51 protein-coding genes (1 of these 51 cut by a window edge) are annotated in these 57349 nt (G+C 72.7%); 28 read left to right on the top strand and 23 right to left on the bottom strand.

The features are described 5' to 3' along the window. From WN71_RS23830 to WN71_RS23815, 4 genes are all read left to right on the top strand, one after another. Positions 1–592: the final stretch of a flavin monoamine oxidase family protein gene (locus WN71_RS23830; protein ID WP_046588035.1), read on the top strand. It extends 728 nt beyond the left edge of the window; the window shows 592 of its 1320 coding nt (coding positions 729–1320); its start codon lies off the left edge, out of view; its stop codon occupies positions 590–592. Beyond that, a complete protein-coding gene (locus WN71_RS23825; RefSeq protein ID WP_240529734.1) occupies positions 585–2018 on the top strand; it encodes an aminobutyraldehyde dehydrogenase in 1434 nt (477 codons plus the stop codon). The genes WN71_RS23830 and WN71_RS23825 overlap by 8 nt, the downstream gene beginning before the upstream one ends. Positions 2019–2526: 508 nt before the next feature. Then, a complete protein-coding gene (locus WN71_RS23820) occupies positions 2527–4116 on the top strand; it encodes a peptidoglycan-binding protein (protein WP_046588034.1) in 1590 nt (529 codons plus the stop codon). A gap of 178 nt (positions 4117–4294) precedes the next feature. Then, a complete protein-coding gene (locus WN71_RS23815) occupies positions 4295–5062 on the top strand; it encodes a class I SAM-dependent methyltransferase (protein ID WP_046588033.1) in 768 nt (255 codons plus the stop codon). A 253-nt stretch (positions 5063–5315) separates the two neighbouring features. Here the strand turns inward: WN71_RS23815 and WN71_RS23810 are convergent, their stop codons facing one another. Then, on the bottom strand, positions 5316–5957 hold the full coding sequence (locus WN71_RS23810) for a TetR/AcrR family transcriptional regulator (protein ID WP_206300125.1): 642 nt from the start codon (positions 5955–5957) through the stop codon (positions 5316–5318). 296 nt (positions 5958–6253) lie between these two features. On the opposite strand from WN71_RS23810, the gene WN71_RS23805 reads away from it, so the two are divergent. Both WN71_RS23805 and WN71_RS23800 read left to right on the top strand, forming a co-directional pair. Then, complete coding sequence (locus tag WN71_RS23805) at positions 6254–8506, top strand: glycoside hydrolase family 3 C-terminal domain-containing protein (protein ID WP_046588031.1); 2253 nt, start codon at positions 6254–6256, stop codon at positions 8504–8506. An 816-nt stretch (positions 8507–9322) separates the two neighbouring features. Beyond that, the gene (locus WN71_RS23800) at positions 9323–10600 is read left to right on the top strand and encodes an MFS transporter (protein WP_046588029.1); all 1278 of its coding nucleotides are present in this window, start codon (positions 9323–9325) and stop codon (positions 10598–10600) included. A 93-nt stretch (positions 10601–10693) separates the two neighbouring features. On the opposite strand, the gene WN71_RS23795 is transcribed toward WN71_RS23800, so the two are convergent. Then, a complete protein-coding gene (locus WN71_RS23795; protein WP_046588026.1) occupies positions 10694–11458 on the bottom strand; it encodes an anti-sigma factor in 765 nt (254 codons plus the stop codon). Beyond that, positions 11455–12024 (bottom strand): ECF RNA polymerase sigma factor SigK, encoded by a 570-nt coding sequence (sigK, locus tag WN71_RS23790; protein ID WP_046588024.1) that lies wholly within the window; start codon positions 12022–12024, stop codon positions 11455–11457. Before sigK ends, WN71_RS23795 begins: the two co-directional genes overlap by 4 nt. Positions 12025–12417: 393 nt before the next feature. Here sigK and WN71_RS23785 point away from each other — a divergent pair, with 393 nt between their 5' ends. The 4 genes from WN71_RS23785 to WN71_RS23770 all read left to right on the top strand — a co-directional run bounded on the left by WN71_RS23785 (position 12418) and on the right by WN71_RS23770 (position 14679). Beyond that, positions 12418–12759: a hypothetical protein gene (locus WN71_RS23785; RefSeq protein WP_046588022.1), complete on the top strand. Its 342-nt coding sequence runs from the start codon at positions 12418–12420 to the stop codon at positions 12757–12759. A 158-nt stretch (positions 12760–12917) separates the two neighbouring features. Beyond that, positions 12918–13406 carry a sigma-70 family RNA polymerase sigma factor gene (locus WN71_RS23780; protein ID WP_046588020.1) on the top strand — a complete coding sequence of 163 codons (489 nt, stop codon included), beginning with the start codon at positions 12918–12920 and terminating at the stop codon, positions 13404–13406. Next, the gene (locus WN71_RS23775) at positions 13403–14158 is read left to right on the top strand and encodes a hypothetical protein (RefSeq protein WP_046588018.1); all 756 of its coding nucleotides are present in this window, start codon (positions 13403–13405) and stop codon (positions 14156–14158) included. Before WN71_RS23780 ends, WN71_RS23775 begins: the two co-directional genes overlap by 4 nt. 107 nt (positions 14159–14265) lie before the next feature. Further along, positions 14266–14679 carry a hypothetical protein gene (locus WN71_RS23770; RefSeq protein ID WP_143074866.1) on the top strand — a complete coding sequence of 138 codons (414 nt, stop codon included), beginning with the start codon at positions 14266–14268 and terminating at the stop codon, positions 14677–14679. Between the two features lie 60 nt (positions 14680–14739). Here WN71_RS23770 and WN71_RS23765 read toward each other — a convergent pair whose 3' ends face one another. Beyond that, entirely contained in the window at positions 14740–15174 is a 435-nt protein-coding gene (locus WN71_RS23765; protein WP_046588016.1) for a nuclear transport factor 2 family protein, read from the bottom strand. A 178-nt stretch (positions 15175–15352) separates the two neighbouring features. On the opposite strand from WN71_RS23765, the gene WN71_RS23760 reads away from it, so the two are divergent. Next, positions 15353–16261 carry a helix-turn-helix transcriptional regulator gene (locus WN71_RS23760; protein WP_046588014.1) on the top strand — a complete coding sequence of 303 codons (909 nt, stop codon included), beginning with the start codon at positions 15353–15355 and terminating at the stop codon, positions 16259–16261. 124 nt (positions 16262–16385) lie between these two features. Here the strand turns inward: WN71_RS23760 and WN71_RS23755 are convergent, their stop codons facing one another. Continuing rightward, entirely contained in the window at positions 16386–16940 is a 555-nt protein-coding gene (locus WN71_RS23755) for a hypothetical protein (protein ID WP_052743094.1), read from the bottom strand. A 65-nt stretch (positions 16941–17005) separates the two neighbouring features. Then, positions 17006–17899 (bottom strand): LamG domain-containing protein, encoded by an 894-nt coding sequence (locus tag WN71_RS23750; RefSeq protein WP_046588011.1) that lies wholly within the window; start codon positions 17897–17899, stop codon positions 17006–17008. Positions 17900–18438: 539 nt separating this feature from the next. Here WN71_RS23750 and WN71_RS23745 point away from each other — a divergent pair. The 4 genes from WN71_RS23745 (at position 18439) to WN71_RS23735 (ending at position 23202) form a co-directional block, all read left to right on the top strand. Then, complete coding sequence (locus tag WN71_RS23745) at positions 18439–19782, top strand: nucleotide sugar dehydrogenase (RefSeq protein ID WP_079178054.1); 1344 nt, start codon at positions 18439–18441, stop codon at positions 19780–19782. A gap of 71 nt (positions 19783–19853) precedes the next feature. Beyond that, positions 19854–21425, top strand: coding sequence for a glycosyltransferase family 2 protein (locus tag WN71_RS23740; RefSeq protein WP_240529733.1), 1572 nt, complete (start codon positions 19854–19856; stop codon positions 21423–21425). After that, positions 21422–21544 (top strand): hypothetical protein, encoded by a 123-nt coding sequence (locus WN71_RS43260; RefSeq protein WP_276208132.1) that lies wholly within the window; start codon positions 21422–21424, stop codon positions 21542–21544. Before WN71_RS23740 ends, WN71_RS43260 begins: the two co-directional genes overlap by 4 nt. Further along, complete coding sequence (locus tag WN71_RS23735; RefSeq protein ID WP_052743093.1) at positions 21535–23202, top strand: polysaccharide deacetylase family protein; 1668 nt, start codon at positions 21535–21537, stop codon at positions 23200–23202. The genes WN71_RS43260 and WN71_RS23735 overlap by 10 nt, the downstream gene beginning before the upstream one ends. A 162-nt stretch (positions 23203–23364) precedes the next feature. Here the strand turns inward: WN71_RS23735 and WN71_RS23730 are convergent, their stop codons facing one another. Beyond that, the gene (locus tag WN71_RS23730) at positions 23365–24918 is read right to left on the bottom strand and encodes an MFS transporter (protein WP_079178053.1); all 1554 of its coding nucleotides are present in this window, start codon (positions 24916–24918) and stop codon (positions 23365–23367) included. Between the two features lie 76 nt (positions 24919–24994). Here WN71_RS23730 and WN71_RS23725 point away from each other — a divergent pair, with 76 nt between their 5' ends. From WN71_RS23725 to WN71_RS43255, 4 genes are all read left to right on the top strand, one after another. Then, positions 24995–25738, top strand: a complete 744-nt coding sequence (locus WN71_RS23725) for a TetR/AcrR family transcriptional regulator (protein ID WP_046588006.1) — start codon at positions 24995–24997, stop codon at positions 25736–25738. Positions 25739–26269: 531 nt separating this feature from the next. Next, entirely contained in the window at positions 26270–26749 is a 480-nt protein-coding gene (locus WN71_RS42840; RefSeq protein ID WP_052743091.1) for a hypothetical protein, read from the top strand. A gap of 127 nt (positions 26750–26876) precedes the next feature. Beyond that, positions 26877–28904, top strand: coding sequence for an SPFH domain-containing protein (locus tag WN71_RS23715; protein ID WP_046588000.1), 2028 nt, complete (start codon positions 26877–26879; stop codon positions 28902–28904). Between the two features lie 48 nt (positions 28905–28952). Next, the gene (locus WN71_RS43255) at positions 28953–33719 is read left to right on the top strand and encodes a DNA repair ATPase (RefSeq protein WP_052743090.1); all 4767 of its coding nucleotides are present in this window, start codon (positions 28953–28955) and stop codon (positions 33717–33719) included. A 43-nt stretch (positions 33720–33762) separates the two neighbouring features. On the opposite strand, the gene WN71_RS23705 is transcribed toward WN71_RS43255, so the two are convergent. Further along, positions 33763–34836 carry a PucR family transcriptional regulator gene (locus WN71_RS23705; protein WP_079178051.1) on the bottom strand — a complete coding sequence of 358 codons (1074 nt, stop codon included), beginning with the start codon at positions 34834–34836 and terminating at the stop codon, positions 33763–33765. Between the two features lie 86 nt (positions 34837–34922). On the opposite strand from WN71_RS23705, the gene WN71_RS23700 reads away from it, so the two are divergent. Further along, positions 34923–35444 carry an NUDIX domain-containing protein gene (locus WN71_RS23700; RefSeq protein ID WP_240529732.1) on the top strand — a complete coding sequence of 174 codons (522 nt, stop codon included), beginning with the start codon at positions 34923–34925 and terminating at the stop codon, positions 35442–35444. Between the two features lie 15 nt (positions 35445–35459). On the opposite strand, the gene WN71_RS23695 is transcribed toward WN71_RS23700, so the two are convergent. Then, positions 35460–35900, bottom strand: coding sequence for a hypothetical protein (locus WN71_RS23695; protein ID WP_143074865.1), 441 nt, complete (start codon positions 35898–35900; stop codon positions 35460–35462). A 108-nt stretch (positions 35901–36008) separates the two neighbouring features. After that, on the bottom strand, positions 36009–36923 hold the full coding sequence (locus WN71_RS23690; RefSeq protein ID WP_046587993.1) for a helix-turn-helix domain-containing protein: 915 nt from the start codon (positions 36921–36923) through the stop codon (positions 36009–36011). Between the two features lie 248 nt (positions 36924–37171). Here WN71_RS23690 and WN71_RS23685 point away from each other — a divergent pair, with 248 nt between their 5' ends. After that, positions 37172–38647 carry an MFS transporter gene (locus tag WN71_RS23685; protein WP_240529731.1) on the top strand — a complete coding sequence of 492 codons (1476 nt, stop codon included), beginning with the start codon at positions 37172–37174 and terminating at the stop codon, positions 38645–38647. A gap of 2 nt (positions 38648–38649) precedes the next feature. On the opposite strand, the gene WN71_RS23680 is transcribed toward WN71_RS23685, so the two are convergent. From WN71_RS23680 to WN71_RS23670, 3 genes are all read right to left on the bottom strand, one after another. Beyond that, the gene (locus WN71_RS23680) at positions 38650–39150 is read right to left on the bottom strand and encodes a GNAT family N-acetyltransferase (protein ID WP_046587990.1); all 501 of its coding nucleotides are present in this window, start codon (positions 39148–39150) and stop codon (positions 38650–38652) included. Positions 39151–39374: 224 nt separating this feature from the next. Next, positions 39375–40037: a hypothetical protein gene (locus WN71_RS23675; RefSeq protein WP_046588195.1), complete on the bottom strand. Its 663-nt coding sequence runs from the start codon at positions 40035–40037 to the stop codon at positions 39375–39377. A gap of 5 nt (positions 40038–40042) precedes the next feature. Then, on the bottom strand, positions 40043–40618 hold the full coding sequence (locus WN71_RS23670; RefSeq protein ID WP_046587988.1) for an RNA polymerase sigma factor: 576 nt from the start codon (positions 40616–40618) through the stop codon (positions 40043–40045). A 142-nt stretch (positions 40619–40760) separates the two neighbouring features. On the opposite strand from WN71_RS23670, the gene WN71_RS23665 reads away from it, so the two are divergent. Together WN71_RS23665 and WN71_RS23660 are read left to right on the top strand one after the other, a co-directional pair. Further along, on the top strand, positions 40761–41249 hold the full coding sequence (locus WN71_RS23665; protein WP_046587986.1) for a hypothetical protein: 489 nt from the start codon (positions 40761–40763) through the stop codon (positions 41247–41249). Then, the gene (locus WN71_RS23660) at positions 41239–41772 is read left to right on the top strand and encodes a hypothetical protein (protein ID WP_143074864.1); all 534 of its coding nucleotides are present in this window, start codon (positions 41239–41241) and stop codon (positions 41770–41772) included. The genes WN71_RS23665 and WN71_RS23660 overlap by 11 nt, the downstream gene beginning before the upstream one ends. Before the next feature lie 25 nt (positions 41773–41797). On the opposite strand, the gene WN71_RS23655 is transcribed toward WN71_RS23660, so the two are convergent. From WN71_RS23655 to WN71_RS23640, 5 genes are all read right to left on the bottom strand, one after another. Then, positions 41798–42373 carry a TIGR03086 family metal-binding protein gene (locus tag WN71_RS23655; protein WP_046587983.1) on the bottom strand — a complete coding sequence of 192 codons (576 nt, stop codon included), beginning with the start codon at positions 42371–42373 and terminating at the stop codon, positions 41798–41800. Positions 42374–42474: 101 nt separating this feature from the next. After that, the gene (locus WN71_RS42005; RefSeq protein ID WP_167382951.1) at positions 42475–42639 is read right to left on the bottom strand and encodes a hypothetical protein; all 165 of its coding nucleotides are present in this window, start codon (positions 42637–42639) and stop codon (positions 42475–42477) included. Positions 42640–42824: 185 nt separating this feature from the next. Then, the gene (locus WN71_RS23650) at positions 42825–43334 is read right to left on the bottom strand and encodes a DUF3291 domain-containing protein (protein WP_046587981.1); all 510 of its coding nucleotides are present in this window, start codon (positions 43332–43334) and stop codon (positions 42825–42827) included. A gap of 32 nt (positions 43335–43366) precedes the next feature. Further along, a complete protein-coding gene (locus tag WN71_RS23645; RefSeq protein WP_046587978.1) occupies positions 43367–44080 on the bottom strand; it encodes a helix-turn-helix transcriptional regulator in 714 nt (237 codons plus the stop codon). A gap of 71 nt (positions 44081–44151) precedes the next feature. Continuing rightward, positions 44152–44520, bottom strand: coding sequence for a hypothetical protein (locus WN71_RS23640; RefSeq protein WP_046587976.1), 369 nt, complete (start codon positions 44518–44520; stop codon positions 44152–44154). 329 nt (positions 44521–44849) lie between these two features. Here WN71_RS23640 and WN71_RS23635 point away from each other — a divergent pair, with 329 nt between their 5' ends. Then, on the top strand, positions 44850–46481 hold the full coding sequence (locus WN71_RS23635) for a molybdopterin-dependent oxidoreductase (RefSeq protein WP_046587974.1): 1632 nt from the start codon (positions 44850–44852) through the stop codon (positions 46479–46481). Positions 46482–46673: 192 nt separating this feature from the next. Then, a complete protein-coding gene (locus WN71_RS23630) occupies positions 46674–47315 on the top strand; it encodes a fasciclin domain-containing protein (protein WP_046587972.1) in 642 nt (213 codons plus the stop codon). Positions 47316–47376: 61 nt separating this feature from the next. Here WN71_RS23630 and WN71_RS23625 read toward each other — a convergent pair whose 3' ends face one another. Both WN71_RS23625 and WN71_RS23620 read right to left on the bottom strand, forming a co-directional pair. Continuing rightward, positions 47377–48126 (bottom strand): anti-sigma factor, encoded by a 750-nt coding sequence (locus WN71_RS23625; RefSeq protein WP_046587969.1) that lies wholly within the window; start codon positions 48124–48126, stop codon positions 47377–47379. Further along, positions 48123–48707, bottom strand: a complete 585-nt coding sequence (locus WN71_RS23620) for a sigma-70 family RNA polymerase sigma factor (protein WP_046587967.1) — start codon at positions 48705–48707, stop codon at positions 48123–48125. Before WN71_RS23620 ends, WN71_RS23625 begins: the two co-directional genes overlap by 4 nt. Positions 48708–48924: 217 nt before the next feature. Between WN71_RS23620 and WN71_RS23615 the strand changes: the two genes are divergently transcribed. After that, positions 48925–50823 (top strand): alkyl/aryl-sulfatase, encoded by a 1899-nt coding sequence (locus WN71_RS23615; RefSeq protein ID WP_046587965.1) that lies wholly within the window; start codon positions 48925–48927, stop codon positions 50821–50823. Between the two features lie 129 nt (positions 50824–50952). Here WN71_RS23615 and WN71_RS23610 read toward each other — a convergent pair whose 3' ends face one another. From WN71_RS23610 to WN71_RS23600, 3 genes are all read right to left on the bottom strand, one after another. After that, the gene (locus tag WN71_RS23610; RefSeq protein ID WP_046587962.1) at positions 50953–52302 is read right to left on the bottom strand and encodes an MFS transporter; all 1350 of its coding nucleotides are present in this window, start codon (positions 52300–52302) and stop codon (positions 50953–50955) included. Between the two features lie 193 nt (positions 52303–52495). Further along, positions 52496–54142 carry an amidohydrolase gene (locus tag WN71_RS23605; RefSeq protein ID WP_052743087.1) on the bottom strand — a complete coding sequence of 549 codons (1647 nt, stop codon included), beginning with the start codon at positions 54140–54142 and terminating at the stop codon, positions 52496–52498. Between the two features lie 265 nt (positions 54143–54407). Continuing rightward, positions 54408–55307, bottom strand: a complete 900-nt coding sequence (locus WN71_RS23600) for an Lrp/AsnC family transcriptional regulator (protein ID WP_046588190.1) — start codon at positions 55305–55307, stop codon at positions 54408–54410. 165 nt (positions 55308–55472) lie between these two features. On the opposite strand from WN71_RS23600, the gene WN71_RS23595 reads away from it, so the two are divergent. Together WN71_RS23595 and WN71_RS23590 are read left to right on the top strand one after the other, a co-directional pair. Beyond that, positions 55473–56453: a C-terminal binding protein gene (locus WN71_RS23595; RefSeq protein ID WP_046587959.1), complete on the top strand. Its 981-nt coding sequence runs from the start codon at positions 55473–55475 to the stop codon at positions 56451–56453. Between the two features lie 108 nt (positions 56454–56561). Continuing rightward, positions 56562–57320, top strand: a complete 759-nt coding sequence (locus WN71_RS23590; protein WP_046588188.1) for a class II aldolase/adducin family protein — start codon at positions 56562–56564, stop codon at positions 57318–57320. Positions 57321–57349 lie beyond the last annotated feature (29 nt).

Here is a 57349-nt window from a genome sequence, read left to right as displayed (position 1 = left end):
CACCGTCCGGCTGGCCGACGGCGAACTCCTCACCGCCGGGGCCGTGGTGAGCGCCCTGCCCGTGGGACCCCTCAGGTCCGTCGCCGTCACCGGCGTGAGCGAGGCCCGTCTCGCCTCCCTGCACCGCCAACGACAGGCGACCGCGGCCAAGTTCACCGCCGCCTACGACCGCCCCTTCTGGCGCGCGGACGGCCTGAGCGGCCTCTCCGAGTCCGAGGGCGTCCTCGGCAGCACCTGGCCCCAGAACGAGGGCGTACTGTCCGCACTGATACCGCCCGAGCGCTACGGCGTCCTGCTGGGCACCCCGCCCCACCTGCGCACCCCCGAACTGCTGGGCGAGATCGCCGACCTGTACGGGGACGAGGCGCGTCGGCCGCTGGCCTGTTTCCTGCGGCTGTGGGGCAGCGACCCCTGGACCCAGGGCTACGTCACCCAGTGGCCGCCGGGCGAGGTCATGGCCGTCGGCCCGCTCCACGGGACCCACGAACCCCCCTTCTACGTCTGCGGATCCGATCAGTGGGTCGCCGGATACATGGAAGGCGCCGTCCGCACCGGCCGCGCCGCGGCGAAGGAGGCACTGCGCCGTGGCTGACCACCCGCGCCTGGCGACCGTCCTCAACCACATCGGCGGCGCGGAGACACCTGCCGCCTCCGGCGCCACCCTGCGCCTGACCGACCCGGCGACCGGACGCGTCCACGGCACCGCGCCGCTGTCCGGCGCCGACGACGTCGAGGCCGCCTGCCGGGCGGCCGAGCGCGCCGGGCCCACCTGGGCGGACACCACGCCGCGGGAGCGCCAGACCGCGCTCCTGCGCATCGCCGACGCCCTGGAACGGCAGGCCGACGCCGTGGCCGGCGCCGAGGTCGCCGACACCGGCAAACCCCGGGCCCTCTTCCTCGCCGACGAACTCCCGGCTATCGCCGACGTGTTGCGCTACTTCGCCGGCGCCGCCCGCAATCTGCCGGGCGCCGCGGCCGCCGAGTACACCCCGGGACGCACCTCGGTGCTCCGCCGGGATCCGGTCGGCGTGTGCGCGCAGATCACGCCCTGGAACTACCCACTGATGATGGCCGTCTGGAAGATCGCGCCCGCGCTCGCCGCGGGGAACACCGTCGTCCTCAAGCCGTCCGACAGCACGCCCTCCTCCACGGTGCTGCTGGCCCGGCTCGCGGCCGAGTACCTCCCGCCCGGTGTGCTCAACGTGGTCTGCGGCGACCGGGACACCGGCCGTCTGCTGGTCGCCCACCCGGCCGTCCGGCTCGTCGCGCTCACCGGGAGCGTCCGTGCCGGACAGCAGATCGCCGCGGCCGCGGCCGCCGACCTCAAACGCCTCCACCTCGAACTCGGCGGCAACGCACCTGTGCTGATCCACGAGGACGCCGATCTCGACGACGCCGTCGAGCAGTTGTCCTCCCTGGCCTACTACAACGCGGGCCAGGACTGCACCGCCGCCACCAGGATCCTCGTCCACCGCCGCATCCACGACGCGTTCCTCGCCGCCTTCGCCGAGCGGGCCGGGCGGCAGGTCCCCGGCGGCCCCGACGACCCCGCCGCCGACTTCGGCCCCCTCAACAACGCCGCCCAACTCGCCTCGGTGCAGAGTGTGTTGCGCGACCTCCCGGACCACGCAGAGATCGTCGCCGGAGGCGCGCGGCTGGACCGCCCCGGCTTCTTCCACCAGGCCACGGTGGTGGCCGGGGTCCGGCAGCGGGACGCGATCGTGCAGAGCGAGGTGTTCGGCCCGGTCGTCACCGTCCAGCCCTTCGCCGACGAGACCGAGGCCCACGACCTGGCCAACGCGGTACCGCAGGGCCTCGCCGCGAGCGTGTGGACCCGCGACCACGACCGCGCGATGCGCGCGAGCCGCGCGCTGCGCACCGGCATCGTCTGGGTCAACACCCACGGCACCACGGTGTCGGAGATGCCGCACGGCGGCGTGCGCCACTCCGGCCACGGCAGCGACCTGTCCCTCACCGGCCTGCTCGACTACACCCAGGCCAAGCACGTCATGCTCTGACCCGCGCCGTCGCGGACGGGGGGAAGTGCCCTCCGTCCGCACGCGCCGCCCTGCTCGCGGGACACAGTTCCCACACAGGAACATGAAGCCGGTAACGGCCCAATAAGACAGACCCGCGAAAAGGACGGTAATTCTTCTGCGGGCTGTCCTCCGTGCGTTTATACCGGCCACGGGTAACGGTTCAATCGAGCCAGTTATGTGTTCCGACATTGTGCGCGGGGTCGTGAACTGTCACCGTCGTGCGCGGAATGACAACTCCGATCATGAACTTCGAGGACATCAACTCCGTTGCCATGCAGAGCCGTTGACGGGCGTCTGAGCCCACCTGGTCAAACTGCGTATCTCGCATGATTGACATATCACCCCGGCATGCAATCCCGCTCCGGCCGATCGACCGGACCGGTCCGACCGATTTCCGCAGAACCAGCGAAAGGGACGATTCGCGGCCATGAAAAAGAGTTCATTGCGTGTTCACGCCGACAAAATATCCGTTCAGCATCCGGTATCCATGAGCGCAGGACAGAGCTGGAGAGTCAGAGCCGGCGTCTTCGCCGCCACGGCCGCACTCCTCTCGGCGGGCACCCTGCTCGGCGCCGCCGCCCCCGCCTCGGCGGCGCCCGCGGCGATCAGACTGACCTCCTCCTCCTGTCCAGCCACCATCCAGCAGGGGCAGGTGAGCGGCTGCGTCACCGAACTGCAGAACCTCCTCAACGCCCACGGTGCCGGTCTGACGGTGGACGGCGACTTCGGTGCCAAGACCCTCTATGCCGTGCGCGAGTACCAGGCCTCCGTCGCGATCGCGGTGGACGGGCTGGTCGGCCCGCAGACGAAGGCCAAGCTGTACGCGACCGGCGGCTCGGCCCCCTCCCCGATCAACCTCGACTCCTCGTCCTGCCCGGCGAACATCGTTCAGGGCGACAAGGGCGGCTGCGTCACCGAACTCCAACGCCTGCTGCGCCACTTCGGCTACGACATCGACATCGACGGCGACTTCGGCTCGGCGACCTACAGTGCCGTCCGCAGCTTCCAGTCCTCCAACGGGCTCACGGTCGACGGCCAGGTCGGCACCAACACCAAGCGCGCGCTGTACGACACCGACGAGTCGCCGTCCACCGCCATGGACCTGCGCTCGGCGTCCTGCCCGTCGGACATCACGGAGGGGATGAGCGGCGGCTGCGTCGCCACGCTCCAGGCCCTGCTCAACGGCAAGGGGCAGCACCTCGACGTGGACGGCCAGTTCGGTCCGCTGACCCTCACGGCCGTGAAGGCGTTCCAGTCCTCGGCCGGTCTCTCCGTCGACGGCGAGGTGGGCCCGAACACCAAGAACGCCCTCTACTCCAACATCAGCACGGGCGGCGGGAGCGGCGCCCCGTCGCCGATCAACCTGAACTCCAGCTCGTGCCCGAGCAACATCGTGCAGGGCCAGAAGAGCGGCTGTGTCACCGAACTGCAGAGCCTGCTCAACCACCATGGAGCCGACGTCGCCGTCGACGGCGACTTCGGGCCGCTGACCGCGAGCGCGGTGCGCGACTTCCAGGCGGAGAAGGGGCTGTCGGTCGACGGTCAGGTGGGACCGAACACCAAGGCGGCGCTGTACGGCGCGGTCACCCCGCCGTCCGACCCCGCGCCCGGCGGCGGGTACACCAAGATGCTGACCGTGGCCGAGGCCGAACTCGGCACGGTCGAGGGCAGCGCCCGTGCGAACAGCTACGGCTCGGCCGTGGGCCTGTCCATGTCCACCAGCAAGTACGCCTGGTGCGCCACCTTCGTGAGCTGGGTGGCCAAGCAGACCGGCGCCTCCTCCTACCGCAACACCTACGTCTCCGGCTGGGTGAACCAGGCCCGGGCCGGCAACTACCACCTCTCGGTGACGTCGGACCCGCAGCCGGGCGACATCGTGGCCTTCGACTGGAACGGCGGCTGGGACTTCACCGGCGGGCACGAGCACATCGGCATCGTGCGCACGGTGAGCGGGGGCTCCAGTTTCACCACCGTCGAGGGCAACACCGGCAACCCCAACGGCGGGTCGGACGGCGTCTACTCCAAGACCCGGAGCACGGCGGACGGTTACAACGTGCTGTTCATCCGGGTCCGCTGATCCGCTGATCCACTCACCCGCTGATCCACTGGCGCCCGTGGGCTCCGTACGACCCGGTCCCGGACGCCCGGCCGCGACACGAAGCCGCCACGGGCCCGACGGTCCGTCGCCGGAGGCCCACGGGGCTAGTGTCGGGCGGGTGAGTGCGGACGATGTGAACCGGCGATGGACGCGGTCCATGCCCGAGGCCTATGAACAGCACCTGGTGCCGGTCCTCTTCCGGCCCTTCGCCGACGACCTGGCGACCAGGGCGGCGGCGCTACGGCCCCGCAGCGTCCTGGAACTCGCCGCCGGGACCGGGGTGTTGACCTCGGCCCTGGTCGACGCGGTACCCGCGGCCGCGGTGACGGCGACCGATCTCAACGAAGCGATGGTGACCGTCGGCTCGGCGCGTGAGCCACGCGCTGCCTGGCGGCGGGCGGACGCCCAGGAACTCCCCTTCGACGACGGCGGCTTCGACCTCGTCGTCTGCCAGTTCGGCGTGATGTTCTTCCCCGACAGGCCCGCCGCCTACGCCGAGGTGCGCAGGGTCCTGGCCCCCGGCGGGCGCTTCGTGTTCAACAGCTGGGGTCCCTTGTCCACGCACGGCTTCGACGCCGCCTTCCAGGCCGCCCTGGAGGAGTCCATGCCGGACGGGGCGCCGCCGTTCCTGAGGGACGTGCCCCACGGTTACGCCGACCCGGCCGCCGTCGCCGCGGACGTCGAAGCCGCCGGCCTGACCCTGGCCGCCGCCGAGCCGCTCACGCTGGCGGGCGTCGCACGGTCGGCCGCCTCCGTCGCCGACGGGTTCCTCACCGGCACCCCGGTGAGCGCCGCCATGGCGGGCCGCGAGGACGCCCGGGACATCCGGGCCGCCGTGGCACGGAGGATGACCGACCGCCTCGGCACCGGCCCCGTGACGGCCCCGATGTCCGCGACCGTCTACACGGCACACGCCCCGGCCTGACCCGCCGCCCCGGATCGGCGAGGCACGCCCTCGCGCCCGGCCCCTGCCGTCACCCGTCTGCGTGCCGTCGCGAGAAAGTGGTGCTGCCCGCCGCCGCTTCGTTTCGCGGGCAGCACCACCGGCACCTCGGGCCGGTGCCACCACGCTAGGCCCGCACGCGCCGGGAACGGCGACGGCGAAGCCGTACGTCATCGGTCCGTAAGGCGTGTGAGGGGGCGCGGGGGCGAGCCTGTCGTGGAGGTTGGCGGGCCTGTTACGGCGCCGTGTTCCCGGTGGCTGCGGGCGCTTCGCGATCCGTCGACTTGGTGCTCAACAGTTCGAAGAAGTAGGCCAGTTGGTCGGCCATGTCGATCTCGGGGTCGTACATCCACTGGGTCTGGAGGCCGTCCATCAGGGCGAACAGGAGGACCGCGGCGCGGTCGGCGTCCAGGCTGTCGGGCAGGGAGCCGGCCTCCTGTTCCCGGCGGATCAGCGCACCGACCGCCGAGCGCGCCGACGCGTACCGGTCCTGGAAGTACCCGTGGGCCGGATGGTTCTCCTCGGTCGCCTCCGAGGAGAACCGCGAGTAGAGCTGGACCAGGCCCGGGACCTGGGCGTTGTGCCGGAGCAGCGCCGACATCCCGCCGGGCAGGTCGAGCGGCGTGCCGTCCGGTGCCGTCGAACCGCCCGCCAGGACATGCTCGTCGACCTCGTCGCGGCGGCGCAGGATCTCGACGAACAGCTGCTCCTTCGTGCCGAAGTAGTGCAGCAGACCGGTCTGGCTGAGGCCGACGGCCTGCGCGAGTTCGCGCACCGTCGCGCGGCTGTACCCGACGCGCGAGACGATCTCGAGCGCCGTGTTGAGGATCTCCTCGCGCTTGGCGATGCCTTTCGCGTACGAACCACGTCGTGCCATGGGCAGGACTCTACGGCACCGCATATTTCCTGGTGAGCATCCCTTGTCCACCAAACCCGAGCGCCGTAAGGTTTTCGCTGTCGGCAAGGAGGAAGGGCTCTTATCGGGGCGAATCACCTTGCTCCGCCCCGCCTGACCCGGGGCCCGCCGACCCCTGGAGGGTGGGCCGCGCGTCATGGGGGGCGTGGGGCCCACCACCCGACCGCGCAGGCGGCCCCGCGTGCGCCCGCCCATCCGATCGGCCCGCCCCGCACCACGCCCACCGGCAGGGCATCGCTCTATCCCGAGGAGACCCCGTGACCACGCACGACCCCGCCGCCTTGTCGACGACCGAGCAGGCTGCCCTGGGCAGCGGCGCCGACTTCTGGAGCACCAAGGAGGTCGCCGGCATCCCCTCGCTGATGCTCACCGACGGGCCCCACGGCGTGCGCCGGCAGGTCGGCGCCACCGACCACCTGGGCCTCGCCGGCAGCGAGCCCGCGACCTGCTTCCCGCCGGCCGTCGGGCTCGGTCAGAGCTGGGACGCGGAGCTCACCCACCGGGTCGGCACGGCACTGGGCGTCGAGAGCCGCGCGCTGGGCGTGGACGTCCTGCTCGGCCCCGGCATCAACATCAAGCGCGACCCGCGCTGCGGCCGCAACTTCGAGTACTACTCCGAGGACCCGCACCTCACCGGCCGCCTGGCCGCTTCCTGGGTGCGCGGTCTGCAGAGCACCGGTGTGGGCGCCTCCCTGAAGCACTTCGCCGCCAACAACACCGAGCACGACCGGATGCGCTCCAGCTCCGACATCGCCCCGCGCCCGCTGCGCGAGATCTACCTGCGGGCCTTCCAGCACGTCGTGCGGACCGCGAACCCGTGGACCGTGATGTGCTCGTACAACCGCATCAACGGCACGTACGCCGCCGAGAACCACTGGCTGCTGACCGAGGTGCTGCGCGACGACTGGGGCTTCGACGGCGTGGTGGTCAGCGACTGGGGCGCAGTCCAGGACCGCGTCAAGGCGGTCGCGGCGGGCCTCGACCTGGAGATGCCGGGCAGCGGCGGAGCCACCGACCGGCTGGTCGTGGACGCGGTCGAGGCGGGGGAGCTCGACGCCGCCGTCGTGGCACGGGCGGCCGCGCGCACCATCGCCCTCGCCGCGAAGGCCGCGGCCGGGCGCGCCGCGGACGTCGCCGCGTTCGACGCCGAGACCCACCACGCGCTGGCCCGGCAGGTCGCCGCGCACTGCGTCGTACTGCTGCGCAACGAGCCCGTGGACGGGCAGGCCGTCCTCCCGCTGGAGGCGGGACGCTCCGTCGCGGTCGTCGGCGAGTTCGCCCAGCACCCGCGCTACCAGGGCGGTGGCAGCTCGCACGTGAACCCGACCCGCGTCGAGATCCCGCTCGACGAGATCCGCGCCCTGGCCGGTGACGGCACCTCCGTCGCCTACGCGGCCGGATTCACCACCGACGGCTCCGGCGACGAGGCCGCCCTGCGCGACGAGGCCGTTCAGGCGGCCGCCGCCGCGGACACGGCCGTGGTCTTCCTGGGGCTGGCCGCGCACCAGGAGTCCGAGGGCTTCGACCGCGAACACATCGAACTCCCGGCCGAGCAGGTGGAGTTGCTCGCCGCGGTGGTCCGCGCGCAGCCGCGTACCGCCGTCGTCCTCTCGCACGGCGGCGTGCTGCGCCTGGCGACGGTCGCCGAACTCGCCCCCGCCCTGCTGGACGGGGCCCTGCTGGGCCAGGCCGCGGGCGGCGCGCTCGCCGACGTGCTGTTCGGCAGGGTCAACCCGTCCGCCCGGCTGACGGAGACCGTCCCCGTCCGCATCCAGGACACCCCCGCCTACCTCGACTTCCCCGGTGAGCACGGCCATGTCGCCTACGGCGAGGGCCTGTTCGTGGGCTACCGCTGGTACGACGCCCGGGACATCGAGGTCACCTTCCCCTTCGGACACGGCCTGTCCTATACGTCGTTCGCCTACGACGACCTGGAGTTGAGTGCGGACGGCGACGGCGTCACCGCGCGCGTCACCGTCACCAACTCCGGTGCACGAGCCGGCCGCGAGGTGGTCCAGTTCTACGTCGCCCGGCCCGACGCGTCGGTGGTCCGTCCGCCCCAGGAGCTCAAGGGCCACGCCGTCGTCGAGCTCGCCCCGGGCGCGAGCGAGCGCGTCAGCGTCCTGATCGCCCGCGAGGACCTGGCGTACTGGGACACCCGTGGTGAGCGGTGGGTCGTCGAGGGCGGGGCGTACGAGGTGCGCGCCGCCGCCTCCAGCCGGGACATCCGCGCGGCGGCCTCCGTCGAGGTGACCGGCGACGCGTTCGTGCTGCCGCTGACCCTGAACTCGACGCTGGGAGAGGTCATGGCCGTCCCCGGCGCGGCCGAGGTCCTGGGCGCGCTGATGCCGATGCCGCAGGCGGCCGCCGACACCGAGGTCCTCGGCGTCGACATGGCCAAGATGCTGGCCTCCATCCCGGTCGGCCGCCTGCTCAGCTTCGCCGGCGGCGCCGTCACCCCGGCCGACCTGGACAAGCTGATCGCCCAGCTCAACGCGGGCCGGGTCTGACACATCCCCGGGGCGTGGGCGGTCGCGTGCCGCCCACGCCCCGGGCGGACGCCTCGCCCCTCTCGCGGAGGGAGCGCGGGGGCCCGCGCGACCGGCCCGCGCATCCCCGTACCGGGCCACCACCCGGTACGCGGGCCGGACGGCCCCGCCCGGCTCCCGCACCGACGGCGCCCGATCCCGGGGCCGACCGCACCAGGTGTCAGCCGCCGCCGGCCCTGCCCGGACAACGACCCGCCCTCCGGCCGAAGGCCCTCCGCCCGAGGCCACGCTCCGCGCCGAGGCCATCCCTGCGGCTCGGAGTCACCTCTCCGACCCGAAGAGCCCCCGACCTGAAGGCCAACCGGCCCGAAGAGCCCCCGACCCCAAGACCCACCGGCCCGCAGGCCCCGACCCGAGGGCACCTTTCCGGCTCGAAGCGCCTCCGGACCGAAGGCAACCCCCGGACTGACGGCGCCCCCCCCGGCGCGAAGGCACCCCCGGCGCGAAGGCACCCCCGGACCGAAGGCGCCCTCCGGCGCGAAGGCACCCTCCGGCCCCCGACAGCACCCCCTCGCTCGAAGGCACGCACCCCCCGCTGCGACCACGGCGCAACCAACCACGCCGCCCGCGACCCGTACCGCCCCGCGCTCCCCGACCGCCTCACCCCCGAACCATCGCCGCCTCACCCCCGATCCACCGCCACCTCATCCCGCGGCACTCCCGATTCACCGCCGCCTCATCCCGCGGTACCTCCCGTTCCACCCCTGTCCCCATCCGGTCTCGCCCCCGCTCCAGGGGCGAGTCGCTCCCGGCGTCCCACACGACAAAGAGGTCGTCATGACAACCGCACCCACCGGCTCCCAGCCGATCGCCCCCGCCGAGCCGGCCGCGAACGGCACCCGCGAGCCCGGCGAGAGACGCCTCCTCGCCGGCCTGATGGCCAACAGCGCGGCCCTCTACGCCATCTACGGCGCCGTCCCCGCCGTCCTCCTCGCCAACCTCGTCGCGGACGTCGACCCCGACTCCAAGTCGACCTCCCTGGGCGTCATCAGCGCCGTCGGCGCGTTCGGCGCGATGCTCGCAAACCCCGTGGCCGGGGCCCTCTCGGACCGCACCCACGGCCGCTTCGGCCGCCGCGCCCCCTGGATGGCCGGCGGCGCCCTGCTCGGCGGGCTGTCGCTGATCGCACTCGGTCTCGGCAACAACCTGCTGTGGATCGGCGTCGCCTGGGCCCTGGCGCAGATATGCCTCAACGGACTCCAGGCCCCGCTCACCGCCGTCATCCCGGACCGCACCCCGGAGCACCGGCGCGGGGTCTTCTCCTCCGCCGCCGGGCTCGCGCAGATGTTCGGCGCCACGGTCGGCGCCGCCGTCGCCGCGGGCTTCGCCCACGCCCTCGGCCTCGGGTTCGCCGTCTTCGGCGTGCTGGTCGTCGCCGGTACGGCGGTCTTCCTGCTGCTGAACAAGGAGCCGGCCGCGGACGCCCCGCAGGGCGACCCGTTCCGCTGGAAGCCCTTCCTCACCGGATTCTGGGTCAGCCCCCGCAGCCACCCCGACTTCGCCTGGGCCTTCCTCGGCCGCTTCCTGCTGGTCCTCGGCTACTACTGCGTGGCGTCGTACCAGCTGTACATCCTCGACGACTACCTCGGGCTGACCCGCGACCGCGCCAACGAGCTGGTGCCGCTGCTGAGCCTCGCGATGCTGCCCGGCCTGATCGTCATGATCGTCGTGTCGGGTCCCTGGTCCGACCGGGTCGGCCGGCGCAAGCCGTTCGTCATCGCCTCCAGCCTCGGCATGGGCGTGGCCTTCGCGCTGCCGCTGATCCTGCGCAGCGAGGCGTCGATGTTCGCGTACGCCGTCGTGTGCGGCTGCGCCTTCGGGATGTACATGGCCGTCGACACGGCCCTGATGACCCAGGTGCTGCCCCGCCCCGACGCCGCCGCGAAGGACATGGGTGTCCTCAACATCGCCAACGCCCTGCCCCAGGCCCTGGCACCCGCGGTCGCCGCGGCCGTCATCGCCGGGCTCGGCGGCTACAGCGCGCTGTTCGTCGCGGGCGTCGTCCTGGTGGTCCTGGGCGCACTGAGCATCCTGCCCATCCGGACGGTGCGCTGACATCCGCGGGTGTGCGCGGCACCCGTCCATGGGTGTCGCGTGCGGCACCCGCTCCGTGGGCGTACGCGCGGCGCGTCACGCCCACGGAGCGGGTCACACGGTGATGGAGATGGCGCCCAGCGGCTTGCTGGTGGGTTGCGGGGAACCGCCGGCCGGTTCGACCGTGACGCACACGGAGACGGCGCCGAGCACACGCCCCTTCATCAGGTACGCGTTGTCGCCCGGCCCACCGGTCATGAGCCCCGCCGGGCGGTGCACCCCCGTCTCGCCCTCGTACCAGAGCTCGTAGACCTTGCCGCCGGTCAGGACGGGCAGACCGCGTGCGGTGAAGACCGCGCGGGACTGCGAGCGGGAGACGACGACTGCGGCCGTGCGGCCGCCGACCAGGGTGCCGGGGTGGACCGTGGCGTCGGGCGCTGTGATGACCTCGGTGATCGCGGAGTTCACGATCCGGGCCTGCCGTTCGACCTGGGCGGTCCGCTGCCGCGCGTCGTCCGACTCGTGCCACTTCCATACGGCGATGCCGCCGAGCGCGAGCGCGGCCGCGACGCTCGCCGCGAGCGCCGGGCGCAGCAGTCGGCGGCCGCGGGGACGCGGAACGCCCCGGCCCCGCTCCCGGCCGGCGTCCTGGCGCGCGCGGGCGACCGCGTCGAGGGTGCGGGCGCGGGCCCGGGGCGTCACCGGGATGCTCCGCGTCGCCTCGCCGAGCAGCGCCGCGCTCTCCCGCAGTTCGTCGACCTCCCGCCGGCAGGCCGCGCACTCCGCGAGATGGTTCTCGAAGACGGCTTCCTCGGCCGGTGGCAGGGCGTGCAGCACGTACGCCCCGACGGCCGCGTGCGGATCGTCCTCGCGGGTCATGAGCCGTCCTCCTCCAGACAGGCCCGCAGTTCGCGCAGCCCCGCGCGCATGCGGGACTTCACCGTTCCCTCCGGCGTGGACAGCGCGGCGGCGACCTCGAGGTAGGTCAGGCCGTGGTAGTAGGCGAGCACCAGCGGCACCCGCCGCTGCCGGTCCAGCGTCGCCAGACAGCGGCACAGCCGACGCTGTTCGTCGTGGTCCTGGACGGTCTCGGACACCTCGTCGAAGGCACGCTCCGGCTGGAGCAGTCCCGTACGCCGTTCGCGTTCCGTACCGGCCTGGGCCGCGCGCACCCGGTCCACCGCCCTGCGGTGGGCCAGGGTGAGCACCCAGGCCTTCGCCGATCCCCGCCCGGGGTCGTAGCGGTGCGCGACGCGCCATACCTCGATCATGACGTCCTGCGTCACCTCCTCGGCCTGCGCGGCATCCCGCAGGATCCTGTGCGCCAGGCCCATCACCGCGCCGGACAGCGCGTCGTAGACGCCGGTGAACGCGTCCTGGTCCCCGTCGGCGACACGGGCCAGAAGTTCTTCCACCGGTGCGGTCGGCTCGGAGCTGTGCAGCACAGCCCTCCCCTCGTGCCTGGTGCGGCGGCTGTACGGGCGGGCGGAACGAGGGGACGGGCACCGGCGCGCGGATCACGCGTCCCCGCCGTGGTCGGCGACGGCGACGGCGACACGGGCATCGACATGGGCGCTCCTTCGAAGAGCTCGTCCGGGACGGAGGCCGGCCCGGCATCTGGAATTCGTAGCCGGACGGCTCGCGTATGCCGCGCGACGGCGGACAAAACGCCGTGACGTCTCATCCGGGCGGGTGAACGCACGCTCATCCGCTGTTTCCGGCGGCGCGTCATCCGTCGGTCCGTCGGCTCCGAATCCCTCGCGTCCGGCACAGCAGGGCGGGACCGGCAACCCCGTCGTACGTGCTCATCGCTCGACCCTTCGAAGGAGAGGTGTCCGATGACTGCACCCATGAGCCTCCGACGCCTGGCGGCCGGAGCCGCCGCGACGGGACTTCTGGCCGGCGGAGCCGCCCTCGGCTTGTCCGGCACGGCCTCCGCGGCGCCCGCACCGGGCCCGACCGCGACCGCGACGGCGGGTCACCATCACAGTGACTGCCACTGGGTGAAGGGCCACTGGGAGAAGAAGTGGGTCAAGGGCCACTGGGAGAAGAAGCTGGTCCACCACAAGACCATGCACCACGGTCACGTGAAGGATCACAAGTTCTTCAAGTGGGTCTACGTGCCGGCCCACTGGGAGAAGCACTTCGTGAAGGGCCACCTGGTCTGCCACCACAACTGACCTCGTGGCTCACAGGTGGGGCCGGTTCGCCGAGCGAACCGGCCCCACCTTTTCCGTGCCCCGAAAGTTTGATGGCCCCCGGCTGCGTCCTCCTGGTGGTCCCGCCGCACTGGAACAGGTGAGACGGTCCATATCCGTGGGGCCGGGAAGGGGGAGGGATGACGCGAGGCGCGGAAGCGGCTCTGCACGCCTTCGTCGAGGGCAGACGCACGGCACTGTTCCGAAGTGCCTACCTGTTGTGCGGCAACCGGGACGAGGCGGAGGACCTCGTCCAGACGACTCTGGTCAAGGTCGTCCTCGGCGCGCGCCGGCACGGGCGACTGGAGAACCTGGACGCCTATGCGCGCCGGACGCTGGTCAACACCTTCATCGCGGCGCGCCGCCGGTTCTGGCGACGTGAGCAGGCGTACGGCGACGTGCCGGACGCGCCGGGGCGGGCGGTGGACGGCGACACCGGCCTGATGGTCCGGGCCGCTCTCGCGGGACTCGCGCCCAGACAGCGGGCGGTGCTCGTGCTGCGTTACTGGGAGGACCTCAGCGTGGCAGCCACCGCCGAACTGCTCGGGATGCGCGAGAGCACGGTCAAGAGCCACACGGCCAGGGGACTCGCGGCGCTGAGGGCCGCGGTGCAGGAGGAGTTCGTATGAGCGAGAACGACATGGTGCGGGAACTGCTCAAGGAGGCGGTCGGCCAGGTGCCCGTACCGGAGAGCCGGGGGAGCGAGGCGGTGTTCGCGCGGGCCGCGCGGATCCGGTGGCGCCGCCGCGCAGCGGTGACCGGCGTGGTCGCGGCCGTCGTCGCGGGGGGAGCCGTCGTCGGATCCGATGTCCTGCCGGCCGGCCGCGGCGAGAACGTGGCGGCCTCACCGACGGCCCGGGAGACCGGAACCGGGGCAGGGGGCTTCGGCAAGCTGCTGCCCGCCGGCGTGGGCAAGGTCCGTGAGGTGTCTCTGGGGCAGCTCATCAAGGGGGTGCCGAAGGCGCCGAAGGAGAAGAAGGTCGGGCCGTACGACGGTGACTACGCCGTCGTACGCGACGGTGCCGTCGGCTATCTGACCGTCCACGTGATGCCGGCGAAGGCCGCGCGTGCGAAGGGCGCGACGCAGGACCTCTGCGGGCTGCCGCACGAGACGCCCCGGCGCATCGCGTGCACGAACGAGAAGGTGCCGGGGGTCGGCGTCCTGACCATCTGGCAGTGGCCCGCGAGTGGCGCTGTCCAGCCCAAGTACAGCGGCGCCGAACTGGACGCCAGCCTGCGGCTGACGGACGGTTCGGTGCTCACCGTCAGGGACTGGACGGGCTTCCTCGGCCGGGGGTCCCAGGGCCCGCTGCTGAAGTCCTTCCCGCTGACGCGTGCCCAGCTGCGCGAACTGGCGCTGAAGCCGCAGCTGGTGCCGTAGGCACGCACTGCGCCACGCCGGGGGCGGCACGCAGACCACGTGCCGCCCCCTCCGCCGCGCCCCGCACCCCCTTCACCGGATGATCACCAGAACGTCATACTGTCTCCATGAACACACCCGCCAGACCGCAGGGCTCCATGCAGCCCTTTCCGACTCCGACACCGTCACCGTTCGCGGGAGGACCGCTGCCCGCCGACGGGGTGCCGCCCCGGCGGAAGTGGTGGATCGCCCCCGTGGTCGGGGTGGTGGTGGCGCTGCCGGTCCAACTCGTCGCGGCCTTCCTGATGCTGGTGTCCCCGATGGCGTTGGACTCGTGCACCGCCGGCAACCCCTGCGGACGGACGGAGGCCTCGATCGGCGCGGCCCTGGTCCTGCTCCTGCTGGCGCTGGTCTCGCTGGGTGTGCCGTGGTACTTCGCCAGGCGGAAGAGCCTCGGTGTGGGCATCGGGGTGAGCCTGATCCCCTTGGGCCTCACCCTGGCGTCCATCGGCACGCTGCTCCTCGGGATCGGGTTCGGCTGAGCCGGGCGGACCGGCGAGTCGGGGCCCGGGGCCGCGCCAGGTGGGCGGCCCCGGTCGCCGTCAGCGGGTGCCCGCCTCCGCACGCGCGAAGAACGCGGCGAGTTCGTGCGGATCCTTGACGAAGACGTCGATCTCGCGGACCGTGTCGCCCCCGACCTGGTGGATCTCGACCATGATCAGCGGGAACCGCTCTCCCGTGGAGTGTGCCGTGAGGGTCCCGCTGACCTTCCCGACGACCCCGGCCGGGCCCTCGAACACCTCGGTACCGGTGACGGCGACGTCCGCCCAGCCCGTCATCGGGCCCAGGACCGATCCCACGAACGCCTCCCGGCCCCGGTGCACGCCGCCGTAGGGGAGCGGGGCCGGCTCGTCGACGGTCACGTCGGCGTCGAGCCTGGCCAGGACACCCGGCACGTCTCCCTTGGCCAGCGCGTCGTACAGGCCGCGTACGACATCCGCGGGGTGCTGCGTCGCCGTCTCACCGTGGTTGCTCATCGTGTGTGCCCTTTCGGCGTCGTCGAGGTGTACGAGCCCCGGAGGGATCCGGGTGCGAGTCCCGGAGGTGTCCGGGCACGCACCATGCAACGGCAGTCGCCCGTGCCGGGGGAGTCCCTGCTGTGAGGGGTACCGGCAGGGACCCCCAACCGCCCCGTCGGGTGCCTACCCTGGCGGCATGGACAACCGGGACGCCGTCAGCGCATTCCTCCGCTCCCGACGCGAGAGGATCACCCCCGAGCAGGCGGGCCTCGCCACGTACGGTCAGCGGCGGGTGCCGGGGCTGCGCAGGGGAGAGGTCGCGACGCTCGCCGGGGTGAGCGTCGAGTACTACACACGCCTGGAGCGCGGCAACCTCAAGGGCGTCTCCGACGGCGTTCTCGACGCCCTCGCCCACGCGTTGCGGCTCGACGACACCGAGCGGATGCATCTGTACGACCTCGCGCGCGCCGCCGGTCCGGTGCACGAGCCGCGGGTACGGCAGGGGGCGCCGCGGCCCGCGGTACGGCCGAGCGTGGCGCGGATCGTGGCGGGTATGCCGGGGCTGCCGGCGTGCGTGATGAACAACCGCCTGGACGCGCTGCACGCCAACCCGCTGGGGCGCGCCCTGTATGCGGAGATGTTCGCGGACCCCACCTGCGGCGCCAACATCGCCCGGTTCTCGTTCTTCAACCCCGCGGCCAGACGGTTCTACGTCGACTGGGAGCGCATGGCCCGCTTCGCCGTGGGCGCGCTGCGCATGGAGGCGGGAAAGCGTCCCTACGACCGGGAGTTGTCCAACCTGATCGGTGAACTGTCCACCCGCAGCGACGCGTTCCGCGTGATGTGGGGAGCCCAGGACGTGCACGTCTTCCGCGAGAGCACGAAACGCCTCGACCATCCGGTCGTCGGCGCCCTGGAACTCGACCAGGAGACCCTGAGCCTGCCGGACGAGAGCGGCTTGAGCCTCATCGTCTACAGCGCGCCTCCCGGCACCGCCGCCGAGGACGGCCTGAAACTGCTCGCCAACTGGTCCGCCACGACGGAGCGGGACCAGAACGCGCGCCACGCCTCCGCGACGCCGCGCGACGCGGGTGACGGGTCATGAGGTGAGCCGCTACCTCCTCGAGGAGGCCTGGGCCGCGGAACTCGGGTTGACGCGACTGATCGCCGCCTGCTGACCGCTCGGCCGATCGCGGGCGTCGGCCCCCTTCATGACGAGGCGCCGCGCGTCAGTTCGTCGTGGTGGCCCTCGCTCCGGACGGGGTGACGGCGTGCCACTGCCGGTCCTTGTCCTGGCCGTTGGCCTCCCCGGCCCGGGTGTCGCCCACGTACCGGTACAGCGGCCAGCCCGCCAGGGTGACCTGCTTCATGCCGTTGCGGTGGACCGTGCCGAGCAGGCTCGACTCGACCCCGACGGTCTCCATGGTGTCCTGCTCGATGACGGGGATCCACGTCTGCGTGCACACACCCTTGCACGTCCACTTCGACGGGGACGGCTCGTCCTTGTCGTAGCGGTACAGGGTCATTCCGTTGGCGTCCGTGACCACGCTGCCCAGGCCGGTGATCGACGAGGCCTTCAGCGCGGTGGTGATGCCCGTGCCCGCGCTCCCCGCCGTGCTGTCCGCGGCGGGTGTCGAGGCGGTCGACGGCGAGGCCGCGGGGGTGGTGGCGGCCGGGGCGGCGTCGCTCGGGTCGGCGCTGTTCGAGGAGGTGCCGCACGCTCCCAGCAGAAGCGTGGCGGCGAGGCCTGCGACGAGTGCGGGGGCGATGCGGCGCGGAGTCAATGAAGTGCCCTTCGTGGGGAGCGGAAACTGGCTGCTCCCTTGTACGTCGGGCGACCCGCTCTCTCTCAGTCGTCGGTCGCGCATGACGCAATCTTGGCAGTCGTCCGGTCCGTCCGAGGGCTCTCGGCCATGGCCCGGTAGTGGGCGGCCAGGCGGGACTTGGACACCTCGGAGTCGTAGACGGCGACCTTGCCGATCGCGCCCTTGAAGAACGACTTGGTGCCGGCCGTGCCGATCCGCATCGGGGTGTCGGTGTTGGCGGGTTCGATGTCGTAGTCGTCGAGGGAGTCCTGGTCGCGGAGGACCCCGTTCTTGTAGATCTTGACGTATCCGGCCGGGTAGGCGTCGCTCTTCGCGCGGGTGTTGATGACCAGCGTGTAGTGGATCCACTCGCCAGGGGTGATCCGGTCCTCGAAATAGGATCCGGCGCCGAGCCCGCCGTCCGGGTTGAAGACGTATCCGCTGATGCGGTTCTGACGAAGTTCGTCGTTGTCCCGCGAGTACATGCGGGCCAGCCACTCGGTCCGGACCTCCCTGCTGGACACCTTGCCGAGCCAGTTGACGTAGCCGGAGCCGGTGGTCCTGGCGAAGGCGAGCGTGTCGGGCCGTACCCACGCCTCGACGGTCAGTTCACCGGTCGTGGTGACGGACAGGCTGTCGTCGTCCGGGACCTCCACGTACTGCGAGGTCCCGTCGAACAGCATGGCCCGGTCGCCGTTGGGCATGGGGGCGGTGCCGGGTGCGTGATGGTAGACGGCCTTCAGCGCACCCGCGGGCTGCTTCGCGGCGTCGGCGGAGTCGAGCGGCAGGTAGAGGGCCGGGTCGTCGGTCCGAACCGCGGAGTCGTAGGACACGGGCTCGGCGTCGGACGCGGGCCGGCCGCCACAGGCCGTCTGCGTCACCACACCACCCGCGACGAGTACGGCCAGCAGGCAGGTGACGCGTCGCCCCCGGGTCATGACCCGAGCGCCCTGGAGTAGGCGGGGAGGCGTCTCGGCGATGCGCCCGACAGGGATGGACGGCGGCATGATGCCGCCGCTGTGCCACAAGTCATAGGGGTTGCCTGCTTGTTCGCGTTCTTCAGCCGGCTCGTGGAACGGGTCCGGCGCTTCGCGGTGGTGGGGAACCACTCGCCTTGTCCGGCGCCCGGGTCGCTTCACCTGCGTGGCGCCGCGCACACGGAGCCGTGACTCCGTGGCCTCACCCATTCTTCCACGGCGCACCCCGTGAAACTGCCTGCTACGTCACACCGATCCGCCCGTAGGGAGGCTTTCCGGAGTGCCTGGCCAGTGGAAAGTCCTGGTGGGGGCGCAGGTAATGGCGCGGTAAAGGACTTTAGGCCCGGATTGCCGGGACTTTTCTTCCCCTTGACCAAGTTTGGATCAGTTGGGATCGTTGAGGACATCAAGGACATTGCACCAAAAGGGTTTCAAACCCACAGCAATGCATGCGCGCCCCTCGGCGTGCACCCGAGAGCGTCGTCCCTGGAGCGTCGAAGATGACCGTGAACACCCTGCCCGCCTCTCAAGGACTGCACCTTGGCGCGGCTTTCGAGCCCGACAGCCGCCAGGTCGCCTTGACCACCCCGGACGTCGGGGCCGTGGCAGTCGTAGGTCTCGGCTATGTCGGCCTCCCCACGGCGCTCGGCCTGCTGGCCGCCGGCACCGAGGTGATCGGCATCGACGCGAGCCCGGAGCGGCTCGACGACATCCGCATCGGTGACGTCGACCTGCTGCCCAGCGACCTGGAGCGGCTCAACAAGTTCAACGGCGACGCGAACTTCACCCTCACCGACGACCCCGCGGCGATCGCCCGCGCCCGCACCGTGCTGGTGTGCGTGCCGACCCCCGTGGACCGCCATCTCGCCCCCGACCTGCGGGCGTTGACTGCCGCGGCCGCCTCCGTCGTCGAACACGCCGTCCCCGGCCAGCTGTTGATGCTGACCTCCACCACCTACGTCGGCACCACCCGCGACCTGCTGACCGAGCCGCTCACCGAGCGCGGCTTCACCGTCGGCGAGGACATCTTCGTCGCCTTCTCGCCCGAACGCATCGACCCGGGCAACGCCAGCCACACCCAGGACACCACCCCCCGTGTGGTCGGCGGCGCCGGCCAGGAGACCATCGACCGGGCCATCTCGGTGCTCACCCGTACCGCCTCCTCGGTGTACGTGCTGCCCTCGCCCGAGGCCGCCGAGATGACCAAGCTCTGGGAGAACACCTTCCGCGCGGTCAACATCGCGCTGGCCAACGAGTTCGCCGACAACTGCCGCGTCCTCGGCCTGGACCCGATCCCGGTCATCGAGGCCGCCTCGACGAAGCCGTTCGGCTTCATGCCCTTCTATCCCGGCCCCGGTGTCGGCGGTCACTGCATCCCCTGCGACCCGCACTACCTGCTGTGGCAGCTGCGCGCCGAGCGCCACACCTCCCCGCTGGTGGAGGCCGCGATGAACGCCATCGCGGGCCGTCCGCACCATGTGGTGCGCCGGGTGCGCGAGGCGCTGGGCGAGCGCGGCAGGCCCCTGACCGGCGCCCGGATCCTGATCGTCGGCATGGCGTACAAGCCGGGCGTCGAGGACCTGCGCGAGTCGCCCGCGCTCGAGATCTTCGAGGAACTCGTGCGCGAGGGCGCCGAGGTCCGCTTCACCGACTCGATGGTGCGTACCGCCAAGGTGGCGGGCGGCATCCAGGAGAGCCTGGTCGCGCCGCAGGACCACGACTGGGACCTGGTGCTGGTCCACACCGTGCACCCGAACGCCGATCTGGCCTGGCTGGGGGGCCGCGACGACATCCTGGACGCGACCTACCGCCTCGAGGACGTGGCGGCCAAGGACACCCTGTGACCGACCGGGCGATGCCCGGCGCCGCCGCGCCGCTCCTCGGTTCGGCGGCGGCCGGGGGCCAGCCGGATCGCATGCCCGGACAGACGGTACGTGAGGACGTCATGGACACGATCGAGACGGGACGGCACGTGAGGGCCGCGGTGGACCCCACCGACTGCGGGCTCATCCCGTCCGCCCCTCAGCGGAACGTGAGCGTGCCGCTGCCGCCGGTCCGCTCGGCCGCCGCGGTCAGCCGCCCGCCCGGCCTGCTGACCCGCTGGACGGACCGCATGCAGACCGATGTGCGCTTCGCGGTGCGGCGGGTGCTGGCCATGTTCTGCCTGCTGCCGCTGGGACTGGTGCTGGCCCGCGAGGCCCCGCTGCTTCCGGCGAAACCGCTGGTCATCGGCTACGGGCTCACGGTCCTGACCGGCACCATCGCCATGCTCCAGATCGCGTACAGCCGCTACGACGACCCGTCGGTCCGCACGCTGCGCAGGCGCCCCAAGGACCTCGACACCTTTCCGCCGCTGCCGGCCGTGCCGAAGGTGAGCTTCCTGCTCGCGGTCAAGGACGAGGTCGAGTGCATCGAGGACTGCGTCCGCTCGATGGCCGCCAGCGACTACCCGAACCTCGACATCATCGTGATCGACGACCTCTCCGAGGACGGGACCCGGGAGATCCTGGCCCGGCTCGCGGTCGAGCTCGACATCACCGTGATCAACCTGGAGAAGAACCTCGGCAAGAAGCACGCCCTGGTGCGCGGCTGCGAACAGGCCGACGGCGACGTCCTCGCCTTCACCGACTCCGACTGCGTCCTGGCCCCCGACGCGCTGCGCCGCTGCGTGCAGGCGCTGGTCGACCACGCCGAACTCGGCGCGGTCAGCGGCCACTGCCGCGCGCTCAACGTCGACAAGACCGTCTTCACCAAGGCCCAGGACGTCTGGTACGAGGGCCAGTTCCGGGTCGCCAAGGCCGCCGAGTCGGTCTTCGGTTCGGTCACCTGCGTCTCCGGCCCGCTGGCCGTGTTCCGCCGGGACGCCGTGTACAACTACTTCCCGGCCTGGGCCGGTGACCGATTCCTCGGCGCGCCCTTCCGGTTCGCCACCGACCGCCAGCTCACCGGTTACGTGCTGGGACAGAAATGGGTCGGCAGGCGCCTCAAGAAGCAGTACGCGGACTCCTCGTTCGTGACGGCGCAGGACTACCCCGAGCGCAAGTGGCGCATCGGCTACGTCCAGTCGGCGAAGGTGTGGACCAACGTGCCCGAGCACTTCGGGCCGTTCATGAAGCAGCAGATCCGCTGGAAGAAGAGCTTCATCCGCAACACCTTCTTCACCGGCACGTTCATGTGGCGCCGCGGCTTCTTCCCGTCCTGCCTGTACTACGGCCATGTGCTGTGGGTGCTGGCCGCGCCGCTGATGGCCGTACGGCACATGATCTGGGCGCCGATGCAGGGCGGACTCTTCGTGAGCGTGCTGTACCTGAGCGGCGTGATCCTCAAGGGCAGCATCTGGGGTCTGGCCTTCAAGCTCGACAACCCCGGTGACTCCCACTGGCGTTACCGGCCGCTGATGAGCCTGCTGTCCGCGCTGCTGCTGTCCTGGCTGCTGCCCTACTCCCTCGCGACCATCCGGCGCGGTATCTGGTCGAGGACCAAGTGATGAAGGAATTCCTCCAGCGCAAGTCAGTCCGCCTGACGCTCGACGCGCTCCTCATAGCGGTCGTGAGCTGCCTCTATCTGATCGTCCTGTCCCGAGGGAACGTGCTGTCATGGCGCTGAGAGGCAACCGCCGCGAGCCCGCCGACGTCGTCCTGCACGACCACGGCAACGGCCCCGAACCGTGCCTGCGCGCCGACTACGTCGGCACGGCCGCCAACGATCGCCGCCGGGGCCGGCACCACGGCTGGGGCCGGGGCCAGACCCAGTGGCCCATCCGCGTCCTCCTGGGCGCGCTCACCCTCTCCGTGGTGCTGGTGTCGGCCGCCGCGGGCATCGACCGCTACCTCTACCTGAAGTACGTCGCCCCGCAGGCGTCGCCGCGACAGGTGCACATCACGTCGGCTCAGCGGACCGCCTGGACCAAGGAGGGCCAGGAGCTGCCGGGGCGCACCGCGCCGGTGGTGCTGACCTTCCACGACATCGCCACGCGGAGCAAGAGCCCCTACGCGCTCACCCCGAAGGCGTTCGACGAACAGCTCACGGCGCTGGAGCGGGCCGGCTACCGCACCCTGACCGCGCAGCAGTTCACCGACTACATGGCCGGCGGCCGGGTGCCCAGGCGTTCGGTGCTGCTCACCTTCGACGACGGCACCGGCGGCCTGTGGAAGTACGCCGACCGCATCCTCGCCAAGCACCACATGCACGCCACGGTCTTCCTGATCACCGGGTCGGTGGACAAGCACCTCCCGTACTACCTGACCTGGCGCGAGATCGCCAAGATGCACGGCTCCGGCCGCTGGGACTTCGGCAGCCACACCCGGGCGATGCACGACCGCCGTGCGGTGAACGCCGAGGGCGACGAGGGCGCTGCCCTGGCCAACCGCCTGTGGCTGCCCGACGAGCGGCGTCAGGAGACCACGGCCGAGTACCGGGCGAGGGTGCGCCGTGACCTCTCCGGTTCCGTCAAGGACATCGTCGGTCACGGCCTGCCGACCCCGAAGATGTTCGCCATCCCCTTCTCGGACGGGCCCCGCGACGACGGGGTCGGTTCGCTGGTGCGCAAGGTGCTCCACGAGTACTTCCCCATCGTGATGACCGACACCTCCAGCACTCCGCTCAGCGCCAGCCGGCGGGCGGCGGCGGCGGGGTACGTCCAGCGCGTCGAGGTCCTGCGCGACACCTCGCCCGTGCGTCTGCTGGCGAAGATCAGGCAGAACGTCCAGATCCCGGCCGAGGCGAGCGCGCCGCTGACCGACGTGAACAACTGGGAGGGGCTCCAGGACGGAGTGAACCTGGATGTCTTCTCCGGCAGGACACCGGCCAGGGCTCCGGGGTCGCCGGCCGCGATCCACTACGTGTCGGCGGACTACCGGCCGAGGAGCAGCGTCGACTGGACGGACTACCGTGCCGCCGCGGTCCTCGGGTCGCTGGGCAACGGGACCAACCAGGCGTCGCTGGCGGTGCGGACCAACAGCAAGGAACCGGTGGACGTGGTGATCACCCAGGATCAGGCGACCCTGCTCGTGAAGGGGCTGCCGGTGGATTCGCGGCCGCTCAAGCGGGCGGCCCGGCACACGGTCACCGTGGATGTCGGACGGCAGACCACCACGGTCCGTGTCGACGGCCAGGTCACCATGAGCCACACGTCGGCCCGGAAGGCCGCCGAACTCTCCGGCGGCATCACCATCCGCTCCGGCATCAACGACGAGGGCGAGAAGTGGCCGACGTTCAAGGAGCTCTCGGTCGTCTCGACCGCGCCCGCCGGGGTCCGCGGATGACCTGAACGGCGGGCGGCCAAGGGCGCTGACGTGCAGGTCCGAGGCGGACCCGACGCGCAGGTCCGAGGCGGACCCGACGCGCGACACCTTCGCGGGATCGCCCCGGCCCACCGGCTCGGGGCGATCCCGCGACGCAGTCGGGGCCCCGCAGGCCGCCGCCGGTCAGGTGCGCAGACCGGCTCCGTGCGGGTCCGTCCGCGCGTCCTCCTCGGCCGGCGGCGCCCAGCCCGCGCGCACCTCGTCCTCCGAACGGATCCGGGCCGGCAGGGTCCGGGCCAGGCAGACGATCACCAGGCTCAGGGCGATGGCGAGCCCGGTCGCGTGGACGTAGGCGGAACCGAGGCCGTGTGCCACGGAGGAGACGAAGAGCGAGCCGATCGTGGCGACGCCCAGGGTGCTCCCGACCTGCTCCGCGGCCTCCAGGGTGCCCGACGCGGCTCCGGCGTCCGCCGCCCGGACGTCGTTGAGCGTGACGGCGAACAGTGGCCCCATGATCATCCCCAGACCGGTGCCGGCCACGATCAGGCCGGGGATCAGATGCCATACGACGGTGCCGGCGCCCTCCACCGCGACGACGAGGCTGCCGGCGGCGACACCGACGGTGAGGGCGAGTCCGCCGAGCGCGATGACGTCACGGCCGATGCGCGGCAGCAGCAGCTCCGCGAGGACGGCGACGCCGAGCACCATGCCGCCGGTCATCGGCAGGGTCATCAGCCCGGCGTGCAGCGGTGAGAGCCCGAGGGCGGTCTGCAGGGTCAGCGTGGAGACGAGCAGCAGACCGCCGACGACCGTCTCGACGACGACACTGAGGACGATCCCGCCGGTGAACGACCGGTGGGCGAAGAGGCGGCCGGGTGTCAGAGGGTCGGCCACCAGGCGGCCGGCCACCGGACGGCCGGCCACCGGACGTCCGGGCCCCGGTCGGCCGGACGCGGCCCGGCCGCGTGAGCGCTGCGAGGCGACGAAGAGTCCGATGACCGGGACCGCGGCGGCGACGGCACCCCAGGCGCGCGGGCTCCAGCCCTGGTCGGGGCCGTCGATGAGGCCGTAGACGAGCAGTCCGAACCCCAGGGTGCTCAGGAGCGCGCCGCGCACGTCGATCCTCGTGTCCGGGGCAGGCGGCACATGCGGGACGAGCAGCAGCGCGGCCGCCGCGGCGGCGAGGGCGAGCGGGACGTTGACCAGGAACACCGGTCGCCATGCCTCGGAGGTGAGGTCGGCGCTGAGGATCGCGGCCCCGGCCAGCGGGCCGAGCGCCGCGCCGATGCCGCCGACGGCGCCGAGCAGCCCGAGGACGCCGGAGCGCTCCTCGGGCGCGTACATGGCCTGCAGCAGGGAGGTGATCTGCGGCATCATGACCGCGGCCGCCGCCCCGGCCACGCACCGCCAGGCCACCAGCACCCCGGCGCCGGACGCGGTGCTGCACCCCAGTGACGCGATCCCGAACGCCAGACAGCCGACGACGAACACCCTGCGGTAGCCGTAGCGGTCACCCAGCCGTCCGCTCGTCAGCAGCAGCGCCGCGAACGCGAAGGTGTACCCGGCCACGATCCACTCCAGATCCGCGGCGCTCGCGTGCAGCTCCCGTCGGACGGTCGGCAGTGCCGTGTTGACCAATGACGTGTCCAGCAGATCCATCGCCGCGCCCAGCAGCAACGCCAGCACGGCGACGGTACGGCGTGGCCCGGCGACGCCCGCCCGCTCACTCCTACTCATGTAGCCCCTCCAACACAAGACTGGTCAGTTCCAATTTAAATTTAGACTACTCCGTCTTGTGTCGTAGGCTGGGGGCATGGTCATCACGACGGGTGCCGCGACCGGCGGGCCGGGTTCCGGCAAGCCCTGGTCGCACCAGACGGCCAAGAAGCGCGCCGCGATCCTGACGGCGGCGGTCACGGTCTTCGTGCGCGAGGGGTTCGCCGCGGCGAGCGTGGACGAGATCGCCGCACAGGCCGGGGTCGGCAAGCAGACCGTCTACAACTACTTCGGCGACAAACAGCAGCTCTTCCTGGCGGCGATCCAGCGCTCGCAGCAGGGTGAAGCCGACTCCGACTCCGACTCCGGCGGCGACCCCGCCGCCCCAGAATCCGCCGCCGCCCCCGGGGCCGACGCCTCGCCGCCCGCCCGGCTCGACCCCGCCGCTCTGTTCCCGCTGGACCGTGACCCGTACGACGTGCTCACCGACCTCGGCCGGCACATCCTGGACGCGGTGCTCGACCCGGACCGCGCCGCCCTGCACCGGCTCACGATCGCCGAACTGGAACGCCATCCCGAGCTCCAGCGGATGTGGCGGGACACGGCGAGCGGCGGGATCATCGCCGCGCTCGCCCGCTACCTGGCCGAACTCGGTGACCGGGGCCGTCTCGCCGTCGACGAACCGGACCTCACCGCGCGACAGTTCGCGGTTCTCCTGGCCGCGGAAGGCCGTACCCGCTCCCTGCACGGCCTGCACCGGCTCGATCCGGACGAACGTCGTCTGATCGCCGAGCAGACGGCCGCGCTCATCCTGCGCGCGAGCCGGCCGAACAAGGCGTAGGCCGTGGCGGAGCCGTCCCGTGTGAGCCGATCCAGGACATGAAGGGGGTGCCCAGACTTCCGGGATCATGCAGTGTGCCGGTGCCTTCTTGATGTCACCCTTGCGCCTGCGGCACACGAACGGTTGCCGTCGGGGGATCTGCGGAGGCGGGCGAGCGCGGTGGGGGACTTTCTGGGGGCGGTCACGGCGTATCCGACCGTGGTCTTCTCGTTCGCGCTCGTCGTGGTGGCCGGTTACTGGCTGCTGGTGCTCCTGGGCGGCGCCCATGTCCACGGGGCGCGCGGGGGACACCACGGCCGGGGAACCGGCGGGGGACACCACGGGCACGGGCCCGGCGCGGGACAGCACGGCCACGGCTCCGGCGACGGACACCTCGGCCACGGCTCCGGTGCCGGACCCCACGTCCACGGGGGACACCGCAGTCACGGGGGACACCGCGGTCACGGGGGAGACCGCGGAAACGGGGGAGACCGCAGTCACGGGGGAGACCGCGGAAACGGGGGACACCGCGGTCACGGGGGGCTGCGGAGGGTGCTGGGCCTCGGCGGAGTGCCGGTCACGGTGGCGGTGTCGCTCGTGGTCGCCTTCGCCTGGTTCGGCGCGCTGACCGGCCGGGAGCTGCTCGGCGGCGAGGACCACGGAGTCCTGCTGCCGGCCGCCCTGGCCGGCGGCTGGGCGGGCGCACGCCTGCTCGCGTGGCCGCTGAGCCGACTGACGCCCGTCCCCGCCCCGCCCCCCTCCCGCCGGGACTTCGTCGGCCTCGGCTGCGTGATCCGCACCGGCCGCGTCGGCCCCGACTTCGGTCAGGCCGAGGTCCGTGCCGTCGACGGCTCATCCGCCACGGTGCAGGTCCGGCAGAGCCACGACGACGCCGCCGGACCGGGCGGCGTACTGCGTGCCGGGGCGCCGGCACTCCTCTACGACTACGACGACGACGGCGAGTTCTTCTGGGTCATGCCGGCCCCGCCGGCCCTCACGCCGCCGACCGTCGCACCGCCGGCCACCGGCTGACGCGGCCCGGCTCCCCACCGCCCGGCGCGGGCGTCCGACGCGCTCCTCCCGCGCGGTCCGCCGAGGCGTTCGGCACGCCACACGCTCCACCCACACATCCACGGCAAGGTCGTCCAAGGGAACCGCCATGTCTGTCGTCACCATCGGAATCGGCGTGCTGGTCGCCGTACTGCTGCTCATCGGCCTGGGCACACTGCTGCTCTTCGGCCGGCTGTTCCGCAAGGTGGTCCAGGGCGAGGCCCTGATCGTCTCGCGGCCCAAGAGCGTCGACGTCACCTTCACCGGCGCCCTCGTCCTGCCGATGATGCACCGCGCGGAGGTCATGGACATCTCGGTGAAGACCATCGAGATCGTCCGCACCGGCCGCGAGGGCATGATCTGCAAGGACAACATCCGCGCCGACATCCAGATCACCTTCTTCGTCCGGGTCAACAAGACCGTCGAGGACGTCATCAAGGTGGCCCAGGCCATCGGCACCGAACGGGCCAGCCACCAGGAGACCCTGCAGAACCTGTTCAGCGCCAAGTTCGCCGAGGCGCTGCGCACCGTCGGCAAGCAGCTCGACTTCTCCGACCTCTACATCAAGCGCGAGGAGTTCAGGGATCGCATCGTCGCGGCCATCGGCACCGACCTCAACGGCTACCACCTCGAGGACGCGGCGATCGACCACCTCGAACAGACCCCGCTGGAGCAGCTGGACGCCTCCAACATCCTCGACGCCCAGGGCATCCGGAAGATCACCGAGCTGACCGCCCTGGAGCACATCCGCACCAACGACTTCCAGCGCAACGAGGAGATGGAGATCACCCGCCAGGACGTGGACGCGCGCGAAGCCGTGCTGGAGCTCGAACGGCGGCGCGCCGAGGCCGAGATACGCCAGCGCAAGGGCATCGAGACCCTGCGCGCCCAGGAGGAGGCGGCGACCGCGCAGGTCCAGGAGGAGGAGCGGCTCAAGGCGCACAGCGCGCTGCTGCGGACCGAGGAACTCCTCGGCGTCCAGCGGGAGAACCAGCAACGGGAGATCGCGGTCGCCGAGAAGAACCGGCAGCGGGTCCTCGCGGTGGAGGGCGAACGCATCGAGAAGGACCGCCAGTTGGAGGTCGTCAACCGCGAGCGGGAGGTCGAGCTCGCGCAGGCCGAGAAGGAGAAGCAGGTCGAGGTCGAACGGCGGGGCGTGGCCGACGTGGTGCGCGAGCGCGTCGCCGTCGAGCGTTCGGTCGCCGAGCAGGAGGAGGAGATCAAGCGGGTCCGCGTGGTCCAGGAGGCCGAGCGCAACCGGCAGGCCGTCATCATCACCGCCGAGGCCGAGGCCCAGGAACAGCTCGTCAAGGACATCAAGGCCGCGGAGGCCGCCGAGCAGGCCGCGCACCTGCGGGCGAAGGAACAACTGGTGCTGGCCGAGGCCGGGCAGAAGAGCGCGGAGCTGGAGGCCGCCGCCAACGTGCGCCGCGCCGAGGGCGAGCGCGCCCTGGCCGGGGCGTCCGGACTCGCGGAGGCCGAGGTGGCGGAGCGGCAGGCGATGGCGGACGCGGCCGGTGTACGGGCCCGGCTGGAGGGCGAGGCGGCCGGCCTGAAGGAGAAGGCGGACGCCATCGAGAAGGTCGGGCTGGCCGAGGCCGCCGTGGCCGAGAGCAAGGCCAACGCGGAGGCCGCGGGAATCCGGGAGCGGCTGCTCGGCGAGGCCGCCGGCCTCAAGGAGAAGGCCGCCGCCATGGCCGCGCTGGACGAGGTGTCCCGGGCGCACGAGGAGTTCCGGCTGCGCCTGGCCGCCGACAAGGAGGTCCGCCTCGCCGCGCTGGAGGTCCAGCGCACGGTGGCCGAGGCGCAGGCCGCGGTCCTGGCCGCGGGTCTGGAGAGCGCGGACATCGACATCGTGGGCGGCGACAGCGTGTTCCTGGAGCGGCTGGTCGGTGCGGTGTCCTTCGGCAAGTCCATCGACGGGGCCGTACAGGGCTCGGAGACGGTGCAGGCCCTCGGCGCGGAGTGGCTCAGCGGCGAGAAGAGCTTCAGCGGGGACGCGACGGAGGTGCTCCGCGGCCTGGCGGCCGGCGGCCCGTGGAACCTGGCCCTGCTGATGAAGCTGCTGGAGGGCCGGCAGGGCGCGGACCCGGTATCGGTCGACCCGGTACAACTCGCCAACGGCACGGCCAAGTAGCCCGTCGACGACCTTGCCCCACGCGGCCGGAAGGAACGGAAACCAGTGATGGGCGTCGAGGACGGCACCTACCAGATCCTGCGGGCACGCCTCGCCGACCGCGCGGCGGAACTGGGCCGGCGGGCGGCGGAGTTGAACTCCCGGCGGCAGGAGGCGTTCGGCTCCCGCCCGCTGGAGCTGACCGCCTCCGCCCGGCCGCGCACCGGCGGTGCGGGCACCGCCGTCGGCGTGGTCGCCGTACGGCCAGACGTCCTCCTGCTGGGCACCACGGCACCCGCACTCGACGCGGGCCTGCTGTCGCTGCACACCCTGGACGGCACGGCGCTCAGCCCGGAGAAGGTCCCTGGCCTGCTCGACGACGGACGCTTCCGCCGCGACCTCGCCGAACTGCTGCGCTACTACCGCGACGCCCGTCTCGCCGACCTGGTGCGCACGGCGTCGGGACGGCTGCTCGCCGTGTTCCGCACCGGGGGGAACGACGGCGATCTCCGCGTCCTGAGCTGGCGGTTGGGGGCCGACGAGGTCGAGTACCTCGGCAACCACGGAGAACGCGACCTGCCGCAGCCGTCCGCCTCCGAGCTGCCGTGGACCCCGACCGGACGTGAACAGCACAGCGACGGGCGGATCCTGATCGAGGGCGCCGAGGGTGCGGTCTCCGTCGCCACCACCGGCGGCAGCCTCACCGTCCGGGCGGTGCCCGGCGGACGGACGCTCTTCGAGGAACCGGTCGACGAGCCCCTCCAGAGCCTGGCGGACGCCACCGTCGGCCACGCGGTGACCGGACCGCTGCTGCTCCTGCGGATCCGCCCCTACAACGAACCCGCCGACCGCCATCTCGTCGTCAACACCCGTACCGGATCGGTCCGTCGCCAGGACTCCCTCGCCCGGGGCGCCCGCCTGCTCCCCGCCGAGCAGGGCCTGATCTTCCCCGGCGGCTACGAGCTCGCGGACGGCAGCCACCGGACCTTCCGCATCGACGACGGCGCCATCGGCAACGACAGCGGCGGTGGTACGGCGCCCGCTGCGGGCGCCGGTGCCGCCGCGGACGGATCCGCCGCCGACGGCCTGCGTTTCGACGCCGTCGTTCCCGCGCCCAACGGCGAGGACCTGCTCTACGTCCTGCGCCGGCCGGGCCGTGCCCAGGTCCTGCTGCTGCCGTGGAACACCGTCCGCCGCGAGGCCGCGAGCGCCCTCCAGGCCGCCGCGCACACCCTCCTGCCCGACGGCACCCTCGTCCTGCTCAAACCGGACCGCGAGCCGGTGCGCACCCATGAACTCCAGCTCTGGCACACCCCGTTCCAGTCCGCCGACCACGCCGCCGCCCAGGCGCTCGGCGACGGCCCGCTGGAACGGATCGGCAACGCCGACCTGGTGCACGGCATCGCCGAATGCCTCGACGTGGTCCGTACGGCGCTCGCCGCCGCACCCGAACAGCAGGCCACGGCCACACCGGAACTGATCCTCGACGTCTGCGCCAAGGCGGCGGACCGCCACTACTGGCTCGCCGACACCGGACTGCTCGAACCGCTCACCGAACTGCGCAACACCGCGGAGCAGTTGGCCGCCGAGCAGGCCAGGGTCCGGCAGCTCGCCGCCCGTGCCGCACAGGAGCTGGACCAGGCCCGTGAGGAGGCCGCCGGGCTGGTGCGCCGGTCCCGCGGCGAACCGCCCGCCGACGCGGACGCCTGGACGGCGCTCCTCGCCGAACTCCGCCGCGCCCAGGGCCGTACCCGCACCCTGCGCGAACTGCCGCAGATCGACCTGGAGGCACTGGACCGGGTCGAGACGGATCTGGCCGACGAGCTGACCGCGGCGACCGAGCGTGCCTTCGCGTACTTCGCCGGAGCGGACGCCTTCGCCGCCCCCCTCGCCGCCGCCGTGCGCGCCGCCGAGGACGCCGCCTCGGTCGCCACCGCCGCCGAGGCCGAGCGGCTCGCCGAGGGACTCGGCGAGCGGGCGGACGCCCTGGCCACCGTCACCGACCTGGTCACCGGCGCGGTCGCCGCCGATCCGAGCGCCACGACCGCCGTCCTGCTGGCCATCGGCGAGGTCCTGGCGGCGGTCAACCGTGCCCGCGCCGTCCTCGCGGGCCGGCGCCGGGTCCTGCTGGAGGCGGAACACCGCACCGCCCACGCCGCCGAGTCGGCCCTGCTCGCCCAGGCGACGACCGCCGCCCTGGCCGCCGCCGACTCCCCGGCCGCCTGCGACGACCAACTCGCCCGTCTGCTGCTGCGGTTGGACGGCCTGGAGACCCGCTTCGCCGAGGCCGAGGACCTCGCCGCGGAGCTGGCCGTGCGCCGCGAGGAGATCCAGCAGGCGTTCGCCACCCGGCGCCAGGCGCTGCTCGACGAGGCCGCCGCCCGCGCGGACCGGCTGGCCGCCTCGGCACAGCGGGCCCTCGAGGCGCTGCGCCGCAGGCTCGCCGGACTCGGCTCGGCCGCCGACGTCCACGCCGCGCAGGCCACCGACGCCATGGCGTTGCGGGTGCGGGCCGCCGCCGGGCACCTGCGCGACCTCGACGACCCGGTGCGCGCCCAGGAGGTGGAGGACGGCCTGCTCGACGCCGTCCGCACCGCCCTGCGCGAGCTGCGCGACCGGGCCGATCTGAGCGAGGACGGCGGCGCCGCCGTACGTCTGGGACGCCACCGGTTCGCCGTCCGCCGCGAACCCGTCGAACTCACCCTCCAACCGGACGGCGACGGGCTCGCGTTCACCGTCACGGGGACCGGCTACCGGCGCACCGCCGACCTGCCCGGACTGGCGGCAGCCCGCGAGTTCTGGACCCAGCCGCTGGTGAGCGAGTCACCGGCGCTCTACCGGGCCGAGTACCTGGCCGCCCGGCTGCTGCCCACGGCCACCGGCGACGAGCCGCTCCTCGCCCAGGTCCGCCGGGCCGCCGAGACCGCCTACGACGAGGGCTACGAGCGTGGCGTGCACGACCACGACGCCACCGCCATCCTCGGCGCGCTGCTACGGCTGCGCAGCGGGGCCGGTCTGCTGACCCACCCCGCCGAAGTGCGCGCCGCCGCCCAGCTGTTCTGGGCACACGCCGCCGACGACGCCCGGCGGACGGCCTGGCGGCGGCGTGCCCGCTCGCTGGCCCGTGCCCTGGCGCGCTTCGGTCCGGACGCGGTCGCACCGGCGACGGCCTGGTCCGAGCTGGCGGCCGAGCTCTCCGAGGCGGTCCAGGCGTTCACCGGCTCCGTCGGACCGGCGGCGGTCGCGCGGGCGGGGGAGTACCTCGCAGCCGAACTCGCCGATCCGCACGAGGGCTTCGCCACCGGCGTCGCCGCACGCACCCTGCTCGACGGCTTCCGTCACACCGACGCCGCCCCCGACCTCGTCGCGGACCTGGCCGCCCTGGGCGCCGACCTGCCCGCGCGGCGCCAACTCGCCGCCGCCTGGCTGGGGTCGTACGCGGCGGCCCACGCGGACGGTGAGGGCGTGCCGGAGGCCGTGGCCCACCTGTGCGCACCCGACCTGCCGCGCTACGAGATCACCGGGACCGTCCAGGAAACTGTCGACGGCCTCCTCGGCGCCCACCCCCGGGTCCGGGCCGGCCGACTGGCCGTACGTATCGACGAACTCCCCCACCGGGTCGCGGCGTTCACGGAGGAGCGCATTCCCGCCTTCCGCGCCTTCCAGCAGCGGCGCGCCGACGCCCTGAGCGCCGAGCGGGCCCGGCTGCGCCTGGACGACCACCGCCCCCGCCCGCTCGCCGGCTTCGTCCGCAACCAGCTCATCGACCGGGTCTACCTCCCCCTCGTCGGGGACAACCTCGCCAAGCAGCTCGGCACCCTCGACACCACCGGCCCGGCCGACCGCAGCGGCCTGCTGCTGCTCCTGTCCCCGCCGGGCTACGGCAAGACCACCCTGCTGGAGTACGTCGCCGACCGGCTCGGCCTGCTCATGGTCCGCGTCGACGGCCCCGCCCTCGGCTCCGGCACCACCTCGCTCGACCCCGACCGCGCACCCGACGCGGCCGCCCGGCGCGAGGTCGAGAAGATCGTGTTCGCCCTGGAGGCGGGCGGCAACGTCCTGCTGTACCTCGACGACATCCAGCACGTCAGCGCCGAACTCCTCCAGAAGTTCATCCCGTTGTGTGACGCACAGCGCCGCGTGGAGGCGGTGAGCGACGGTGTCGCACGCAGCTTCGACCTGCGCGGGCGCCGCTTCGCCGTCTGCCTCGCCGGCAACCCGTACACCGCGAGCGGCCGGCGTTTCCAGATCCCCGACATGCTCGCCAACCGGGCCGACGTCTGGAACCTCGGCGAGGTGCTCGGCGGCCACCAGGACCTGTTCGCGCTCTCGTTCCTGGAGAACGCCCTCGCCGCCAACCCCGTGCTGGCCCCGCTCGCCGGAGCCGACCCCGCCGACCTGCGCCTGCTGATCGCCCTGGCGGAGGCCGAGCCGGGCGCCCAGGCCGACCAGCTCACGCACTCCGTGCAGGACCTGGACCGGGTGCTGGCCACCCTCGCCCATCTGCTCGCCGTCCGACGGACCGTCCTGGCCGTCAACCGGGCCTACATCGGCTCCGCCGCCCAGGCGGACGCCGACCGCGCCGAGCCGCCCTTCCTGCTGCAGGGCTCCTACCGCACCATGGCTCGACTGGCCGCGCGGATCGACCCCGTCCAGAGCGACGCCGAGATCGAGGCCCTGCTCGACGACCACTACCTCGCCGAGGCGCGTACGCTCGGCAGCGCCGCGGAGGCCAACCTGCTGAGACTGGCCCTGCTCCGCGGCCGCGCCACCCCCGAACAGAGCGCCCGCTGGGAGGCGTTGTGCGCCGCGTACGCGTCGGCCGCCCGCCCCTGAGACGCACCACCGCACACTCCTCGGCAGCTCACCCGTCCGCAGCTCACCCTTCCGTCGGCTGATCGTGCTCCGGCCACCCCAGCAGCCGCGCGCCGAACACCGCCGTCTCCAGGGTGTAGCGCTGCAACGGGTCGTCCGGATCGAGCCCCGTCAGGCGGACGACATGCGCGACCCGGTACGCCAACGCCCTTACGCTCAGGCCGAGTCGGCGTGCCGCTTCCGCCGACACGTACCGCGAGTCGGCGTAGGCGGTCAGCGTCTCCAGCAAGGGCCGGGCCCCGCCCCGCGCCGTCCGCAGCGGCCCCAGGACCCCGCGCACCAGCTCCGCGAGCGCCCCCCGGTCCCGCAGCAGCACCGGCAGCACCAGCAGATCGGCGGCGCGCAACAACGGCCCCGGCAGGTCCAGTTGCACCGCCTGCTCCAGCGCGGACCGGGCCTCCTCGTAGGAGTGCACGACCCCGCCGGGCCCGCTGTGCGGACGGCCCACGACCACCCGCCGGCCCGGGATCAACGCCGCGAACGCCTCGATCGCCGCGGCCTCGCCCGGAGCGGAGGGCACGATGCAGACGAGCCGCCCGTGCTTGACGGCCAGCAGGATCTCCTGCTCCCCGAACCGCCCGAGCAACTGCCGCTCCAGCGCCCGCACCGAGGGATCCTCCACGTCGTAGCCGTCCCCCTCGGCGACCGCGACGACGTGCGCGCACGCCAGGTTGAGCCCGAAACGCTCGGCGTGCTCCGCCAGCCGCCCCAGATCGCTGCGGCTGCTGAGCAGATCCGCGACGAACTCCCGCCGCCCGGCCTCCTCCCGGCGCAGCCGCTCCCGGTAGGCCCGTCCGTGGCCCGCGGCGAGCGCGGCCAACGCCGCCCGCAACGCCGCCATCGACGCGGCGTCCACGGGCTGTCCTTCCCAGACCCGGCCCGTCACGGCCAGCCGCTCGTCGACCAGTTCGGCGAGTGCCCGCCCGTCTTCGGCGGCCTGGTCGCCGTACTCGCGCAGCGACTCCAGCTCCTCGCGGCGCAACCGCCGCCCGCTGCGCGCCACCTCCGCCAGCAGCCCCGCCCACACACCGCCGTCGAACCCAGCGGACCCGCCCGCGTCCACCCGGACCGTAGCCAACTCCCGCTCCTCCCCGCCCCACCCGACACCAACGCGCCAGCGTACGCCGCGCCGGCGATGTCAGTGCGTCCCCCTAGGGTGTGCAGATGACTCGTCACCTGCTCGGACAACGCGTGATGGAGGCGACGGCCGCCGATGTGCGGCTGGCGCGGATGGAGTTCGACGGCGCCGGACAGTGGCTGGCGGCGCTGCGCGACGGGGCTTCGGAGCCTCTCGCGGCGGAGGTCTGGGTCTTCGACGAGGGGCTCGGACAGGTGCTGCTGGTGCGTCATCGGTTGCGGGGTTGGGTTCCGCCGGGCGGGCGGGTCGAGCCGGGTGAGACTCCTCGCGAGGGCGCCCGCCGCGAACTCTTCGAGGAGACCGGCGTCGCCGCGCGGCTCCTTGCGGATCCGGCGGCGGCGACGATCCGTTCCTACCACCCCGACCTGCCGCCGACCCTCGGCCTGTCGTACATGGCGATCGTGGACGCCGCCGCATCCTTGTCCCCGGAGCACGGCCAGCCCGCCGCGTGGATCTCCCTGGACCAACACTGGGACAGCTGCTTCCCCGAGGACCCCCCACGCATCCGCCGACACGCCCAGTGGCTCCGGGACACCGCCGCCCGGTGACGTGAGCAGTCGTGGTCAGGCGCGCAACTCGGGCCGGGCGAGGAGGGTGTTGAGCCGTGCCGTGATGCGGTCCACCCGGGACGTGTCCTCGCTCACCAGTCCGTAGACGCCGTTGAGGACGACCCGGTCCCCGTCGGCGAGGAGCGCCGTCGGGCATTCCCACAGGAGGCCGACCATCGGGAGGTCGTGATCCGCGACGACCATCAGCAGGTCGTCCCACGCGACGAACCGCGTCCGCCACAGCCCATGGCTGTGAATGCCGTCGGGGGACAGGCGAATCCGCATCGTGCAGGCACGCCAGGTCAGCCACGCCCACACCACCGCCCACGCCCCGAACAGGAAGGGCCGTGCCGCGTCCGGCGCCGCCTCCGTGCAGCCGAGTGCGAGCAGCAACGGCACCTGAAGGCACAGCGCCTGGAGGGCACGCGTCCAGCGTCCTCTGATGGTCTCCCGCACATCCTCTGGATACCGCCGACGAGCCGTCTTTGACAGCCCCCGGCCTCGAAGTGAACGCCGGACAAGAGGGTGGGTGAGCCGGACGATCAGCCGCCGGTCGGCCGGCCGTCAACCGGCTTTGGCCCGGGTGGCGGAGACAACGTCGGCGCGGCAGGGCTCGGCGGCTTGCTCCGGCCGGAGGTCCTCGGAGTCCAGGCGGAGCATGGCCGTCTCGTCAGGGGTGCCGGGGGCGGCCTGGTAGACCACCATGCGCTGGCCGCCGGTCCGGGCCAGACGCATGACCTCGTACGTCAGCGTCATCGGCCCGACCTTCGGATGCCGGAAGCCCTTCTCTCCCCCGCCGCGTTCGTACACGTCGTACCGCTCCCACAGCGTCGCGAACTCCGGTGACTTCAGCACCAGTTCACCGACGAGCGTGGTCAGTTCAGGATCGTCGGGGTCGGCGCCCGCGACCGCCCGCAGATGGGCGACCGACAGTGCGACCGTCTCCTCCCAGGGCTCGTAGAGCGTCCGGCCGACCGGATGGAGGAAGAGGTAGCGGGTCAGATTGCGCTGCTCCCGCGGCCAGTCCCACAACCCCGGCAGCAGTCGCCGGCCGGGCGGGTTGGCGGCCAGCACCCGGTTGTGGCGGCTGACGACGTAGGCGGGGAGCGGACGTACCGACTCCAGCATCAGCAGCACCGACGCGCGCACGGTGTGATCCGCCGAGGCGGGCAGTTCACCGCTGCGGCCGGAGGCCAACTCCGCGAGTTCGTGCAGGCGTTCGTAGGCGTCGCCGCGCAGGCGCAGGGCGCGGCCGAGCGCGTCCACGACGGCGGCGGAGGGGTTGGTCTCCCGGCCGCGCTCCAGACGGATGTAGTAGTCGACGCTCACTCCGGCCAGCGCGGCCAGTTCCTCCCTGCGCAGTCCGGGAGTTCGGCGCAGCCCCGCCCCGGCCGGGAGGCCCACGTCCTGTGGACGGACCTGTGCCCTGCGGGCCTTGAGATACCTGCCGAGTTCGGTGCCCCGCGCGTCTGCTGCCATTCGGCTCATTGTGGCAGCCGACGCGCGAACGTGAGGGGGTGTGTCAGGACCTGGAACGCGGCACCCCGGGAACGGCCCGGTCTGCCGAACAGCGCCGCACGGGCACAGAGTTGATCCCGAGCGGGTGGCCCGGCGCCGCCGGAGCCCAGGGTGTGCGCGACACAGGACCGCAGCCCCGGCAGCCCGGTGCCGCCCGCCGGCTCGCCCCGGAGCGCAGCCGATGCGCCGTACGCGAAGAGGAGTTCGTCATGAGGACCGACCCTGCCCCCTGCATGCCCGCGCCCGCCGAAGCGCGCGACCGACGGTCGTCGCCGCCCGCTCTCCCGCCACGGCAGCAGCGCCCCGGGCGACCAGCCGCACCGACCGGTGAGCGTCCCACAGTCGCGCGGCGCGACGGCGTGGCGCTGGTCGCCGCACTGCTCGGCTTCACGGTGATCACCATCGACGTGTCCGCCGTGAACATCGCCCTGCCCGCGATCGGAACCTCCCTCGACGGCGGGATGACCGGACTCCAGTGGGTGGTGGACGCCTACACCCTGATGTTCGCGGCCCTGATGCTGTCCGCCGGTGCCCTGGCGGACCGCGCGGGCGCCCGCCGCGCCTACGCCTGGGGTGTGGCCCTGTTCACCCTCGCCTCCCTCGGCTGCGCCCTCGCGCCCGGCATCGGCGTCCTGGTGGGCGCGCGCGTGGCGCAGGGCGGTGCCGCCGCGGTCGTGATGCCGGCCTCGCTGGCGCTGATCCGGCAGGCCTACGAGGACCCACGGGCCCGGGCCCGCGCCATCGCGCTGTGGACGGTGGGCGGTTCGGTGGCGATGGCCGCGGGCCCGGTGCTGGGCGGCCTGCTCACCGAGGGGGCGGGCTGGCGGGCGGTCTTCCTGATCAACATGCCGGTCGGCGCGGTGATCCTGGGCCTGCTGGTGCGGGTGCCGCGCTCCGCGCGCCGGTCCGCCGCGGTGGACGCGGGCGGCCAGCTCACGGCCGTACTGGCCCTGGCCGGACTGGCGTTCGCGGTGATCGAGGGCGGACACCTGGGCTGGACCAGCGGACCGGTCCTGACCGCCGCCGCGCTCGCCGTGGCATCCGGGTGCGCCTTCCGCGTGGTCGAGGCCCGCCACCGCCGGCCCATGGTCCCGCTGGAGATGCTGACGGACCGCCGGGTGGCCGTACCCCTGGCCGTCGGCTTCGCCGTCAACGCGGCCTTCTACGGCGGGATCTTCCTCCTCGGCCTGTACTGCCAGCAGCTGCGCGGGATGTCGGGCATCGAGGCGGGGCTCATGTTCGTGCCGATGTCGGCGGTGGTGACGGCGACCAATCTGGTCTCGCCGCGGCTGGCGGAGCGGATCGGGCGGCGGCCGGTGATCGTCGCGGGACAGCTGATCTTCGCCGGGGCGATGTTCGCCCTGCTGCCCCTGGCGGCGCACACGCCGGTGTGGCTGGTCCTGGTCCTCCTGCTGCCGCTGAGCGTCGGCGGGGCGCTCGCGGTGCCCGCGCTCACCGCGCTGCTGATGGACGCCGTCCCGGGGGAGCGCGCGGGAACCGCGTCCGGACTGCTCAACTCCTTCCGGCAGACCGGTGGCGCGCTCGCCGTCGCCCTCTTCGGCGGCCTGCTCGCCGGCCCCGGCGGCGCCTTCTCCCTGCCGGGGATGCGCATCGGGCTCGTCGCCGTCGCCGCCCTGCTGCTCGCCACGGCCGCGCTGTCCCGGTTCTCCCTGCGCCGGGGCTGACCTCAGACGGGGCGCTCCATGCACACCAGCCGGTCCCGGTCGTCCCATGACCCGGTGACGGTGAAGCCGAAGCGTTCGTACAGGGCGATGGCGCCGGTCCGCCAGTTCCACACCGACAGCCGTACGGTGCCCACACCGGTCTCGGCGGCATGGGCCAGCGCGGCCCCGAGCAGCTCCGACGCGATGCCCCGGCCCCGGAAGGCCGGATCCGTCCACAGCCGTTTGATCTCCGACCGCCCCTCGACGGGGGCGGTGACCACCAGGCAGCCCACGGCGGCGTCTCCGCTCCGAGCCGTCAGCACGACGTCGTCGGCGAACGCGGCCCGCGGGTCCGCGATCTCGGCCCGGTACCGGTCCGGCAGCCGGTCCACCTCTGCCACGGCCACACCCTTCTCGGCTTCCGTCCGCAGATGGTAGGCGGCCAGCAGCGCTCCCAGCCCGTGCTCGACGGGAAGTGCCCGGCCCGGTCGGCGCAGGATGGCGATCTCACCCTGATCAGTCATGACGTCAGCATCACATGGGATGGGCCGGGCCCTGCCCGAGCCCCTCGATCGGCGAGCGGCACCCGTCTGCCCCGGTCGGAGAAGTGCGCCGTCGATCGAAACCGGAGGAGTGCGTCGTCGATCGGAAACCGGAGGAGTGCGCCGTCGATCGAAACCGGAGGAGTGCGCCGTCGATCGGAAACCGGAGAAGCGCGCCGTCGATCGGATGCCGGAGAGCCGTGCCGTCACTCGGAGAAGTGCGCCGTCGCCAGGACCGTTCCGTCCGGGGCCGTCAGGCGGGCGCCGGTGACGGCCGCGGTGTCCGTGCCCGCCGGTGCCCCCCAGTAGCCGTAGCCGTCGTGGAGCGGGAAGGACCCCGCCGGGGTGGTCGATCCGTCGGCGTGCACGAGCAGGCACCGCACCGGGCCCCGGGCGTGGCTGCCGAGGTCGACGGACATGTACACCCAGCCCCCGTCGCCGGTGTGGGCGTAGATGCGGCCCACCTCGTGACCGGCGGAGACCAGCGCCGCCTCCCGCAGCCCGCCGTCCGTGTGCTGGGAGGTCGCGGCCGGTGCGCCCTCGACCACCGTGGCGACCGTCCAGCCGCCGAAGCCGCAGGCCACCGCCGCGGCCGCACCGGCCGCCGCGAGCCGCAGCCGGTACCTGCGTCGCCGCTTCGGCACGGGCGCCGCGCCCAGGGCCGTCACCACCCGGGACTCGAAGCCGACCGGCGGCTCGGCCCTCGGCAGCAGCGCGAGCAGTCCGTCGCCGACCGCCGTCAGCCGTCCGACGCGCTCCCGGCACTCGGGGCAGCGGTCCAGATGGGCCACAGCCTCGGCCCGCTCGCGGGCGGGCAGCACCCCGAGCGCCAGCTCGGCGTCCAGCTCCCGCAGCCGCTCGCACTCCATGCCGCTCACCGCTTCTCCTCGCTCTCCAGCAGGGTCCGCACCTTCAGCGTCCCGGTCCGGATACGGGTCTTCGCCGTACCCAGCGGAACGTGCTCGCTGTCCGCGACCTCCCGTGCCGTCATCCCGTAGATCCCGGCCATCACCAGGGCCCGCGCCTGCTCCTCGGGCAGCTGCGCCACCGCCCGGCGGACCCGCTCCGCGTCGTCGTCGGCGAGCGCGCGACGCTCCGGGGTCTCGGTGACCACGCCGAGCATCGCGTCCAGGTCCTCCGGGTCGACGGGCCGCGCGCGCCGGGCCCGCGCCGTGTCGATCGCGAGATTGTGCGCGATGGCCGTCAGCCAGCCCCGTACGGAGCCGCGCCGCGGGTCGTACACCTGGGCGTGGCGCCAGGCCCGCTCGAAGGTCTGCTGGGCGACGTCCTCGGCGAGCTGCGTGTCGCCGAGGACGGCCAGCGCCACGCCGAAGACGTTGCGCTGGAAACGGCGCACGAACGCGACGACGAGTTCGGGGTCGCCCGTCGCCAGACCGCTGAGCAGTGCCTCGTCCGACATGCGCCCGAGGGACAGGCCTATGCGCCACATACCAGGCATACGTTCCACCACGCGAAAAAGATTGCTTTTGCAGCAATTATCCGCCCGCGGCTCCTGTCGGTTCCCGGATCCGCAATCCCTTCGTCCCGCGCCGTCGTACACCGTGCAGGGGGACGATCCGGAGGACCGACTCATGACCATCCCGCATCCAGCCAACCGCCTGTTCCTCGGCGTGGCCGCCGGGGGCTTCGCCGCCCTGATGCTCGCCGCCTGCGGCGGAGGCGGCGGCACCAGCAGCGGCGGCGGCGCCACGACGACCCCGTCCCCGGCGAATGCCGGAGCCTCGGGAACCCATGTCACGGCGGTGCTGACCGATTTCCACATCCAGCTCTCGACGCAGAAGTACACGCCCGGCCGGTACACCTTCACCGCGGAGAACAAGGGCCAGTCCGTGCACGCCCTGGAACTGGACGGGCCCGGCGGCAACAACCGCAGCAGCACGCTGAAGCCGGGGCAGTCCACGACCCTCACCGTGACGCTCAAGTCCGGCTCCTACCAGGTCTTCTGCCCGATCGACGGACACAAGGACCTCGGCATGAAGACCAGCATCACGGTCGGCGGCGCACCGGCGTCCACGAGCACGGGCACCCACAACAGCAGTACGTCCGGCCATGGTTACTGAGGGAGCGGCCGTACGGTTCGTGCTGCGCGTGGCCGGCGCGGGTCTGACGGCGACGATGGCCGCGATCCATCTGCGTCTGTGGGCGGAGGGCTACCGCGGCCTGTCCGTCATCGGGCCGCTGTTCCTGATCAACGGCATCGTGGGCATCCTGCTCGCGCTCGCCCTGCTGGCCACGCCCGCGCGGCGGCTCGGCCTGGTCGCCGCAGGGACCTCGCTGTTCACGGCCGGCACGCTGGGGGCGCTGGTGCTGAGTCTGACCACGGGCCTTTTCGGGTTCACGGAGTCGCCGGACGCGAACCTGGTCCGGCCGACCCTGTACGTCGAGACCGCGGGCACCGTGGTCACGGCCGTCCTGGCGGTGACCGCGCTCGGCCTTCACCGGTACGTGCACCTCGGTGGCCGTCACGTCCGGGGCCACCGCCACCCTGCGGGGGCAGCGGCGGGAACGGACGGCGGGGCCGGGGCGGCGAGTGACGGCGGGGCCGCGGCCGGGGCCGGCTCCGGGTCCTCGGGACCGGGCTGACGTGCGGTCGGCGGGTGCCGTGTTTCTACGATGCCGGGCGGCGGCCGACGAGCCCGAGCAGCCGTTCCAGGGCGGGGGAGTCCGCGGCGATCTCGACGGCCGGGGCGAACGCGGCCCTCGGCCGGTCGTCGGACGGCGATCCGGCCGGGATCCGCGCCGCGACCCTGAGCGCGAGGTCGACGAGGTCGGCGTCCGGATCGTAGGCGACACCGATGGTCCGGGCGACGTCCCAGCCGTGGACCACGCAGTCGAGCACATGCATACCGAGCGCCACCCGGCCGGGGAAGAACCCGAACTCCCTGATCTGGAGCCGCTGTTCCAGGACGTCCTCGGTGAACGCCTTCGTCATCGCCTCGGCCGAGTCGCGGTACGCCCGGTGGGGATCTCCGCCCAGGTCGCCCTGGTCCCAGGCCCGGATGTCATCGGTGACGCCCGCGGCCGCGGCGGCGAAACCGAGGTTCTCGCTCACCTGGTGGCGGAGCAGGCCGTGCAGTGTCCAGTCGGCACAGGGGGTGGGAAGACGGAGTTGGTCCGGGCCGGTCTGCGCGATGACCGTGCCGAGGGTGTCGAGGGCGCGGCGGTCCAAGTCTCGGATGTCCACGGGCGCGACGTTAGCGGTGTCCCCGGCTCGGGGCCACGCAATTCCGGGGCGCCTTCGACGGGCCCCGACGCGTGTCGGCGTGAACGGTATGTGGCGGCGCGCTACAAGGTGCCCAGGGCGACGGCGACGAGTGCGGCCGCCACCGCTCCCAGCACCCGCGGCTTCCGCCAGCCGCGGCCGGAGGCCTGGCGGTTGAGCTCCAGGGCCAACACGACCCCGCCGCCCAGCCCGAGCGCGCTTCGCAGCAGGAAGACGAGGAACTGCACGGTAGGCCTCCAGGTGCGTCGGGCGCGCAGGAATCGGGGGTTGTGTGACCTCGGGCGCCGTGACGTCGCCGTCTCGCTCCCAAGATCAATGTACTGCCTCCTCGCCGGGACGGTACGTGCCGACCGCGCACGGACGCCGACGAAACCCCCGCTTGACGAGCCCGGTTGACCGGACGCCGTCGGTTCTAGTCCTCGGCGCGGGGCACGGACACCGCGTTCGTGCCGTGCGCCGCGGCCTCCTCGGCGCTGTGGGCGGAGTGGAACGTGAAGGCGCGCGGGGTCGGGCCGTTCGCGCGGAGGTCCGCCAGGCGTTCCAACGCCTCTTCGACGGTGGGCAGATGGCCGGCCGGGATCCACCACAGCACCATGTGGGCCTCGACGTGCCGCTCGAACCAGTCGCGGCGCCGGCGCAGGGCGTCGAGGTGGCCGCTTCGGTAGGTGTAGTCCCACAGCGCCTCCTGGGACTGCCACACCGAGAGGTTGACGATGAAGTTCTCACCGGCCGGACGCAGACCGGTGGCGTCGTTCTGGCCCTCCTCGGTGAGCCGCCACACGAATCCGGGGGCGTGGTCGGCAAGTTCGTTGACCGGGTCGAGCAGCTCGACGAACGGCGCGATGCGCGGGTCGTCGAGAGGGTGGCGGAGCACGGCGACGTTGAGCTCGGCGAGATGCGCGGCCGGCGCGGGTGCGGTCATGACCCCATATCAGCACGCGTCCCTTTTCTATGTCAATCAGTATTGGTTTTAGAAGACTCGACCACCTTCCCGGAGGACTCGACCACCACGCAGCACTCGCCCGGCCGCGCGTCCATCCGGGCGCGGACCGGCCCGTCCGTCCCCAACAGCCCCTCCAGCAAAGCCAGATTCATCCCGCACACCAGTGGCGGGAAGCGCTCCGCGACCGCGTGGAAGGGGCAGTTGCGCATCCGGACGACGGGCCCGGCAGCCTCCCCGTGGGCGTCCCCTTCGGCCGCGTCGGTCTCCAAGTGGGGCTCGTAGCCTCGGTCGGCCAGCGTGCGCATGACCTCGTCCAGGCCGCCGCAGGGCGCTCCCGCGTCCCGCAGCGCCTCCCCGCGGCGGCGCGCGGCCGCGTAGAGGGCCTCGTCGAGACGCGCCTGTTCGGCGGCCTCCGCGAGCAGTTCGGCCGCGGTGCGGTAGTCGCGGGCGGGCAGCGACACCGACCGCTCGGTGCGCGCCCGCGTGTACACCTTCGCCGGGCGCCCCGCCCCCGGCCCCGAACGCCCCGTCAGTCGGCGGCTCCCGCTCTCCAGCAGCCCCGCTTCGGTCAGCTTGTCCAGATGGTGCGCGGCGAGGTTGCGCGCCACCCCCGCCGCCTCGGCGGCCTCGTTGCGCCCCACCTCCCGGCCCTGGGCCGCCACGTACTCGTACAGGCGTCGCCGCACCGGATCCTGCAGCACCGCGATCGCGTCGATGTCCTCCATCCGCCCAGTCTAGGAACAACGCCTGTTGGATTTAGAAAAGCCCGGCCCGACTTGGCCCGGTCCGGGTGTCGTCAGGTCGTGGCCGGTCGGGACCAGGGTGCGTCGGCGGTGGGTGACTCCGGGCGCAGGCCGAGTTCGTGGAGCTGGTTGAGCGCCGTCATCGCCGTGAAGATCGCGTTCGGGTTCGCGCCCGTGACACCCGGGTCGGTGAGGGTCCGCGCGCAGCGGGCGGTGAACGCGTTCGGGCTCACCCGTCCGCCGTCCCCGATCAGCCCAAGGGCCGCCGTCTGCAAGGCGGCGGCCTGCTCCGGCAGACCGTCCAGGTACGCCACGGCTTCGCCGCGTACCGCGAAGGTGTGCCCGTCCTCAATCCGCAGATCCTGCCCGAGGACGAGCACGGTCCTCTCGTCGACCCCGGCCAGGTCGCCGAGCGCGGTCATGGATCCTCCCGCGGTCTCGTCCGGAACGGTCCCGCGGGCCCGGAACCGTGGACGGCGGGTGACGGTGGCCGGTCTGTCTCCCCTCCTTCGGGGCTACGCCGCGGACCACGGGGTGTCCCCGGGGCCGGGCGGGCCACCCGGCTCCGGCCCGGGCGTGCCCCGCTCCCCGTCTTCACCCCGCGGTTCCGTCGCGTCTTCACCCCGCGGTTCCGTCGCAGGTCAATAGGGTAATCCGGGGCCGAGCGCGGGGCCGGATTGGTCCCGGGCCCGTTTTCGTCCGATCGGGTGCGGCACCAATCCGCCGGGGGTGGCGGGACCGGATTCCCCGCGTGAGGGACGAGGAGAAGGATCCGCGAGCGAGGCCGGGGCTGCCACGCCTGGCGCTGGGTGCGCTGGGCGGGGCGGTGGCCGGTTTCGCCGCGCTGGCTGTCGCCGAGTCGGTGTCGGCCGCGGTACGTCCGCAGGCCGGCCCCGTCGTCGCGGTGGGGGGAGCGGCCATCGACCGCACCCCGGCCGCTGTGAAGGACTGGGCGATCCGTCACTTCGGCACGGACGACAAGCTCGTGCTGCAACTCGGTATCCTCGCCGTGCTGACCGTTCTGGCACTGGCGTCGGGTGTCCTGGCGGTACGCCACCGGCGGGTCGGAGCCGCCGGGGTCCTTCTCCTCGGGGCGGTCGGCGCCGCGGCGGCGCTGAGCCGGCCCGACTCCACCGGTTCCGCCGACGCCCTGCCCTCCCTGGCCGGGGCGCTCGCGGGAGCCGCCCTGCTGTATCTGCTGGCGGGCCGCCTCACCGCGCCGCCGCGCCCCCGCGGTGCGCCGTCCGGGGCCACGGCGCCGGCGCTCGAGGCCGGGGCCGCCGACGACGGGGACTGGGACCGTCGCGGGTTCGTCGTCGCGGCCGTGTCCGCGGCCGCCGCGTCCGCCGCCGTGGGCGTGTTCGGCCGGTCCCTGAACGGCTCACGCGGCCACGAAGCCGTCGTGTCGCGGCAGCGGGTGGTGCTGCCGCGGCCCGCGTCGCCGGCCCGAGCGCTCCCCGCGGGAGCGGCGCTGCAGCTCCCCGGGATCAGCCCCTTCGTCACGCGGAACCGGCACTTCTACCGGGTGGACACCGCCCTGGTGGTGCCCAAGGTGGACGCCACCGACTGGCGGCTGCGCATCCACGGCAGGGGAGTGCGCGACCGGGCCGTCCTCACCTACGACGACCTGCTGCGCCGCAGACTCGTCGAGCGGGACATCACCTTGACCTGTGTGTCGAACGAGGTCGGCGGCCCCTATGTCGGCAACGCCCGCTGGATCGGTGTGCCGTTGGCCGATCTGCTGGCCGAGTACGGGGTCGAGCCCCCGTCCCGAGGAGGTCCGGCGGACCAACTCGTGTCCCGCTCGGTGGACGGCATGACGATCGGCACTCCGGTCGAGGACGTCATGGACGGTCGTGACGCACTGCTCGCGCTGGGCATGAACGGCGAGCCACTGCCCTTCGAACACGGCTTCCCCGTACGGATGGTGGTGCCCGGCCTGTACGGATACGTCTCCGCCTGCAAATGGATCGAGGACATCGAGCTCACCACCTTCGACGCGTACGACCCCTACTGGGTCAAGCGCGGCTGGTCCCGCCGGGCGCCCGTCAAGACCGAGTCGCGGATCGACACCCCCAAGCCGTTCGCCCGGCCCAAGGCGGGCACGGTGACGGTCGCCGGGGTCGCCTGGGCCCAGCACCGGGGCATCGAGAGGGTCGAGATCCAGGTCGACGACGGCCCGTGGCGGCCGGCCCGGCTGGCCGCCGAGGACACCCGGGACACCTGGCGCCAGTGGTGGTTTCCCTGGCAGGCCACCCCGGGTGGCCACACCCTCACCGTGCGCGCCACCGACCGGACCGGCGCCGTGCAGACCGCCGCGCGGACCCGGACCATCCCCGACGGCGCGAGCGGCCGCCACTCCGTGGTCCTGACCGTCGAGTGACACCCACCGTCCCCTGACCGGGGCCCGTGTCCCGCCGGACCACCCGACCGGGGCCCGCGCCTCACCGCACCACCCGACCGGGACCCCGTGTCCCGCCGAACGACCCGACCCGGGCCCCGCGCCCACCCGAACCGCCTTACCCACCACCCCCATCCGGCCGCCCCGCGCAGCCGTTTCCCAAGGAGATCCATGATGAACACCCACATCCGCCGCACCACCGGCCTGTTGGCGGCCGCCGCCGTGCTGCCCCTCGTCCTGACGGCCTGCTCCGGCAGCAGCGACTCGGGCACGTCCGACTCCTCCGGCGCGTCGTCGGCCACCGCCAACGGCGAGAACATGGACGGCACGAGCACCACCGACCAGCCCTTCGGCCCGGCCTGTTCGGGAGTGCCGAAGAGCGGCGCGGGCTCCTTCGACGGCATGGCCAAGGACCCGGTGGCCACCGCCGCCTCCCACAACCCCGCCCTGTCCACCCTCGTGACGGCCGTCAAGAAGGCCGGACTGGTCGACACCCTCAACAACGCCCAGAACATCACGGTGTTCGCGCCGACGAACGACGCCTTCGCGAAGATCCCGAAGGCCACCCTGGACAAGGTCCTCGCCGACAAGGCCGAGTTGACGAAGATCCTCACCTACCACGTCGTCGGCCAGAAGCTCACGCCGAAGGACCTGGAGCACGGCTCCTTCACCACGCTGGAGAAGTCCAGGCTCACGACGTCCGGCTCCGGTGAGACCTACACCGTCAACGACTCCGCCAAGGTCGTGTGCGGCAACGTCAAGACCGCCAACGCCAACGTCTACATCATCGACACCGTCCTGATGCCGAAGAGCTGACACCCCGACCGACAGGTGTGGGACGGCACGCCACGGCGTGCCGTCCCACACCTGTCGGGTGTCACGCGGGCACGGTCAGCAGGGCGATCGGAGCGGAGGTCGGCTGCGGTGAACCGCCCGCCGGCTCGACGGTGACGCCGACCGCCGAGGCGCCGTCGACCGGCCCCCGCATCAGCACCGCCTGGCTGCTGCGCCCGGGATCCATCAGACCGGCCGAGCGCATCTTCCCGCCGTCGGCGAACCACAGCTGGTAGACCTCGCCGTGCGACGGCCGGCGCATCCCGGCGGACACGAACACGGCCCGGCCCCGGCTCGCCGAGACCACCACCGCACCCGTGCCTCCGGCCACCCGCGCCGAGTGGGACCGGGCGTCGGGCGCGGTCAGCACACCGGCCACCTCGTCGGCGTACCGGTCCGCCCGCGCGGCCTGCTGGTGCGCGTCCTGGGCGCGCTCGTACTGCCACACCGCCGTGCCCGCGAACGCGGTGGCGGCGGCCACGCACGCGGCCAGCGCCCACCGGCTCACCGCACGGCCACGCGCCGCCCCGCGGCGCGCCCGCTCCACGGGCGCCGCCTCCGGGGACACCTGGCGCACGGTGGTGACACGGCCGAGCACCCGCTCCCGCATCGCCGGGCGGGCCTGGACGGTGGTCGCCAGCCCCAGCCGGGCCGCCGTGGCCGCGAACTCCGCGACCTCCTGCTCGCACCCTTCGCAGCCGGGCAGATGACTCTCGAAGGCGGCACGCTCGTCGTCCGGCAGCGCGTGCAGGGCGTAGGCGCCGGTCATGGCGTGCGGATCGATGGTGGTCACGCGGTCACCCCCAGGCAGTCGCGGAGCCGGATGAGACCGTCGCGCAGCCGGGTCTTGACCGTGCCGAGCGGCAGCGCGAGCGCCTCTGCCACCTCCCGGTAGGTCAGTCCGCGGTAGTACGCCAGCGTCACCGACTGCCGCTGCAGGTCGGTCAGCGTGCGCAGACAGCGCCGTACCTGCTGCTGCTCCAGCCGGGTCTCCACCTGCTCGGTCACCTGGTCGAACTCCGGCGTCCGGTCCAGCAGCGCCGCCCTGGTGTCACGGGCGGCCGCAGCCTCCACGGACCGCACCCGGTCCACGGCCCGCCGATGGGCGAGCGTGAGGATCCAGTTGATGGCCGTGCCGCGATCGGGCCGGTAGCGCGGCGCCGTACGCCACACCTCGACCAGTACCTCCTGGGCCACCTCCTCCGACTGCGCATGGTCGCGCAGCACCGCCCGGGCGACACCCAGCACCGAGCCGGCCACCGCGTCGAACAGGCCGGCGAAGGCATCCTGATCTCCCAGTGCCACTTCGTGCACGAGCTGTTCCAGATCGGGTTCGACCGACGGGTTTCTGCCGATGAACACGGCTTCTTTCACGATGTACCTTCCAACGCTGTGCGGCACGGGAGTCCCCGCGTAATCCGAAACCACGGCAGATCCGGATTGGTCGCGCGCAGGGGTGAATCCTTTACCGGGCGAGGCCCACGCCGCCGTCCCCGTACGGCCCACCCCCGCTAGTACCCCTGATCGCTCCCGGCAAGAGTGGACTCAGCCGCCACGGCCTCCGGTGGCGTGGTCGACGAGGGAGAGCGAGATGGCCCGGCCCACCGAGAGCAAGCCCGCCCACCCGGCCGTCGCCGACGCGAACGGGGCCGTGCGGCAGCGGTTCCCCTTCGACGACACCCAGGACCTGGAGGACGCCCGGCGCGGGTTCATGGGAACGGCGGACGACCCGCTGGTGCGCGACGCGGACGGACGTACGGTGTGGGACCTCGGGGCGTACGGGTTCCTGGACCAGGACTGTCCGGACACGGCCAATCCGAGTCTGTGGCGGCAGAGCAGGCTGTGCGCCGACCACGGGCTGTTCCAGGTGACCGACGGCGTGTACCAGGTGCGCGGCTTCGACCTGTCGAACATGACGCTCGTCGAGGGCGAGCGGGGGGTCTTCGTCATCGACCCGCTGATCTCCGCGGAGACCGCCGCGGCGGGCCTCGCCCTCTACCGCGCCCACCGCGGCGACCGGCCGGTGACCGGCGTGCTCTACACGCACAGCCACATCGACCACTTCGGGGGCGTCCACGGCGTCCTGACCGACGAGGCCATGGCCGCGGGGGTGCCGGTGGTCGCGCCGCAGGGCTTCCTCGAGCACGCGGTCAGCGAGAACGTCTACGCCGGTACGGCCATGAGCCGCCGCGCCGCCTACATGTACGGCGCCGCGCTGCCGCGGGGCGAACGCGGGCAGGTCGGGGCGGGGCTCGGGCAGACCACCTCCACCGGCACCGTCGGTCTGATCCCGCCGACCTGGGAGATCACCCGCACCGGTCAGACGGACACCGTGGACGGCATCCGGATGGTCTTCCAGCTCACCCCCGGCACCGAGGCGCCCGCCGAGCTGAACATCCACTTCCCCGACCTCCGCGCGCTGTGCATGGCGGAGAACGCCACCCACAACCTGCACAACCTGCTGACGCTGCGCGGCGCCGTGGTCCGCGACCCGCGCATCTGGGCCCACTACCTCGGCGAGGCCATCGACCTCTTCACCGCCTCCACCGACGTCGCCTTCGCCTCCCACCACTGGCCGGTCTGGGGCGGCGAACGGGTGCTCCGGTTCCTGTCCGAGCAGCGCGACCTGTACGCCTACCTCCACGATCAGACGCTGCGGATGCTCAACCAGGGCCTGACCGGACCGGAGATCGCCGAGCGGATGGAGATGCCCCCGGCGCTGGCGCGGGCCTGGCACACCCACGGCTACTACGGCTCGGTCAGCCACAACACCAAGGCGATCTACCAGCGCTATCTCGGCTGGTTCGACGGCAACCCGGCGCACTTGTGGGAGCACCAGCCGACGGACGCCGCCCGGCGCTACGTGCGGTTCATGGGCGGCGCCGAGGCGGTCCTGCGCCAGGCGCGGCAGTCCTTCGCCGACGGCGACTTCCGCTGGGTCGCGCAGGTCGTCAACCATGTGGTCTTCGCCGACCCGGACAACGCCGAGGCCCGCGAGCTGCAGGCCGACGCGCTGGAGCAGCTGGGCTACGGCAGCGAGAACGGCACCTGGCGCAACTTCTTCCTGATGGGCGCCTACGAACTGCGCCACGGTCCGGTCGGCACCCCGGTCGGGACCGGCTCGCCCGACCTGCTCGCGGCCCTCACCCTGGACCAGCTCTTCGACGCCCTGGCCATCCGCGTCGACGGGCCGCGCGCCTGGGACGCCGTGATCTCCGTGCGGTGGGACCTGACCGACGGGCAGTCGGTGACCCAGCGGCTGTGCAACGGGGTCCTGACGCACGGGGCGCCGCGTGCGGGAGCGGAGGCCCCCGACGTGACGTTCACCCTGGCCGAGGCCGACCTGCGCGCGGTCCTGCTCGGCCTGGTCGGCCCGGACGAGCTCGCGGCGCAGGATGGGGTCCGCGCGGACGGCGACGTGGGCGCGCTGACCGCCCTCCTCGGCCATCTCGGCGCGCCGGACCCGGACTTCGCCATCGTGACCCCCTGACGCGATCCACCCCGCGCCTGGTGTCCGGGAGACGCCCCGGCGGGGGCGCGACGGCGTCAGGGCCGGGGCATGACGGCGTCAGGGCCGTTCCGGGGTCTCCGGAACGGCCCTGACGGGTGTGCGCCTGGATCAGACGCCGCTGGCCACGCGCGCCGCCGGTGCGACGGCCGGCCGGGTGGTGACGCGTCGCTGGTGGTAGACGCGCAGGCGCAGCGTGCACCAGATGCCCAGCACCGAGGCCGCCATCAGGGCGACGGCGGGCGGCCAGTAGGCGCCCCCGGCGAGCGAGGAGAGCCACACCGCGGCGACCGGCGCGAAGCCGCCGAAGACGAGGTTGCAGATCTGGTACGACAGCGAGATGCCGGTGTAGCGGACGTGCGGGGCGAAGCCCTCGGCGAGGATCGCCGCCATCGGGCCGTACAGCGCGGACATCACGAACCGCATGGCGAGCATCAGCACGTAGATCAGCGCGACGCTGCCGGTGCCCATGACGAGGAACTGCGGTATCGACAGCAGGACGACACCCGCGAGACCGGCGACCACGACCTTGTGGGAGCCGATCTTGTCGCCCAGCAGGGACAGGAACGGGGTGACGACCAGTTCCAGGAACGCGGCCAGGGAGAGGCCGTTGAGCAGCATGGACTCGGACAGGTGCCGGTCGTCGGTGCCGTAGGAGAGCAGGTAGCTGGTCACGACGTAGTAGCCGCCGGTCGCGGTGGCCAGGGAGAAGACGCCGACCAGGACCGTCCGCCAGTCCTTGCGCAGCACCTCGACCACGGGCAGCCGGCCCGCGGTGCCCTGCTTCTGCTCGGCGTGGACCTTGTCCATCACCGGCGAGTCCTCCAGCTTGGTGCGCACCACCAGGCCGATGACGACGAGGACCGCGGAGGCGAGGAACGGGACGCGCCAGCCCCAGGTGTCGAAGGCGTGCTCGCCGAAGAGGTTCATGAGGCTGAACATGCCGGTCGACAGCAGGGCGCCGACCGAGGAGCCGAGCTGGGCGAAGGAGCCGAAGAAGGTGGCCCGGCCCTTGGGCGCGTTCTCGACCGCGATGAGGACGGCGCCGCCCCACTCGCCGCCGATCGCGATGCCCTGGATCAGCCGCAGCACGATGAGCAGGATCGGGGCGAGCGCGCCGACCTGGTCGTAGGTGGGCAGCAGGCCGATCGAGAAGGACGCGATGCCCATCATCATCAGGGTGATGATCAGGGTCTTCTTGCGGCCGACCCGGTCGCCGATGTGGCCGAAGACGATGCCGCCGAGCGGGCGCAGCAGGAAGCCGACGGCGAAGGTGGCGAAGGAGGAGATCGTCTTGAGCGTCGTCGGCATGTCCGCCGGGAAGAAGACGTCGTTGAAGACGATCGCCGCCGCGGTGGCGAAGGAGTAGAAGTCGTACCACTCGATGGATGTGCCGGACAGAGCGGCCAGGGCCGATCTGTAGGGACTCTGCGGCGGGGTGGCGGTGGTGCGGTCCGTCACGAGGACCTCCGGGAAGAGTGTGCGGACGGGGACGGGGACGGGGTCTGCTCGGGTGGGAGCAGGGGTTCCGGCAGGCGGACGGGACCTGATCGTCGGGACTCGGCCGTCGGGATCTGGCCGCCGGGACGGGGCCGACGGGCGGGTCCGTCCGGCTGCCGGATGTTCGGTGGGCGGTGCCGTGCCGCCCTGACGGTCAGCGGCCCGCGGCGGCCCAGGCGCGGTCGCCGCCGATCCACGTCTCGCGGACGCGGATGCCGGTGAGCTCGTCGGCGGCGACCGTGAGCGGGTCGGCGTCCAGGACGACGAAGTCGGCGAGCATCCCGGGCGCGAGCGCGCCGACGGAGTCCTCGCGGTGCAGGGCTCGGGCCGCGGCGGCGGTGTGGGCGTGCAGTCCGGCCTCGACCGGCAGGCGCAGCGACTCGTCGCCGAGGACGGTGCCGAGCACGGTCCGGCGGGTCGCGGCGGCGGCCACGGCCTCCAGCGGGGCCGGGGGAGCGACGGGGGCGTCGGAGGAGAAGACGACCGGGACGCCGTGGTCCGGGCAGAGGCCGGCCGGGTTGTAGCGGTGGCCGAGGTCGCCGACCGCGGTCAGCGTGCCGTCGCCGGTGCGCAGGTGGTGCTGGGGCTGCATGACGGGGACGACACCGAGGGTCCCCATGCGCGCGATCTGCTCGTCGGTGGGCAGACCGCAGTGCTCGATGCGGTGGCGCATGTCGTCGCGCGGCCGGTCGGCGTCCGCCTTCTCGATCGCGTCGAGGACCATGCCGATCGCGAACGGCGACTGGGCGTGGGTCGCCGTCTGGAGGCCCGCCGCGTGGGCGCGGCGCACGATGTCCGTGTACTCGTCGGCCGAGTGGTACAGCTGGCCGTGGTGGCAGCAGTCGGCGGCGTAGCCCTCGGGGAAGTACGCGGTCCAGCCGCCGAGCGTGCCGTCGGCGTAGAGCTTGACGCCCTGGATCCGGAACCGGTCGTCGCCGAAGCCGCGGACCGCGCCGAGGTCGAGGGCGGTGTCGAGCAGCGCCGAGGTCAGGTAGGCGCTGACCCGCATCCGCAGGGAGCCGTCCGCGTGGGCGCGCAGGTAGGTCTCCATCTCGCGGCGCGAGACCTGCGCGTCGCCGATGGTGGTGACACCGGCGGCGAGGAACACCTCCTGGGCACGCAGCAGGTGGTCGGCCATGATGGCCTCGGGCTCGGAGAGGTGGAAGTTCGGCCCGTGGTTGCCGATCTTCACGCCCGCCGGTCCGGTGAGCAGGTCGCAGGCGGCGTCCCAGAGCTGGCCGTCGGGTTCGCCGTTGTCGAAGCGGCCGATGCTGCCGCCCTCGGGGGACGGGGTCCCCGCGGTGATCCCGCAGGTGCGCAGGGTGTGGGAGTTGACGACGCCGCCGTGGCCGGAGGCGTTCATCGCGTAGACCTCGCGGTCCGCGGCGACGCGGTCCAGGTCGTGGCAGCTGGGGTGGCGGCCCTCGGCCAGCCGCCGGTGCTCGTAGCCGAAGCCGCGGACCGGCACGCCGGCCGGCAGGTCGCGTGCCGCCTCGCGCAGCACCTCGACGAGGGTGTCGATGTCCGGTACGCGCTCGGGCCGCAGGTCGACCCAGGCCAGTGCCTGCCCGTACATCACCGGGTGGCAGTGGGCGTCGACGAAACCGGGGTGCACCAGGCCGCCGTCCAGAGCGAGTTCCTCGTCGACACGGCCGCCGAGCGCCGCGCGGGCGTCGGCCGCGGTGCCGACGTGCACGACGCGGTCGCCGCGGACGGCCAGCGCCTCGGCGCGGACCGTGGTGCCCGCGGCGGCGACGGCCGCACCGGTCACGAGGAGGGTGCGTTCAGGGTTCTGGGGCATGGCGGAGCTGCTTTCGACCGGGAACGTTGAGGGGATGTCGACAGACGATTCGACTGCCAGAACCATAGATAGCGAACGACTGATTGACCAGAGCTGTCGCTGAAGAATTTTTGTTAAGTCGAATCGCCTCACGGGTTTCGGATCGACTGTCGACCGGGAGGTCGGACAGCTGGATGCCCTCATGCCGGTGCCGGGTGCCGGGTGCCGAGTGGTGTCAGGTGTCGTCGCCTCCGCCTGTCGTGCGTCCCGGCGGCCGCCGGAGCGGTCAGGCCGTGCGGGGGCCGAGGCCGTACTGCTCCTTCACCAGTTCCAGGTGCAGCCAGCTCTCCATCTCGCGCACCGCCGGCAACTCCCGCATCTCTTCCAGCGTGGTGCGCAGCGCGCCGAACGACTCGGCCGTGATGGTCCCCACCAGCTCCGCCCGGCCCAGGCAGGCCGACAGGAACGTCACGCGCTCCAGGCGGGCCACCCGCTCGGCGGCCGGAGCCGCCGGGCCGTCGACGCGCAGGCTGAATCCGCACAGATAGCCCATGCCGAGGACCTCCGGCCGCACCAGGGCGACCACCTTGGCCACCCCGCCGTCGAGGAGCCGCAGCGTGCGCGAGCGGGTCGCGCCCGCCGACAGGCCCACGCGTCCGGCCAGCTCGGCGAAGGGGAGCCGGCCGTCCGCCTCCAGTTCGGTGAGGATCTGCTCGTCCACCTCGTCCTGCACCGTCGCGGTCGGCTCGGCGGTGAGGAGGTACGGGTCCTTCACGTGCCGGGTCGCGACCAGCGGGTCCACCGTCCGTACGCCCTTCAGTGCGCGGATGTGCTCGATGGTCCGCTCCAGCTCCGCGAAGCCCGCCGTGCGCAGCTCCGCCATGATCGAGCGCCGCCCGCTGGTCAGGGTCACGAACGGGGCCTGGGGCAGGGCGGCGATCTCGCGCGCGACGGGTGTCGCGGCGCCGTCGGTGTCGATCGCGAGGTGCGCGGACGCGGTCAGCCGCCGTACCGCGGGATGCACGATCGCCACGACCCGCACGGCCCCCGTCTCCTGGAGCCGCTGCACGCGCATGCGCGCGGCGGGCCGGGAGAGGCCGACCTGCTGGGCGAGCGTCTCGTAGGTCAGGCGGCCGTCCTCCTGCAGCCCCCGCACGATCGCCAGGTCGGTCTCGTCGAGATCCACGTGGTGGTCCTCCAAGCTCATCCGCCCCGGCCGTCGGGCCGACCGGGTGCCGCTTCATTCTCACCCGAGCGTCGTCAACCGTTCCATCGGTGCGTAGACATTCATTCGAACGAAACGTAAGCTCGGCGCGTTCTTGCTTACCGAATCATCTTTGGAGTGTGAGGTGTGAGTCATCCCGTCGTCGTGATCACCGACACGGAGGAACTGGATCCCGGGCCCGCGGTCCGGCTGCTGTCCGCGGCCGGCTTCGAGGTCCGCGTGGTCGGCAGCCGCGCCCCCGACGCGATCGCCGCGGCCGCGCGCGACGCCGACGCGCTGATCGTGGGCTACGCGCGCATCGACGCCGCCCTGTTCGACCGGATGCCCCGGGTGCGCATGATCGCCACGATGTCCGCCGGCCACGACATGATCGACACCGACGAGGCGGCCCGGCGCGGAATCTGGGTGGCGAACCTGCCCCACGCCGCCACCGAGGACGTCGCCGTGCACGCCCTGGCGCAGGCGCTCGCGCTGGTCCGGCGCCTGCCGCAGGCCGACGCCGTGGTGCGCTCGGGCGGCTGGAGCCAGGACCTCGCCGACGTCCCCCGCCGGGCCGGCGAGCTGACCCTGGGAGTGCTCGGCCTCGGACGGATCGCCCGCGTGCTGACCCGTATCGCCGGACCGGTCTTCGGCCGGATCGTCGCCCACGATCCGCACGCCGCCGACTGGCCCGATGGCGTCGAGCGCGTCGACCTGGACACCCTCCTCGCGCGGGCCGACGTGCTCTCCCTGCACGTCCCCTCGACCCCGGGGACCCGGGGGATGGTCGACGCCGGACTGCTGGCCCGGATGCGCCCCGGCTCACTGCTCGTCAACGTCTCCCGCGGTGACCTCGTCGACCCGGACGCCCTGCTCGCCGCCCTCGACGAAGGACGGCTCGCGGGCGCCGCCCTCGACGTGTTCCCCGTCGAACCGCCCGCCGACGACGACCGGCTGCGCAGCCACCCGCGCCTGCTCCTCTCGCCGCACAGCGCCTTCCTCTCCGACGCCTCGCTGCGCGCCTACGTCACCGAACCGGCCCGCAACGTCATCGCCTGGTGGACCGACGGACGCCCCCACACCCCCGTGGTCGTCCCCTCCGGCCCCACCGCCACCGCCTCCGCGTAAGGAAACCCCGTGACCGCCATCCTCACCGCAGCCGACAGCGCGACCGCCGACGTGGACAGCACCACCGACACGGCCGGCACCGCCGACGCGGTCGACACCACCACCACCATCGACGCCGCCGCGGAGGAACTGCGGCTGCGCCGCGAACTGGCCGCCGTCTACCGCCTGGTCGCGCACTTCCGCATGACCGACCTCATCTTCACGCACATCTCGCAGCGGCTGCCCGGCCCCGACCACCACTTCCTCATCAACCCCTATGGGCTGCTGTTCGAGGAGATCACCGCGTCCGACCTGGTCAAGATCGACCTCGACGGCAACCCCGTCGAGCCCTCCCCGCACCCCGTGAATCCCGCCGGCTTCGTGATCCACAGCGCGATCCACGAGGCCCGCCCGGACGCCCACTGCGTGCTCCACACCCACACGAAGGCGGGCTGCGCCGTCGCCGCGCAGCAGGGCGGCCTGCTGCCGGTCAACCAGATGTCGATGGAGTTCCACAACCGGGTCGGCTACCACGACTACGAAGGCGTCGCCCTCAACCTCGACGAACAGCAGCGCCTCGTCACGGATCTCGGCTCCCACCCGGCGCTCATCCTGCGCAACCACGGCCTGCTGACCGTGGGCGACAGCGCCAAGCAGGCGTTCCTGCGGATGTACTACCTGGAGAAGGCCTGCGAGATCCAGGTCACCGCCCAGGCCGGCGGCGCCCCGCTCGTCATCCCCTCGGAACGCGTCTGCGAGTACACGGCCCAGCAGCTCACCGGCGAGGGCGAGGCCACCTCCGACTTCGAGGACCACGACGCCTACGACCTCGCGTGGGCCGCACTGCTGCGCCTGGTGGAGCGGATCGCCCCGGACTACAAGAACTGACCGCCGTACTGACAGCCGCACCGACCGCG

This window comes from Streptomyces mangrovisoli (assembly GCF_000974985.2).
Taxonomy (GTDB): Bacteria; Actinomycetota; Actinomycetes; order Streptomycetales; family Streptomycetaceae; genus Streptomyces; species Streptomyces mangrovisoli.
This window is presented reverse-complemented; position numbering and strand designations above follow the sequence as displayed.

Bases quoted from the DNA above. Each gene is read 5' to 3' on its own strand.
- WN71_RS23820 (WP_046588034.1), top strand. From the start codon at position 2,527: ATGAGCGCAGGACAGAGCTGGAGAGTCAGAGCCGGCGTCTTCGCCGCC.
- WN71_RS23815 (WP_046588033.1), top strand. From the start codon at position 4,295: ATGCCCGAGGCCTATGAACAGCACCTGGTGCCGGTCCTCTTCCGGCCC.
- WN71_RS23810 (WP_206300125.1), bottom strand. From the start codon at position 5,957: ATGGCACGACGTGGTTCGTACGCGAAAGGCATCGCCAAGCGCGAGGAG.
- WN71_RS23800 (WP_046588029.1), top strand. From the start codon at position 9,323: ATGACAACCGCACCCACCGGCTCCCAGCCGATCGCCCCCGCCGAGCCG.
- WN71_RS23795 (WP_046588026.1), bottom strand. From the start codon at position 11,458: ATGACCCGCGAGGACGATCCGCACGCGGCCGTCGGGGCGTACGTGCTG.
- WN71_RS23785 (WP_046588022.1), top strand. From the start codon at position 12,418: ATGACTGCACCCATGAGCCTCCGACGCCTGGCGGCCGGAGCCGCCGCG.
- WN71_RS23780 (WP_046588020.1), top strand. From the start codon at position 12,918: ATGACGCGAGGCGCGGAAGCGGCTCTGCACGCCTTCGTCGAGGGCAGA.
- WN71_RS23775 (WP_046588018.1), top strand. From the start codon at position 13,403: ATGAGCGAGAACGACATGGTGCGGGAACTGCTCAAGGAGGCGGTCGGC.
- WN71_RS23770 (WP_143074866.1), top strand. From the start codon at position 14,266: ATGAACACACCCGCCAGACCGCAGGGCTCCATGCAGCCCTTTCCGACT.
- WN71_RS23765 (WP_046588016.1), bottom strand. From the start codon at position 15,174: ATGAGCAACCACGGTGAGACGGCGACGCAGCACCCCGCGGATGTCGTA.
- WN71_RS23760 (WP_046588014.1), top strand. From the start codon at position 15,353: ATGGACAACCGGGACGCCGTCAGCGCATTCCTCCGCTCCCGACGCGAG.
- WN71_RS23750 (WP_046588011.1), bottom strand. From the start codon at position 17,899: ATGACCCGGGGGCGACGCGTCACCTGCCTGCTGGCCGTACTCGTCGCG.
- WN71_RS23745 (WP_079178054.1), top strand. From the start codon at position 18,439: ATGACCGTGAACACCCTGCCCGCCTCTCAAGGACTGCACCTTGGCGCG.
- WN71_RS23740 (WP_240529733.1), top strand. From the start codon at position 19,854: ATGCCCGGACAGACGGTACGTGAGGACGTCATGGACACGATCGAGACG.
- WN71_RS23735 (WP_052743093.1), top strand. From the start codon at position 21,535: ATGGCGCTGAGAGGCAACCGCCGCGAGCCCGCCGACGTCGTCCTGCAC.
- WN71_RS23730 (WP_079178053.1), bottom strand. From the start codon at position 24,918: ATGAGTAGGAGTGAGCGGGCGGGCGTCGCCGGGCCACGCCGTACCGTC.
- WN71_RS23725 (WP_046588006.1), top strand. From the start codon at position 24,995: ATGGTCATCACGACGGGTGCCGCGACCGGCGGGCCGGGTTCCGGCAAG.
- WN71_RS23715 (WP_046588000.1), top strand. From the start codon at position 26,877: ATGTCTGTCGTCACCATCGGAATCGGCGTGCTGGTCGCCGTACTGCTG.
- WN71_RS43255 (WP_052743090.1), top strand. From the start codon at position 28,953: ATGGGCGTCGAGGACGGCACCTACCAGATCCTGCGGGCACGCCTCGCC.
- WN71_RS23700 (WP_240529732.1), top strand. From the start codon at position 34,923: ATGACTCGTCACCTGCTCGGACAACGCGTGATGGAGGCGACGGCCGCC.
- WN71_RS23690 (WP_046587993.1), bottom strand. From the start codon at position 36,923: ATGGCAGCAGACGCGCGGGGCACCGAACTCGGCAGGTATCTCAAGGCC.
- WN71_RS23685 (WP_240529731.1), top strand. From the start codon at position 37,172: ATGAGGACCGACCCTGCCCCCTGCATGCCCGCGCCCGCCGAAGCGCGC.
- WN71_RS23680 (WP_046587990.1), bottom strand. From the start codon at position 39,150: ATGACTGATCAGGGTGAGATCGCCATCCTGCGCCGACCGGGCCGGGCA.
- WN71_RS23675 (WP_046588195.1), bottom strand. From the start codon at position 40,037: ATGGAGTGCGAGCGGCTGCGGGAGCTGGACGCCGAGCTGGCGCTCGGG.
- WN71_RS23670 (WP_046587988.1), bottom strand. From the start codon at position 40,618: ATGTGGCGCATAGGCCTGTCCCTCGGGCGCATGTCGGACGAGGCACTG.
- WN71_RS23665 (WP_046587986.1), top strand. From the start codon at position 40,761: ATGACCATCCCGCATCCAGCCAACCGCCTGTTCCTCGGCGTGGCCGCC.
- WN71_RS23660 (WP_143074864.1), top strand. From the start codon at position 41,239: ATGGTTACTGAGGGAGCGGCCGTACGGTTCGTGCTGCGCGTGGCCGGC.
- WN71_RS23650 (WP_046587981.1), bottom strand. From the start codon at position 43,334: ATGACCGCACCCGCGCCGGCCGCGCATCTCGCCGAGCTCAACGTCGCC.
- WN71_RS23645 (WP_046587978.1), bottom strand. From the start codon at position 44,080: ATGGAGGACATCGACGCGATCGCGGTGCTGCAGGATCCGGTGCGGCGA.
- WN71_RS23640 (WP_046587976.1), bottom strand. From the start codon at position 44,520: ATGACCGCGCTCGGCGACCTGGCCGGGGTCGACGAGAGGACCGTGCTC.
- WN71_RS23630 (WP_046587972.1), top strand. From the start codon at position 46,674: ATGAACACCCACATCCGCCGCACCACCGGCCTGTTGGCGGCCGCCGCC.
- WN71_RS23615 (WP_046587965.1), top strand. From the start codon at position 48,925: ATGGCCCGGCCCACCGAGAGCAAGCCCGCCCACCCGGCCGTCGCCGAC.
- WN71_RS23605 (WP_052743087.1), bottom strand. From the start codon at position 54,142: ATGCCCCAGAACCCTGAACGCACCCTCCTCGTGACCGGTGCGGCCGTC.